The organism is Gemmatimonadota bacterium, from assembly GCA_039715185.1.
GTDB lineage: Bacteria > Gemmatimonadota > Gemmatimonadetes > Longimicrobiales > RSA9 > DATHRK01.
Map to the genome: position 1 here is coordinate 1 of JBDLIA010000018.1, position 45,960 is coordinate 45,960.

Sequence of the window (45,960 nt, forward strand, 5' to 3'; positions counted from 1 at the left end):
CGAGCTCACCGGCCAGGTTACGGGGCTCGGGGTGGTACGCGTGCTCGAAGCCGTCCGGCTCGTGGATCCCGCGATCCGTTTCTACCAGGCGTCGTCCAGCGAGATGTTCGGCCAGGTGCGGGAGACCCCGCAGAACGAGGAGACGCCGTTCTACCCCCGCAGCCCTTACGGCTTCGCCAAGGTGTACGGCCACTGGGCCACGGTGAACTACCGCGAAAGCTACGGTCTCTACGCAGCCAGCGGGATCCTCTTCAACCACGAGAGCCCTCGGCGCGGCCGAGAGTTCGTCACCCGCAAGATCACCGACGCCGTTGCCCGCATCAAAATGGGGCTGGCGTCCGAGCTCGCGCTCGGAAACCTGGACACGTGCAGGGACTGGGGGTTCGCCGGCGACTACGTGGAGGCCATCTGGGCGATGCTCCAGCGGGACGAGCCCCGCGACTACGTGATCGGCACCGGAACGGCCCACAGCGTGCGCGACTTTCTCGAGGCGGCGTTCGGCGCCGTGGACCTCGACTGGCGCGCCTACGTCGTCCAGGACCCCGCGTTCATGCGCCCCGCCGAAGTCGAGCACCTCGTCGCCGACCCCACCCGCGCACGCGCCGAGCTCGGCTGGACGCCCAAGGTGGACTTCCAAGGCCTCGTTCGCATGATGGTCGACGCGGATCTCGACCGGCTCCGCCGGGGCGCCCCCCTCGCTGACGGCTGATGCGACTTCTGGTCACGGGAGCCGACGGCTTCGTCGGCCAGCACGTCCTCACGGCGTTGCTCGCGCGCAGGCACGAGGTGGTCGGTTGCATAGGCGGGCACGTTCCCACGCTCACGACTCTCGCGAAGGAGGACGGCGATCGTGTGGACTGGCGGACCCTCGAGCTCACCGACCCCACCTCCACCCGCGAAGCCATCCTCGGGGCCGGGGCGGAGGGCCGCCTCGATGGGCTCCTGCACCTGGCCGCCGCTTCCTCCGTGTCCCGCTCCTGGGGGGATCCCGGGACCATGTTCGCGGTCAACGTGACCGGCGCCCTACACCTCCTCGCTGCTCTGCGTGAGCTCCCGGACGGCGCGCGCCCGGAGGCAGTCGTGCTGGTGGGGTCCGGCGAGGCGTACGGCCGCTCGGGAACCGAGGAGAAGCCCCTGACAGAGGACACCCCGCTCCGCCCTATAAACCCCTACGGCGCCAGCAAGGCCGCCCAGGAGATGATCGGCTGGGCCCCCGGCCGCCTGGAAGGCGTCCGCATCGCCATGACGCGCAGCTTCACTCAGACCGGACCGGGCCAGAGTGCCACCTTCGTCGCCGCCGACTGGGCCTCCCAACTCCTGGCCATCCGCGCCGGCGCACGCCCGCCCGTTCTGGAGGTGGGCGACGTGGAAGTCGTGCGCGACTTCCTCGACGTTCGGGACGCCGCGGACGCGTACGTCGCCCTCCTCGAAGCGCCGGAGGCGGCGGGAGCGTTCAACGTCTGCTCCGGCCGCGGCGTCACCCTCGAAGCCCTGCTGGAGGGACTCCGACGCGCCGTTGGAGTGGACGTGGAAGTTCGGGTCGATCCGGCCAGGCTCCGTCCCGCCGACATCCGCTCGCTGGTAGGCGACCCCGGCCGGATTCGCGTCGCGACCGGCTGGCGCCCGCGGCGAGAGCTGCAGCAGACGCTGCGCGACCTGGTCGCGTTCCTGGAGCAGCGCGGCGCGGCTCGCGGCGCACCGTGATCGCTCGGTCGGCCGACGTGTATCGCGGACGCGGTCGGCGCGCGCGAGCCGCGGGCCCCGAGGTCCGGGCCGACGCCTGCCAAGGCGAGAAGAAGATTCGATGACAAAGAAACGTTCCCGGACCGCGCCGCGCAGAACCACCCGATCGGAACGCCGCGCGGACGCGGCGCGCGGATCCGGTGCCGATGCGCGTGCGGGCGCGACCGCCGGCGAAGCGCCGGCGATCGGGGCGGGGCTCGCGGCCGCCATCTTCGGCGCGCTCTCGCTGGCGTACTTTCTGTCCGCGCTGCTGCCCGGGGGGCACCTCTTCGGCAGCGACTACTTCGCGGCGTCCTATCACTACATGGAGTGGCTGTCTGACGAGTTCGCGCGCGGCTCCATTCCCAAGTGGCTGCCCTACGTCTACGGGGGCATGCCGTGGTTCGCCAACGCGGGCGCGACGTGGTACCCGCCCCGGCTGCTGGGCGACCTCTTCTTGCCGGCGTACAAGCTGTTCGCGTTCATGTACTTCGTGCAGGTGGCCGCGGCCGGGACCGGCGCCTTCCTGCTCTTCCGCGAGCTGCGCTGCCGCCCCTGGGTCTCGCTGGTGTCCGCGCTGGGATTCCAGTTCACCGGCCTGATGCTGTCCTTCACCTACGCCGGCCACGACGGGCGCATGATCGTCGCCAGCTTCGCGCCGCTGTTCTTCTTCTTCCTGCACAGGGGGATCAGAACGGGGGGCCTCGGCGCTTTCGCGGGCGCCTCGGCCACCCTCGGCGCGGCGATGCTGTCCAACCAGATCCAGAGCGTCTACTACCTGCTCATCGCGGGGGCGCTGTGGAGCGGCTTCGCGCTCTGGCACATGGGCCACCTGCGCGCGCCGCGGGCGCTCGCCCGGCGGGTCGCCCTGGGACTGGCAGCCGTGGCGCTCGCGTTCGCCCTGGCCGCGGTGAATTTCCTCCCATTCCTGGGCTACGTGGACGCCTCTCCGCGCGGCGGTGAGGGCCGCGGCCTCGAGTACGCCACGTCCTGGTCGATGGCGCCGGCCGAGGTGCTGTCCATGGCGGTACCGGAACAGGCCGGCATACTGGGCGACTACCGCGGCGACGCCCCCGGGGCCAACCCGTTCAAGCTGCACACCGAGTACGTGGGGGCTTTCGCGCTGCTGCTGCTGGCGCTGGGGATGTTCTACAGCCGCCGGGACAAGCGCTGGTGGTTCTTCCTGGCCCTGGCGCTGTTCGCGCTGAGCGTCGCGCTGGGACGACACACGCCCATCTACCGGCTCTACTACGAGTTCCTGCCTGGCACCAAGCGCTTCCGCGCGCCCTCCATTTCCTTCTTCCTGGTCGCGTTCTCCCTGGCCGCGATGGCCGCGCTGACGCTGGAGAGGTTGGCCGCGCTGCGGGGACCCGACGCGCGAGGTCGGTCGGCGCGAAGGGGGACCCGGGGCGAGGCGGGAGGGTCGGGGATGCGAGTGGAGCGAGCGCCCTGGGTCGCGTTGGGCGCCGTCGCTCTGGCGCTCGCGGGCGCCGCCATCGGACCCGGTTCGTCCTGGGCGGCCGCCAACGCCGGGGCGGGGTGGCTGCGCTTCACCGCCTTCGCCGCCGCGATCGCCGGGATCCTGTGGCTCTGGATCGGCGCGCGCGCGAGCACCACGCTGGTCACCGTCCTCCTGGGCGTGACGATCGTGGCCGACCTGTGGATCGTCGACCGCAACTTCTACGAGATGGCGCAGCCCCCCGGCGTCCACTTCCGCGCCGACGGCGTCGCCGACTTCCTGGCGCAGGAGGCCGCCGGCACTGCGCGCGTGTGGACCCTGCCGAGCCTGGCGCAGCTGCCCGCCTACCGCGGCCAGACCAACTACCTGATGCGCTTCGGCGTGGAGCAGGTCACGGGCGAGCACGGCAACCAGCTCCAGCGCTGGAACGAGTACCTCGGCGCGAGCCCGGTGACCTACACGGACCAGCACAACGTCCTGGGCGAACTCCAGCGCTTCGCCACCTCCGGGGGAACCGCGGCCACGCCCCTGCTCAACGCCGCCAACGTGGGCTACGTCGTGGCCAGCGCGAACGTGGGCCTGCCCTGGCCCGTGGTGTTTCAGGACGGTTCCGGCGTGGTCTACCAGAACCCCGCCGCGCTGCCCCGCGCCTACCTCGTCCCGGGCGCGCGCGTGACCGGTCCCGACGGCAGCCTCGAGGCGATCAGCGCGCCGGACTGGGACCCGCGCGCCACGGCTATCCTCGAGATCGAGTCCGGCGTGTCGCTCGCCGACGGAGGCGGGAGCGCGGGCGTCGCGCAGATCCTCGAACATCAGAGCGACCGCTACCTCCTGCGCGTGGACGCGCGGGCACCGGCGATACTGGTGCTGGCCGAAACGCACTACCCGGACTGGAGGGTCCGCGTGGACGGCGACGACGCGGAGCTGCTGCGGGTCAACCACGCCCTGATGGGGGTCGCGGTCGAGCCCGGTGAGCATTCCGTGGAGCTCGCGTTCCGGCCCGACGCGTTGTACCGCGGCCTGTGGATTTCGTTGGCCGCGCTGCTCCTGCTCGTCGCGGTGGGCGCCTGGTCAGCCTGGGCTGCCCGCCGGCCTCGCTCGCCTCGACCCGAGGCGGGGCCAGACGCGGCCGCCGCGTGACCCGGGAGAGGGCGCCCGGCATCGGGGTCCCCGGAGCGCCTTCGCTCACGCCCCCCAGGGGGCCCCTCGCGCGCGCCCTCTCCTGGCTGCTCGTGGCGGCCACGCTGGGGTTCGTCGGGTGGGCGTTCGTCCAGGGCTGGCCCCGCGTGGCGGAGCACGATTGGCGCCTGCGGCCGCTCCTGTTGCTCGCGTCGACGCTGCTCGTGACCGCCGTCATCGTGTCGGCCGCGCTCGTCTGGGGCCGCGTCCTGCGCGGCTTCGGCGCCGACCCGGTTCCCTCCCCCGCGCTGGTGCGGATCTGGTTTCACAGCAACCTGGCGCGCTACGTCCCGGGCAAGATCTGGCAGTTCGTCGCCGCCGCCGACCTGGCGCGAGCGCGCGGCCTGTCCCCGGCGCTCATGCTGATTTCGCTCATCGCCTTTATGGGATTCGTCCTCCTGGGCGCGGCGGTCGTGGCCGCCGCCGCCCTCCCGCTACCCGGCGTGCCCGCCGCCCTGACGGGCGCGCTGGCTGCGGCGCTCGCCGTGGCGCTCAGCCACCCGGCGGTGGTTTCGACGGGGGTCCGGCTGATCCCCAGGCGACCCGCCGACCTGCGCTGGCGAGCGAGCTGGTCCACGGGCGTCGCCATCCTCGCCCTGTGCGTGATCTACTGGATCGTCTTCGGCGCGGCCTTCGTGCTCTTCCTGGAGGGAGTCGTGGGGGCGCCCGAAAGCGCATGGGTGGCGCTCGTGGGCGCCAACGCGGCGGCCTACCTGGTGGGCTACGTGGTCATCGTGGCGCCCGCGGGCCTGGGCTTCCGCGAAGCCACCCTCACGGCGCTGCTGGGGGGCATCCTGGGTTCCGGCCTGGGCGACGAGCGCGCGCTCGCGCTGGGGGCCGTGGTGGCGCTGGCCAGTCGCCTGTGGATCGTGGTCGCGGAGCTGCTCGGGGCCACCGGGTCCCTGGCGATCGACAGGCCACGGTCCTCCTAGTGGACCGTTACAGTCCACTAATCGCGCCGGGGCCTGCGCCGGTCGATCTCGGCGTTCTGCTCGGCGATCAGTTCGGCGAGGATGCCGAAGCCGAACATGAGGAAGCCCACCGTCTCTAGCAGGACGACGAGGTAGAGGAAGGGTCGGTAGCCGAACGGCGTCGCTATCTCCAGTAGCCGCAGCGCGATGGTCACCAGGCCCACCGCCACGCCCAGGCTCGCCAGCGCGAGGCCGCCGAGCCCGAAGAAGATCATGGGTTTGCGCGCGAAGAACAGGAACACGGACACCGACGCCAGGTCCAGCAACCCGACCAGGATCCTACCCTTGCCCCCGTACTTGGACTCCCCGTGTCGGCGCGGCAGCAGCTCGATGTCGATTTCGGTCGCGCTGAAGCCGCGGGCGTGGGCGAGGACGACGAAGAACCGGTGCCAGTCGCGGCGCAGCGCGATCTCGTCCAGGATATCGCGCCGAAAGGCCTTCATTGAGTTCATGTCCGACACCGGCACGTCGAACAGGGCCCGACTCAGCCGGTTGTAGATCCGCGACACGAAGCCTTTCTCGTAGTGCCCGACTTTGCGGCCCGTCACGATGTCCCAACCCTCGTCGAGCTTGGCCAGGAAGCGCGGGATCTCCTCCGTGCTGTGCTGGAGGTCGGCGTCGAAGAGCACGAGCCAACGCGCGTCGGTCGCTTCGGCGGCGCTCAGAAGCGCTTCCGTCTTGCCGAAATTCCGGCGGTGCCGCACCAGACGGAGCGCGGGCCACTCCGCCGCGTGCTCCTCGACCAGCTCCGCGGTGGCGTCGCTCGAGCCGTCGTCCACCACCACGACCTCTCCGCGCAGTCCGTGTCGGCGGAAGGTCTCCCGCAACTCGCGGATCAGGTCCGGGACGTTGGCCGCCTCATCCAGGGCCGGCACGACGACGCAGAAGTCGTCCTGGGGCCGCGCTCGTTCCACGGCGCCGTCGGAGCTCACGTCGCCCAGTATGTCTAGGGTGCTATCGTCCATTGTCAGACGCGCTTACGCATCCTGGCGGAGAGTATTCCCAGTTGGTCTCTGTACTTCGCGACGGTGCGCCGCGCGATCTGAACGCCCTCCTCCTTGAGGATGTTCACGATGGCCTGGTCGGTGAGGGGCTTCTTGGTATCCTCATCGTCGACCAGCGAGCGGATCTTGGCCTTGATCCCGCGGGCGCTGACGTCGTCACCGGAATCGGTGGAAAGACCACTGGAGAAGAAGAACTTCAGCGGCAGCACCCCGCGCGGTGTCTGCACGAACTTCTCGTTGGTCACGCGCGAGACGGTCGATTCGTGCATGCTGATGACTTCGGCTACCTCGCGCAGCGTGAGCGGCTTCAGGTACTGCACGCCCTTCTCGAAGAACTCGTGCTGCCTGTCCACTATGAAGTTCATCACCTTCAGCATCGTCTGGCGCCGCTGCTCGATCGCCTGGATCATCCAGTTGGCGCTGTTGAGCTTGTTGGAGATGAACTCCTTGTTCTCGCCCTGGAACTGCTTCTTGTCGCGGGCGATGTCGCGGTAGGCTCTGGACAGGCGCAGGCGCGGCAGCCCGGTGTCGTTCAGGAACACGTGGTAGCGTCCCTCGATCTTCTCCACCACCAGATCGGGCGTGATGTAGTTGTCGCCGGGTGCCGCGTACCGGAGGCCGGGCTTGGGGTCCAGCTTCGCCACGGCGTCGGAGGCGTCCTGCACCTCCTTGGCCGTGATGGACAACTCCTTGGAGATCTCCGACCAGCGGTGGTTGATGAGTTGGTCGTAGTGCTCGCGCACGATGTTGTATGCGAGGGTGTCTTCCCTGCCCTCGTCTCGGAGCTGTAGCAGGATGCACTCGCGCAGATCGCGCGCGCCGATCCCGGGAGGATCGAACGCCTGAATGGTGGCGAGCATCGTCTCCGCTTCCTCGAGCGTGAAGGGCGGGATTTCCTCGCCCAGGTCCTCCGCCAGGCCCTCCCCGCTCTCCTCGATCCAGCGGTTCAGCGGCTCCACCACCTCCTCGAGCGAACAGCTCAGGTAGCCCGATTCATCGATGTTGCCGATGATCTCCTCGCCCAGGAGCTGCTCCCGACCGTCGAGCGGCAGCAGCATGAGTTGATCGCGCAGGTGATCGGCTAGGTCGCGGGTATCGACGCGCACGGGCTCGTAGTACTCCTTGGCCTCGTACTCGGCCTTGCGGCCGCCGGCGTCGAATCCGTCCAGGAGGATCTCCTCCCAGTCGATCTCGTCCTCGCTCTTCTCTTCCTTGTCCTTCTCCTTCTCGTTCTGCTCCTCGATGAGCTCGTCGTCGGACGTGAGCGGCTCCTCCAGCTCCAGGAAGGGGTTGTTCAGCATCTCCTGCTTGATGTGCTGCTGCAGGTCCAGGAGCGGCATGTACAGAAGATCCATCGCCTGGTAGAGGCGAGGGTTGATCTTCATCTCCTGCCGAAGAGTGGCGCTCTGGTAGAGTCCCGTCTTCATGCCCGTCCCGTTTCAGGAGCCCCTGCTCCGTAGCTCGGACCGACGCCGGCGTCGTGCGCATCGCCCACCGGCACGGAGGCGCGTCTGCGCGGCTCCCGGTAGCGCTCCCGCATGCGCGCGGTCAGCGTCGGACCGAAATAGATTTCGGCGACTTCGTCGTTCCACACGAGTTCGGCCACCGTGCCGCTCTCGCGTACCCGTCCATCGTACATGATGTAGGCGCGGTCCACGATGTCGAGCGTCTGCTCCACGTTGTGATCGGTAATGACCACGCCGATGTTGCGGTGGCGCAGATCGGCGACGATCTGCTGGATGTCGTGCACGGCTATGGGATCCACGCCGGCGAAGGGCTCATCCAGGAGCATGAACTTCGGCCGGCTCACGAGCGCCCGCGTGATCTCGAGCCTGCGTCGCTCTCCGCCGGACAGCGAATAGGCCTTTGCCTTGCGGAGGTGTTTCAGGGCCAGCTCATCCAGCAGCGACTCCAGCCGCGCCGAGCGCTGTCGATCGCCTCGGCGGGTGCGACGCCAACGGCCCTCGCCGTCCATGCGCTGGGTCTCCAGGATCGCGAGGATGTTCTCCTCCACGGTGAGGCGCCGGAAGACGGAGGGCTCCTGCGCCAGGTAGCCGATGCCCAGCCTGGCGCGCCGATACATGGCCATCCGGTTCAGCTTCGTGTCGTCCAGGAAGACCTTGCCGCGGTTGGGCCGAATGAGGCCGACCATCATGTAGAAAGTGGTCGTCTTCCCCGCCCCGTTGGGGCCCAGCAGGCCGACGATCTCGCCCTGCGAAACGTCCAGCGAGACGTCGTGGACGACCTTCCGTTTGCGGTAGATCTTGGTGAGCGACTCGGCCCGGAGTGTCGATTTCCCTTCCGCCTCGGGCCCCGCTGGCCCCGAGCGCGCGGTCGTCCGAGCCGCGTACGCCAGCCTGCGCGTGAACGCGTCGAACTCGGCCTGCACTGCCGCCCTGCGCGGTCTCAGCTCCTGCCACGCCGCGGGGGTGAAGCGCACGCCCTCCCACGCTTCGTCGTCGGGTTCGGGGCGCGCCAAGCTCCAGTCCGCCAACCGGCGCAGCACGTGCTCCCGCAGATACCTCGAGAATTCCCCCACTTCCTGGTCCGGTCCCGCGTGCCACACAGCGCCCTCGGCACCGGCACCCGAGCGCGGCGTGGCGGCCCGCACCGAGGCCAGCCAGCGCCCCCTGTCGGCCAGGCCCTCGTCGTCGGCCACGCGCAGAAGCTCGGCGACCGCCACCGTCAGGGAGGAGTCGTCCTGGGCGCGCAGGCGTTCTCGCAGCGCGTCGAGCCGGACGGGTCGCGCGGGCCCGGTCACGGCGCCCGCCCTTCTCCGGAGCGCGCAGCGCCCGACGATCCCTGGGCCGGCCCTGTCGCCCCAGCGCCGGCGCCGTCCTCATCCGCCGGAGCCGGCGCGGGGCCAACCTCCGAGGTAAGGTATAGGCCCCTCAGCTTGCCCTCGGCCTGGACCTCGCGCGCCTCGCCGTCGCGCACCAGCATGACGATGCGCCTGGCGATCAGGTAGTTGATCGTGAGGTCGCCGGCGGCGGCTCCGGCCACGTGCGACAGCGCGCTCGCCGGTACCCCGTGGCCCACCGCCGTGAGGCGCTCCAGCACCTGCTCCACGGAGTCCGCGGGGGCGGTTGAATCCGGCGCGAACTCGGCCACCACCGTGTCGCCTCGCACCCACTCGTCGGCGTACTCAGCGGGCAGCGCCGAGGCGGCGAGCGAGTCCGCCAGCCGGACGCCGTGGGCCACGCCTACCGCGGTGAGCGTCTGGACGCGCTCGTCCGGGGTCAGCACGTGCAGCGAATCCGCCCGCACCTCGAGCCCCTCCGCGCGCGCGAACACCTGCTCCACATCCTCCGCCCCCGCCTCCTCCCCGCCCGCTGCCTCCGCGGCCTGCCCGAGCAACGGCTGGCCCGCGACCGCGGCCGGCTCTCGGCGCGCGCGCGCCCCGTCTCCGGGTACGAGACCGGGCTCGGCGCCGCGTCGTACCGGCGCCGCGTCGTCGGCTCGGCCCGACGGCGGAGTCGGGCGCGCGGCCGCGCCATCGCGTCCGGGCGCGGGCCCCGGCGCCGCCTCCCCCGAGACCGAGTCGGCCGCCTGCTCCTGCGGGGGGGGAGCGGCGCTGACGCGCGGCACGCGACTGCGCGCCTCCAGGCTCTGCAGGAGATCGCCCTCGAAGAACAGCGTCACCTCGGGTGCTTCGAGGTACAACTCGTCGCCCTCGAGGACGGCGTGGCCGAAGGCCGAGACTTCGCGGATGGAGCCCTCGATGGTCAGCGCGTCGATGCGGTCGCCTGCCAGGTCGTAGCGGGCGCCGTCGATCCGGGCTTCGCCGTCGATGATCAGCTGCCCGGTGGCGTCGTCGAACTCCAGCGCCTGCCCGGAGCCGCTCAGGTCTTCGCCGCGGCTGAACTCCGCGTTGCCGAGCGCGCGGAAGATGTTCGAGCCCACCAGGACTATCGAATCCGAGTCCACCTCGATCGGCTCGCCGCGCTGCGCCGGTGTGCCGAGCGCTCCATCGGGGCCGCCGTCGGACGTCTCGCCGTACAGGGTCGCGTGCGGACGGCCCAGGATGTGGGTCTCGATCGGCGTCCCCACCACGTCTCGCCGCCGCATCTGCGTGCCGCGGATCTCCGACCCCGAGGCCAGGTCCGTGAGCACCACCGATCCGCGCGCGAGCATGAAGCCGTCCGCCGTACGCCGCTGGAGCCAGTCGGTGCGCAACTCCTGAACGGAGTCGCGGTACAGCACGTTGCCCTCCAGCCGGACCTCCCGGCGGGTTTCCAGGACCGTGGCCCGCCGGGACCGGATGAGCACGCCGCCCCCGCAGCGGAACACCACCGGCCCCCCGAACTGCTGGATGACGCCCAGCCCCGCGCTGGTGAACTGGTTCAGCGTGCCGCCGCGCACCAGCGTACAGCGTCGCGTACGGCCCTGCGCGGCGGCGTCGGAGGGCCCGCCCGTGGCCAGGCCGGCGATGGCGATCGCGGCGATCAAGCGACGAAGGGTCGTCGCGCCGAAGGCGGGGGCGCGCGTACGCATCAGAAGTCGATCTGGATTCCCTCCGCGGAGGAGTCGTTGACGCGCACGTTCTGGAACTCCGCGTCCGCGCTGAAGCCGCTGCCCCGAGTGGTCCGGCCGGGCTCCACCATCACGAAGTCGACGTCCGACCAGACCCTGTCCGCGCCCGGGTCGTAGTGCAACTCCTCGGTGCGAATCGTGCGCGATCCCCCCTGCGTGACGACCAAGGCTCCACCGCGCGCGATCATGGCCTGCGTACGCGTGTCCAGGGTCCCCGTCTGGGACGTCACGTGCGCGCGCTCCCGACCGTCGGGCGAGTACACCTTCAGGTCCACTCCGAACAGGTGCACCGCCGTGGAATCGTCGAAGAAATGTGCGCTGTCGGAGTCGATGACCGCTTCGCGCACGCCGTCGACGGTGACCTCGTGGTGGAGGGCGTACATGACCTGACTCGCCACCATGCCCGGGATGTCCCCGCCGGTGGGCTCCGGGCCCAAGCCGTCGCACGCCGCGCACGCGGCCAACAGCACCACCGCGGCGCGCACCGCCCCGGTCACGCGGCCCCGGCGCGTAGGAGGTCATGCAGGTGGACCAGGCCGACGAGCCTCCTGGCGTCGTCGACGACCGGCATCGCCATGATCCCGCGGGTCTCCATCTCGTGCACCGCGGCCGCGCCCAGGTCGTCGGCCCGGCACACCCTTGGGGTGCGCGTCATGACCTCCGCCACGGGCGTGGCCAGGGGGTCCGCGGACCGATCCATGAGCCGCGTCAGGTCGCCCGCGGTGACGACCCCCGCCAGCAGGCCATCGGCGTCCAGCACCGCCACGGTGCCGCGCCGCCTCGCGAGGAGCACCACGCAGTCGGCCATGCTGCCGCCCGCCGGCATCGTGGGCAGCTCCTCCGTCTCCATCACGTCGCGCACGCGCGTGCGCAGCTTGCGCCCCAGCGCGCCGCCGGGGTGGATGCGGGCGAAGTCGTCGCGGCCGAAGCCCTTTTCGCTCAGCAGCGCGACGGCGAGCGCGTCGCCCAGCGCCAGCGTGACCGTGGTGGAGGTGGTCGGCGCGAGGTCCATCGGGCACGCCTCCTCCTCCACCGCGCAGTCGAGAACGATCGCCGACGCGCGCGCCAGCGAGGAACGCGCCCCCCCGGTCAGCGCCACCACCGGCACGCCGAAGCGGACCAGGTGCGCGATGAACTCCATGAGCTCGACGGATTCGCCGCTCTTGGACAGGATCAACGCCACGTCGTCGGGGCCCACGATGCCGAGGTCGCCGTGCAGGCTCTCCACCGGGTGGAGGAAGAACGCGGGCGTGCCGGTGGAGGTGAGCGTCGAGGCGATCTTGCGGCCGATCGCGCCGCTCTTGCCGATGCCGGAGACGATGACGCGGCCGCGCGCAGCGGCGATGCGCCGCACCGCGTCCTCGAAGGAGGCGCCGATCCGGCCACCCAGCGCCTCCAGCGCCCGCGCTTCCGCCTCGATCACCGCGCGACCCGAGTCCACCGCGGCCGAGCCCCGCACCCCCTCCGCGATGCGCGCCTTGCCCGTGGCCGCTACGGTCGCGTCACCCGGCACGGGACATCTCCCCGGCGTCACCGGGAGTCCGCGAGCGCTCGTAGGCTTCGATCACCCGCTCGCGCTGGCCGCGCGCGTCCAGCAGCGCCTCGGCAAACTCCCTGACCGCGCCGCGCCCGCCGCCCAGGCGGGTGGTCCAGTGCGCTACGTCGCGCACTTCGGCAACGGCGTTGGCGACTGCCACCGCCAGGCCGGCGCGGCGCAATAGAGGCAGATCGGCGAGGTCGTCGCCCACCACCGCTGCGTCCTCCCAGTCGACGCCGTGCTCGGCCAGGATCCGCTCGGCGACCTCCAGCTTGAATCCCCCCGAGACCTGGTTGGCGCGTACGCCGAGTTCGCGCGCGCGCATGTCCGTCGCGGGCGACTCGCGCCCACTCAGCAGCTCCACGCCCAGCCCCGCGGCCACCAGCAACTTCACGCCCAGGCCGTCCTGGATGTCGAAGCGCTTGAGCTCCAGGGGCTTCGAGGCGGCGCCGTCCGGCCGCTCCGCCGCCCCGCCCCACGTATCACCCAGGTAGATGCCGTTGTCGGTGAGCACGCCGTCCACGTCCAGGAGCACCAGGCGCACCCGCGCCGCGCGCTCGGCCGGAACGCCGTCCGACGGCGGGGAGACGTCGGGTGCGGCGGTCCGCTCAGACACCGGCGGCTTCCACGGTCACGGGCCGAGCGAGCGCTTCGAGCGCCCCGCGGACGGCCAGCACTTCCCGCAGCAATGGCTCCAGCCGGTCCAGCGGGAGCATCGTCGCGCGGTCCGACGGGGCGCCGGCGGGGTCCGGGTGCACCTCCAGGAACAGCCCGTCGATGCCCGCCGCCGCAGCGGCCCTGACGAGCGCCGGGGTGTGCTCCGGATCTCCGCCGCTCGCCCCCGCGGCGCGGCCCGGCCGCTGCACGGAATGCGTGCCGTCGAAGATCACGGGTGCGCCGGTCGCCTCCCGCAGCCGCGCGAACGAACGCATGTCCACCACCAGGTCGCCGTACCCGAAGAACGTGCCCCGCTCCGTGACCGCCACGCCTGCGGCACCGGCGGTCCGGGCCTTGGCCACCGCGCCGGTCACGTCCGCCGGCGCCATCCACTGCCCCTTCTTGATGTTGACGGGCCGCCCCGTGGCGCCCGCGGCCTCGATCAGGTCTGTCTGCCGGGACAGGAACGCCGGGATTTGCAGCGCCGCGCACACGGCGGCCGCCGGGGCCGCCTGGGCGGGCTCGTGGATATCCGTCAGGACCGGCAGCTCGCTCCGCCGCGCGACGGTCGCGAGGCGCTCGAGGCCCACCTCCAACCCGGGCCCGCGCTCGGCGTCGGACAAGCTCCTATTGGCCTTGTCGAATGAGGCCTTGAAGATGACCGGCACATCCAGGGCCACCGACGCCTCCGCGAGCGCGTCGGCTATGCGCAGGTTGAGGCCGTCGTCCTCCAGCAGGCACGGGCCCGCGATCAGGAAGAACGGGGCGTCGGCCGCGAACAGACCCCGCACGGACGCGATCACGGTCTGGCGGGCGTGGGCACGGAGGGCGCAATACCGTTCGTCGCGGCGTCGGCCTGGCCCTCCGTCTCGGCGACCTCGCCGGGTACCGCCGCGCCGGCGACGGTCCCGTCGTGGTAACTCATCGCCGCCTCCACGAACGCCGCGAAAAGCGGGTGCGCGCGCGTGGGGCGCGACTTGAGCTCCGGATGGAACTGGCAGCCGATGTACCACGGGTGGTCCGGCAGCTCGCCCATTTCGACCAGGTTTCCGTCCGGCGACAGCCCGCTGAACTCGAAGCCGTGCCGCTCGAGGACATCGCGGTACTTGTTGTTGACCTCGTAGCGGTGCCGGTGGCGCTCGCTGATCTCCGACGTGCCGTAGATCTCCTCCACGCGGGAGCCGGGCTTCAAGCGGCACGGGTAGGCGCCGAGCCGCATCGTGCCGCCCATGTCGGTGACCTGCCGCTGGGAGTCCATCATGCAGATCACCGGATCGCCGGCGTCCCGAATGAACTCGACCGAGTGCGAGGCCTCCAGGCCGCATACGTTGCGTGCGTACTCGATGATGGCGCACTGCAGCCCCAGGCAGATGCCGAAGAACGGCATGCCGTGCTCGCGCGCGTGCCGAATCGCCTCGAGCATGCCTTCCACGCCGCGCACCCCGAACCCGCCCGGGATCAGCAGCCCATCGTAAGCGGCTATGCGTCCTCCACCCGTGATGCTTCGATCCTCGAAGTCTTCGCTGGACAGCCAGTCGATCTCCACACCGACGTCGTTGTGGATGCCCCCGTGGATGAGCGCCTCGCCAACCGACTTGTAGGAGTCGGGCAGCGCGGTGTATTTCCCCACCACGGCGATGCGGACGGACCCGTGCGCCGGTCGCTCGATGCGCGCCACCATGCTCTTCCACGGCTCCATGTCGGGCTCGCGCAGTCCCTCCAGGCCCAGCTTGGTCACGACCAACTCGGAGATCTTCTGCCGATCCAGAGCGAGCGGCACCTTGTAGATCGTCTTCACGTCGCGCATCTCGATCACGGCGGCCGTATCGACGTTGGTGAAGAGCGCAATCTTGCGCTTGATTTCTGGCGTGAGCGGCCGATCGGTCCGGCACACCAAGACGTCCGGCTGGATGCCGATCTCCATCAACTCGCGGACCGAGTGCTGCGTCGGCTTGGTCTTGAGCTCCCCGGCCGCGGCGATGTAGGGAATCAGCGTGAGGTGTATGAACAGCGTGTGCTCGCGCCCCACGTCCTGCCGGAACTGCCGAATCGCCTCCAGGAACGGCAGCGACTCGATGTCACCCACCGTGCCGCCGATCTCCGTGATCACCACGTCGTGGTTCGGCGCGAGGCGGCGGATGGCGCCCTTGATCTCGTCGGTGATGTGTGGAATGACCTGGACGGTTGCCCCCAGGTAATCCCCTCGCCGCTCCTTGGTGATGACGTCCTGGTAGATGCGGCCGGTGGTGATGTTGTTCGCCTGGGAGAGCGACTCGTCGATGAAGCGCTCGTAGTGCCCCAGGTCAAGGTCGGTCTCGGCGCCGTCGTCCGTGACGAACACCTCGCCGTGCTGGAAGGGAGACAACGTGCCGGGATCGACGTTGATGTAGGGGTCGAATTTCTGGATGGTGACGCGCAACCCACGCGCGACCAGAAGCCGGCCGAGCGACGCCGCGGCGATGCCCTTGCCGAGCGACGAAACAACGCCGCCGGTGACGAAAATGAAGTTGGTCGGCCGCCGCCCCTGCTCGGTCATTCCCTACGCCTCCGCGTCTGAGTCTCCCGTTCGGCGCCGCGCCCCGGCGCCTCCTCCGTCATTATCCCGCGACCCGCTCTCCACCGCGCAATCTCCCGCGCGCCCAACGCACGTCTGCTTCGGTGTCTATGCCGCGCGCCGCATCAACGACCAGACCGACCCCGATGGCCATGCCCGCCGCCAGCGGCCGCAACTGCTCCAGCCGCTCGATCGCCTCCAGGGGCGCGGGTGGAAGCTCCACCCAGCGCTGCAGCGCCTCCGGTTGATAGGCGTACACCCCGACGTGGCGGAGGTACCCCTCGCCGCTCAGTTCGTCGGGCGTTGGAGCCCTGTCTCTGGGATGGGGAATCGGGGCGCGCGAGAAGTACAGCGCGCGGCCGTTGTCGTCCCGGACGACCTTCACGACCGCTGGATCGCGCCAAGCGTCCACGGTCCGGACCGGCGTCCCGACCGTCCCCACATCCCAACCCGATCGCACGGCGCGGACCGCCTCCGAGACGGCATCCTCACCCACGAACGGTTCATCCCCCTGGACGTTGACGACGCACTCGACCGACGCTGCTCGTTGTCGGACGGCCGCCGCGACTCGGTGGGTGCCGGAAGTTAGCGCGGGGTCGGTCAACTCCACGTCCGCGCCCACTCGCCGGCACTCCGCCGCAACTTCCTCGCTGTCCGCCGCTATCAGGACCCGGTCGACACCGGCGAGGGCGGAGACACGTTCCCAAACCCGGACGATCAACGAACGACCACCCAGGTCGATCAGCGGCTTGCGCGGCAAGCGCTCAGAGTCCAGCCGCGCCGGAATCACGACGAGCACCTTCAAGCAGGCCATCCCCCAACAGAATCCACGCTTCCGGGCGGGTACGGGGGGCCGGCGAGGGCGCGCCGCCATGCAAAATTCACGCCTGAAAGGTATGGGTGGGCGCACGGCGTGACAAGAAAACCTCCGCGCGCGCAACGGGCCGCGCCGCGCGCCCTCAGAACGAGGCCCGCACCCCCACGTCGACCACGACGTCCTCCCCGAAGTCGTCGGGGTCGGTCACCACGCGAACCCAGCCCAGCGCGAAGTGCAGGCGGACGCCGACGTTCTGATCCAGGCGGTCGTCGCCCGCCGCGCTCCAGGCGCCGCCGAACATGTGGACCAGCTCGAGCTCGAGGGCCCCGAGCGGGGGCACGGCGAACGGCAGCGGGATGCCGTAACCGCTACGCACGAACACCACGCGATCCCCCTGCCGCTGGGCGTCGCCCAGGGTCGGGAGCGTGCCCGGCCCCCCCACGTGGCTCCAACGCCGGAAGGGCAGCCCGTCGGAACCGATCGGGCCCTGTAGGTGCCAGCCAAGCCGGAGTCGGTGGTCGTCCAGCGCGGGCGATTCCCACGCGCCGTCGACGGTGATGCGGGCGAAGGTATTCTCCCCTGCGAACAGCGCCAGCGCTTCGGGCAGGTCGCCGGGCGCCAGCGGGCAATCCCCGACCGGGCAGGCGAACGTACCCTGCTCGCCCGGGGAGCCCAACTCCACCTGGACGTCCACATCGAGGGCGCTGCTCCCATCCCGCCAGTCGGCGACCGCGCCCAGCGTAACGCTGTTGACCACCGCCTCGACGATGGGCCTGTTGGGGCGCACGGAGTCGAGGTCGAACAGCGTCCACGGGTCGTCCGCCCGCAGCGCGCCCGCGTCCTCGCGCCGGGCCTCCACGAACGGGCGCAGCGTCCAGGGCCCCGGGGAACGCCGCAGCTCCAGCCGCGCGTAGAAGCGGTCGGCCTGATAGTAGTCCCGCATGTCGCGGCCGGCGATCAGGTAGCTCGCCGAGTTGAACAGGTCGGCCCTTACCCACGCGTCGCTCGTGTGGGTCGCCCGTTCCCCGCCCAGCCGGAGCGAAGTCCGGCCGCGCGTCAGCTCCAGGAAGCCGCCGCCGTCCCACGCGCCGCGCTCGGACCGGTACACGACTCGTCCGCGCAGCGTCGGCCGCACGCGGCCCAGCGGGGGCAGCAGCCAGCGCGCGCCGAGCGGCACGCTGAGCCCGTCCACGCGATCGTACGTGGGCCCGCCCAGCCCGTACAGGCCGTCCGGAACGAACTCCGCCTCGTGCGCGAGGCCCACGATGACGAACAGCGACCCTTGCCGGTCCACCCGGTAGGGCGCGAGTGGGTGGTCCTCGATGTCGCCCTCGAACCGGGCCAGCTCGGACGGATAGAACCCGCCGCCGAGGTTCCAGACCTCGCCGCTCACCAGGCCGGTCGGACGCACGAAGACGTTGGCGTCCACCGCCATGATGTCGCCGGCGACCGTCCCCGCGATGGAGAGCCGGGCCCGCAGGACGAGCACCGGGCCCGGCAGCGTATCGCCCAGCGCCACCGTCGTGTCGGCCGTGATCAGCGTGTAGCCGCCCTCGGCCACGAAGCGGAGCACGCGCGCGTCCAGGTCCGGGTCACCCACGCCCCGAAAGCGCACCTGCTGCGCGTGGCCCGCCGAGGCGAACGCGAGCCCCACGAGCGCCAGCGCGACAGCGCGTCCCGCCGGCGCCCGCCTCACGTCGCCCCCAGGCGAAGGAAGTTGCCCAGCAGCGCCTTGCCGTGGGTGCTCGCGATGGACTCGGGGTGGAACTGGACGCCCCACACCGGGTGGGCGGAGTGGCGCACGCCCTGGATCTCGTGCTCCCAGTCGTCCTCTCCGGTCCACGCGATCACCTCGAGCGCCTCGGGCAGCGTGTCACGCTCGACGATGAGCGAGTGGTAGCGGGTGGCCTCCATGGGCGACGGCAGGCCCTCGAACACGTCCACGCCGGTGTGGGCCACCGGCGACACCTTGCCGTGCATCGGCCGATCGGCTCGCACCACGCGGCCCCCGTAAGCCTGCGCGATCGCCTGGTGTCCCAGGCACACGCCCAGCAGAGGGATGCTCGACCCGAAGCGTTCCACGCAGGCCACGCTGACTCCCGCCTGCGCGGGTGTGCACGGCCCCGGCGATATCACTATGCGCTCCGGCGCCAGGGCCTCGATGTCGTCGACCGACACCTCGTCGTTGCGGCGCACCAGGGCCTCGGCGCCGAGTTCTCCCAGATACTGATACAGGTTCCAGGTGAAGGAATCGTAGTTGTCTATCAGCAGAAGCACGCCGGTCTCCGCGGTTCGGCGGCCTCCCGGGCGCGCGCGGTCGGAATGTCGGGTCGCCGTGCCCCCGGGGCATCGACCGGCGCAAGCTAAAGCCCACGCCAGTCGGCTACAACCGGGCGCGATGCGGCGCTAAGCCCGGGGGTGGTAGCGCCGGTGCACGTCGCGCAGCTGCTCGCGATCCACATGGGTGTAGATCTGGGTCGTCGCGATGTCGGCGTGGCCGAGCAGCTCCTGGACCGACGCGAGATCGGCCCCACCCTCCAGCAGATGCGTCGCGAAGGAGTGCCGAAGCGTGTGCGGGCTGACGCGCTTCCGTATGCCCGCGCGCTCGGTTCGCCGGCGCAGGATCTTCCAAACGCCCATGCGGCTGAGCGGCTTGCCGCGCGCGTTCAGGAACAGCACCCCTCGCCCCACCCCGCTCTCGAGCACGGGCCTCCCCTCGCGCAGGTACACGCGCACCGCACGCGCCGCCGACCGCCCCACGGGCACGAGTCGTTCCTTGGCGCCCTTGCCGAAGACCCGCGCGAAACCCGCCTCCAGATCCAGGTCGCGCACGCGTAGCGCGACGATCTCGCTCACCCGAGCTCCGGAAGCATAGGCGAATTCGAGCAGCGCGGTGTCGCGCCAGTACAGCCGCTCGGCGATGTCGCCCGCCTCCAGCAGAGTGGCGACCTCCTGGCGGGACAGCACCTCGGGCAGCCGCCGGCCGAGTCGGGGCGACTCCAGCACCTCGGTCGGGTCGGTCGCTACCAGGTCTTCGGCGGCCAGGAAGGCGTAGTACGTGCGCACGCTGGAAAGGGCGCGGCGAATGGTGCTGGCGGCCAGCCCACGGTCCTTGAGGTGATAGGCGAACTCTCGCAGATCCTGAGGCTGCGCTGCTCCGGGGCCGGAGACGCCCCGGGTCAGGAGAAAGTCCGCCACTCGCCGGATCTCCCGCCGGTAGGCCAGCACGGTCTGCTCCGAGAGTCCGCGCTCGAGGCGCAGAAAGTCGACGAAGTCGATAATCTTGAACGCCTCCCTGTCGCCCGTCACCGCGCCCGCCGAGTCCGCACCCACCAGACCACCAGCAGCACAAGGATGACGGCCCCGGCCCATCCCAACGGGCCCCCGGCGCGCTCCATGAAGGCCTTCAGCTCCTCCCAGTTGCGGCCCGACACCGCGCCCACCCAGACCAGCGCTCCGTACCAGATGAAAGACGCCGTCGCCAGCGGCACGGCCACGGCCACCGGCCGCATGCGACTCACCCCCGCGAACACCGGCACCAGCGCCCGCACGCCGGGGAAGAAACGACTGAGAAACAGCGCGGACGCGCCCCAGCGGGCGTAGAAACGGGCGATGCGTTCGAGCTGGCCCGGGTGGAGGAGCCAGCGCCCGGGGCCGGAAGCGAACGCCGCTTCGCCGTATCGGCGCGCAACGAAATACACAGCCACCGCGCCTATCACGTTGGCCGCCCAGGTCGACGCCAGCACCAGCCACGGATCCGCCTGACCCAATCCTGCCAGGAAGGCGCCGAACAGTACCACGGTGTCCGCCGGAATGGGCGGAAAGACGTTCTCGACGGCGGCCCCAACGCCGAGTACGACGTAGGTGAGCCAGGGTGGGAGCTCGGTTAGCCGCGGGAGCAGGGCGTCCAGGTTCATCGTACCTCGCCCAGGGGTGTGCGCCGGCTAGGCGGCGCAGAGTCTAGTGTACCGTTGCAGAAGTCCCGTAGGCATTCGGCACACGGAACTTCCGCGCCGGCACACTAGCGCGGGCCGCCGCGCCTACTCCTCGTTCCAGCCCTTGACCACCACGCACGCGTTGTGGCCCCCGAACCCGAAGGAGTTGGTGACCGCCACGTGTACGCCGCGCTCACGCACGCCGTCGTGGGCGTAGTCCAGGTCGCAGTCCGGGTCCGCCTCGACGAAGTTGATCGTGGAGGGAATCTTTCCGGTGTCGCAAACCAGCGCGCAGATGATGGCCTCCATCGCGCCGGCGGCGCCCAGCGTGTGTCCGGTCATGGACTTGGTGGAGCCGACGACGATGGAGTCGGCGTGGTCCCCGAACACGGCCTTGATGGCCAACGTCTCGTTCATGTCGTTGGCCGGGGTGGACGTGCCATGTGCGTTGATGTAGCCCACGTCGGCCGGCCCCACCCCCGCGTCGCTCAGCGCCGCGGTCATGGCGAGTTGCGCGCCCGCCCCACCGGGCGCCGGCGCCGTGATGTGGTGCGCGTCCGCGGTCTGCCCGAAACCGCCGATCTCGCCGAGGATGGTCGCGCCACGCGCACGCGCGTGCTCCAGCGTCTCCAGGATGAGCGCTCCGGCTCCCTCTCCCAGGACGAAGCCGTCGCGTGTGGCGTCAAAGGGGCGGCTGGCCGTCTCGGGCGAGTCGTTGCGCGTGGACAGCGCGTGCATCGAGGCGAAGCCCGCCATGGTCATGGGCGTGACCGTCGCCTCGGCACCCCCGGCGATCATCGCGTCCGTCTCTCCGCGCTGCAAGGAGCGATACGCGTCGCCGATGGCGTGCGCGCTGGACGCGCAGGCGGAAACCGTGGCGTAGTTGGGGCCGCGCAGCCCGTGCCGCATGGACACCAGGCCGGAGGCGATGTCCAGGATGAACATCGGGATGAAGAACGGGCTGATCCGCTTCGGCCCGCGGTCGTACATCGTGCGCGCCTGGCTCTCGAAGGTGCCGATGCCGCCGATGCCGCTGCCGATGATCACCCCTACCCGGTCCCTGTTCAGCGACTCGAACGAGGCCAGGCCCGACTGCTCCAGGGCCTGATCGGACGCCGCGATCGCGAACTGGGCGAAGCGGTCCGTTCGGCGCGCCGCCTTGCGATCCAGATATGATTCCGGATCGAATCCCTTCACCTCGCACGCGAAGCGCACCGCGAACTCATCGTGCGCGTCGAACTGGGTGATCGGCGCCCCGCCGCTGCGCCCCTCCAGCAACGCCGTCCACGTGTCGTCCACGGTATTGCCGATCGGCGTCACCAGACCCATGCCGGTGATCACCACGCGATGCTTGTCGCCCACCATCGCCATCCTTGCTGAACGTTCTCGCGCCAGGACCTAGTGTACCGTTGCGGAAGTCCCGCGCCGGCACACTAGGAGTCCTGGTGCTCGTTCAGATAGGCGATGGCGTCGCCCACCGTTTGGAGCTTTTCCGCCTCCTCATCGGGGATGTCCACCCCGAACTCTTCCTCGAACGCCATCACCAGCTCGACGATATCGAGCGAGTCCGCCCCCAGGTCCTCGACGAAGGAGGCTTCCTCGGTGACCTTCTCGGGCTCGATGCCCAACTCGTTGACGATGATTTCCTTGATCCGCGCGTCCGTGCCGTCCGCCATGTGTTTCTCTCCGTGATCCGTGTTCCGTCCTACATCACCATGCCGCCGTCCACCACGAGCACCTGCCCCGTGATGTAAGCGGCGCCGGGGCCCGCGAGAAAGCGGACGACCGGCGCCACATCCGCCGCCGTGCCGAGTCTGCCCAACGCGATCCGCGAGGCCAGCTCGGCGCGCACGTCCTCCCCCAACGCGGCCGTCATCTCCGTCTCTATGTATCCGGGAGCGACGGCGTTGCAGAGGATATTTCGGGAGGCCAATTCCCTGGCGACCGACTTGGTCAGACCTATCAAACCGGCCTTCGAGGCGGCATAGTTGGCCTGCCCCTTGTTGCCAGTCAACCCCACCACGCTCGTGATGTTCACGATGCGCCCTTCCCTCCTGCGCATCATCCCCTTGGCCGCGGCCCGAACCGTGTTGAACGCGCCACGCAGGTTCGTGTCCATGACCCGATCCCAGTCCGCGTCCTTGAGTCGCAGCAGGAGGTTGTCCGCGGTCACGCCGGCGTTGTTCACCAGCGTGTGCACGGGGCCTAGGTCTGCCTCGACCGCGCCCATCAGGGCGGCCACAGACTCGGCGCTGCTGACGTCGCACGCGAACGCGCCGTGCCCGCTGCCGGGCAGGGCGTCCGCCGCGTCCTGCGCGCGCGCGACGTCCCGGCCGACCACCGCGACCGCGGCGCCTGCGCGCGCCAACTCGGCGGCGATGCCCGCGCCGATGCCACGGCTGCCCCCCGTCACGATCGCGACCCGCCCGGCTAACTCCATCGCCCCCTCCGAATCACGCCGACGCGGCGGCGGCCAGCGCCCGGCCGACGTCTTCCGCGGTGCCGATCGCGACGCCCTCGGCCGCCCTGTCTATCCTGCGCAGGAGGCCCGTGAGCACGTTGCCCGGCCCGACCTCCACGAAGCGCCCCACGCCCAACCCGCGCAGCGTCCGCATGCCGTCGACCCAGCGCACGGGGTTGGTAAGCTGGTCCACCAGCAGGGCCTTGGCGGCCCGCGCGTCCCTCACCGGCTCGGCGGTAACGTTGGAGACCACCGGGAACGCCGGCGTCCGGAACTCCACGTCGGCCAGCGCCCGCTCCAGGCTCTCGGCGGCGGGGGCCATGAGGGGGCTGTGGAACGCGCCCGACACGTTCAGCGGCAGCGCGCGACGCGCGCCCGCCTCCTGCGCGGCCGCCCGGGCTTGTTCCACCGCCCCGACCTCGCCGCTGATCACCACCTGCCCCGGGGCGTTGAAGTTCGCCGCCACCACGACGCCGGCGCGCGCGCTTACTTCCGCGCAGACCGCCCGCACCGCGTCGTCCTCCAGCCCGATCACCGCGGCCATCGTCCCCGGGCGCTCCTGCCCCGCGGCGTGCATGGCCTCGCCCCGGCGGCGCACCAGTCGAACCGCGTCGGCGAAGGACACCGTGCCGGCGGCCACGTGCGCGCTGAACTCGCCCAGCGAATGGCCCGCGGCGAAGGCCGCCGACCCCGCCAGGTCACCGGCGATCCGCAGCACCGCGATGGAATGAACCAGTATGGCGGGCTGGGCGTTCAGGGTTGCCGTCAACTCGTCCTCGGGGCCCTGCCACATGATCCGCGACAATCCAGCCCCCAGCGCGTCGTCAGCCTCCTCGAAGACGGCGCGCGCCTCCGGAAAGGCGTCGGCCAGGTCGCGTCCCATGCCCACGGACTGCGAGCCCTGGCCGGGGAACAGCAACGCTACCATCGAACGACCGTGGCTCCCCAAGTGAAGCCGGCGCCGAACGCGACCAGGAGGACGTAGTCGCCCTCGGTGATCAGCCCCTGCTCCGCCGCTTCGTCGAGCGCCACGGGAACCGTAGCCGAGCTCATGTTCCCGTATCGGTCGACGTTGACGTACACCTTCTCCATGGGGATGCCGGAGTAGCGCGCCGTAGCCTCGATAATGCGAATGTTGGCCTGGTGCGGGACCATCAGCTTGATGTCCTTGCCGGTCAGCCCCGCGCTCGTGAGCGCCTGATTGGCGGCCTGGGCCATGGACCGAACGGCGGCCTTGAAGACCTCGCGCCCCGCCATGCGCATGAGGTGGTCGCCGGACTGCAGGACGGCCGCGTCGAACGGCTTCACCGTGCCGCCCGCGGGCCGGTACAGGAGGTCGGCCAGTCTGCCGTCGGAGCGGTTGAAAGACGACAGGATGCCGCGCCCGTTCTCCGACCTGCGCACCAGCGCCGCGCCGGCGCCGTCGCCGAAGAGGACGCACGTGGATCGATCCGTCCAGTCGACTATGGCCGACATCTTCTCCGTGGAGACCACGAGGGCCCAGTCCGCGCGCCCGGCGGCCACGTGTGTCTCGGCAACCGTGAGCCCGTACAGGAACCCCGTGCACGCGGCGGAGATGTCCATGGCCGCGGCGTTCTCGGCTCCCAGCAGCGCTTGCATGTCGCAGGCGGTCGACGGGAGCAGTCTGTCCGGGGTGGCCGTGGTGACCAGAATCAGGTCGACCTCGCCGGGCTCGATGCCCGCCTTGGCCATGACGTCGCGTGCCGCGCGGGCGCCCATCTCGGCGGCGCCCATGTCGTCGTCGGCGATGCGTCTTTCGCTGATGCCGGTCCGCTCGCGGATCCATTCGTCCGAGGTTTCGACGAGCCGCTCGAGGTCCTCGTTGGTCAGGATCCGTTCGGGCAGATAGCGACCGGTCGCCGCGATCTCCGCGGTAGGCTTCGGCTGCTTCATGATACCTCCCTGACGGTGCTCTCCGCTCGCTCTGCGATCTCCCTCCGGATGTGACCCACGACGTCCGATCGAACCGACTGGATCGCCATGCGTATCGCGTTCCGGATGGCGCGCGGAGGAGAGCCTCCATGACAGATGATGGACACGCCGTTTACGCCCAACAGCGGTGCCCCGCCCGACTCGGTGTAGTCCAGGATTCGGGTCACCTCGTGCACGACCCCGGGATCTGCGTCCGGGAAACGCTCACGAATCAGGTCACTCATAAAAGTCGCGACCGCCTCGTAGAACTTGAGTAGAACGTTACCCGCGAACCCGTCGGTGACCAGCACGTCGCAGGAACCGGTAATGACGTCGCGGCCCTCGACGTTGCCCACGAAGTTCAGCTCACTGTCGCGCAGCAACGCGTGCGCGGCCACCGAACGCTCATCGCCCTTCTCCGGCTCCTCGCCGATGTTCAGCAACCCGACCTTGGGTCGCTGACGGCCCAGCACGTCCTCCGCGTACACCGCGCCCAGTCGTCCGAACTGGAGCAGTTGGCGCGGCTTGCAGTCCACGTTGGCCCCCGCATCCAGCATGACCAGCGGCAGCCCAGCTGTGGGAAGTACGGTCGCGACCGTGGGCCGATCCACGCCCTCCACGGCGCGCAGCACAAACAGCGAGTTGGCCATGACCGCGCCCGTCGGACCTGCGCTGATGAAGGCATCGACGTCCCCGTCCCGCTGCAGGCGAAGCCCTACCGCGATGGACGAATCCGGCTTGCGCCGGATGGCCGCCGCCGGCGAGTCGGAGGATTCCACGCGCGTGGGCGCGTGCACGAGGTCGATGCGTTCGCGCAGGCCGTCGGCGCCCTGCGAGGCGAGCTCTTGAGCGAGCTCGTCCCGATCACCGACGAGGGTTACGCGAAAATCCCCGGGAAGCTCGCGCAACGCCTCGAGCGCCCCGGCAATTTCGGTCCGTGGGTGGAGGTCCGATCCCTGCGCGTCTAGCGCGATGCGCATCGACTTACCCGGTGGACGCTTGGTGAAACCAGCCGCGCGACGGCCGATGGCGGCAGGACGACATCCGCGCCACCGGTGGACCCGGCCGGCGTGAGGATCGTTTCCTAGTGTACCGTTGCAGAAGTCCCATAGGCATTCGGCCACACGGGACTTCCGCGCCGGCACACTAGAACTCCTCGACTTCGAGCACCGCGCGACCCCGGTAGTGCCCGCAGTTGGGGCAAACCCGGTGCGGCAGCTTGGGGTCTCCGCAGTTGTCGCAAGCGACCGCGCCCGGCGCCTCGGCCTTGTGGTGGCCGCGCCGCTTACGCTTTCTCTGCTTCGATATCTTCTTCTTCGGAACGGCCATCGCCCACCTCGTCTTTGGCTTCGCCCCTGCCGGCCCGCGCCAGCGCCCGCAAGGGGCCCCAGCGCGCGTCCCGCTCGGACGTCACGCACCCACACTGTCGCTCGTTCAGGTCCACGCCGCAGAGGGGACACAGCCCCTTGCAGCCCGCCTCGCACTCCAGGAACGCCGGCACCGCCAGCAACCACTGCTCCCTCACCGCCGGCCACAGGTCCAGGGTCGCGCCCCGATCCGGGAGCGGATACGTGTCCGCGTCCCCGCCCTGCTGCCGAAACACCAACGTCACCGGCTCATCCACCAACTGCCGAACGGGCCGCAGGCACCTGCGACATTCCCCCGCTACCGTTCCCGCCAGGCGTCCGCGCGCGATCACGTCGCCGGCAGCGCTGCGCACCTCCAGGTGCACGGCGAGCGGCCCGGACAGCGTCGCGTCCGCGCCGCTCCACTCATCGCCCCCTGCCTCCAGCTCCTCGGCGATCTCCAGCCCCCCGGAGCGCGCCAGATATCCGAGATCCACGGCGAGCATAGTCGGCAAAGCTCGCCCAAGCGCCACGGGGTGTCAACCACATCGGACGCCCCAGCCAGAGCCCCGGCGCGCCGCCCGGTCTCAGGGCAGATTGCCCAGCAACTCCGCCTCCGAAAAGAAGAACGCCACCTCGCGCGCGGCGTTGTCCACCGAGTCCGACGCGTGGATCGCGTTGCGTTCCTTCGATTCCGCGAACTCGGCCCGGATGGTGCCCGGCGCCGCCTCGGCGGGGTCGGTCGCGCCGATCACCTCGCGCAACGTCGCGACGGCCTCCTCGCGCTCCAGCGCGAGCGGGACGACCGGGCCGGAGGTCATGAACGCGACCAGCGACTCGTAGAACGGCCGCTCGCGGTGGACCTCGTAGAACGCGCGCGCCTGGCCTTCGGTGAGACGCTGCATGCGCAGCGCGCGCACGGTGAAGCCTTCCCGCTGGAGGTGCGCCAGGATGGCGCCCGCCAGGTTCTTGCCGCAGGCGCCGGGCTTGATGATCGCAAGGGTCGTCTGCATATCCTCAGCGTGCGAATAGGTTTCGAATGATGTCGCTGCGGGTCAGCACGCCGGCCAGCCGGCCGTCGCGCACCACCGGGACCTGCTCCACGTGCTTGTTGATCATCATGTTGGCGACGTCGGTCACCGCCAGGTCCTCCGGAACGCACAGGACCGTCCGGCTCATGATGTCGCGCACCACCCCGGCCTCGCCCTCCTCATCCGGCTCGCGCCCCAGCTCCGGCAGCAGCGCCTCGAGGACGTCCCGGCTGCTCACCATGCCCAGGACCTCATCCTTCTCTCCCACGACGGGGATGGCCCTGACCTCGTGTTCCAGCATGCGCTCCACGGCCGCCGTGAGCGGCGCGTCGGCCGCGACGCTCGGGTAGCGGCGCGTCATGACGTCGCCGGCGGTGAGGCTAGCGCGGTTCACAGCGCACCCTGGATCAGGTCGGCGACCTCGGCCGGCCTGTGCGCCACGCCCACGCCGTGCTGCTCGAAGGCGGCGATCTTCTCGCCCGCCGTGCCCGATGATCCGCTGATGATCGCCCCCGCGTGTCCCATGCGGCGTCCCGGAGGCGCCGTCTGGCCGGCGATGAATCCGACGACGGGCTTGCTCATCTCCCCCGCCACGAATTCCGCCGCGCGCTGCTCGTCCCTGCCGCCGATCTCGCCGATCATCGCGACCGCGCGGGTGTCCGGGTCGGCCTCGAAGGCCTCGAGGCAGTCGATGAAGGACGTGCCGATGATCGGATCGCCGCCGATGCCCACGCACGTGGTCTGCCCGATCCCGGCCTGGGTCAGGTGCCAGACGACCTCGTAGGTGAGCGTGCCCGACCGCGACACCACCCCCACGCCGCCGGCCGTGGCGATGTTCCCGGGCATGATCCCGACCTTGGACTTGCCGGGTGACAGCAGGCCGGGGCAGTTGGGCCCGAGCAGCCTGGCGCCCTTGCCGCGCACGTACTCGTACACGCGCGTCATGTCCAGGACCGGGATCCCCTCGGTGATGGCGACGATGAAGCCGATGCCGGCGTCGGCGGCCTCCATGATGGCGTCCGCGGCGAACGCGGGCGGCACGTAGACCACCGACGTGTCGGCGCGCGTCTCGGCCACGGCGCGGTCCATGGTGTCGAAGATCGGCACCGAGGCCCCGGCCGCGTCGAACCTCTGGCCGCCCTTGCCCGGGGTGACGCCGGCCACCACGCGCGTGCCGTACTCGATCATCTGCGCGGCGTGGAAGGACCCATCGCGCCCGGTGATCCCCTGGATCACCAGCTTGGTCTTCTCGTCGATGAAGATCGCCACGTCTACTGCCCTTCCCGCGCGATGGCCACCGCGCGCTGCACGACCTCGTCCATCGACGTCGCTGCGCTGAACCCGGCGGCCTCCAGAATCGCCACGCCCTCCTCCTCGTTGGTGCCCGTGAGGCGAATCACCAGCGGCACGCCGATGTCGATCTGGCCCGTCGCCTCCACGATACCGTTCGCCACGTCGTCGCAGCGCGTGATGCCGCCGAAGATGTTGAACAGGATCACCTGCACGTGGGGATCGCTGGCGATGATGCCCAGCGCGTCCACGACCTTCTGCGGGTTGGAGGAGCCGCCGATGTCCAGGAAGTTCGCCGGCTCGCCGCCGTAGTACTTGATCAGGTCCATGGTCGCCATGGCCAGCCCCGCGCCGTTCACCACCGCGCCGATGTCCCCGTCCAGCTTGATGTAGGTGAGGTTGGCTTCCCTGGCGCGGGTCTCCGCCGGAGGCTCGGAGGAGGCGTCGCGGAGCTCCTCGATGTCGGGCCTGCGGAAGAGCTCGTTGTCGTCAATGTTGAACTTCGCATCGATCGCCACCACGTCCCCCTCGGGGGTCGTGATCAGCGGGTTGATCTCGGCCAGCGACGCGCCCGCCGCGTTGAACGCCGTCCACAGCTGGCGCAGGATCCTGGCGCACGCGCGCTGCTGCTTGGGGTCGTCGTACAGCGACGCGGCGAGCCAGTACGCCTGGTGCGGGAGGAGTCCGTAGCGCGGGTCCACGGGTAGCTTGCGGATCGCGTCCGGGTTGGTCTCGGCTACCTCCTCGATGTCCACCCCGCCCTCGCGACTGACCATGAACACCGGCCGCTTGCCGTCGCGGTCGACTATGACGCCCACGTACGCCTCGGTGGCGATGTCGGCCGCCTCGGCCACGAGGACCTTGTCCACCGTGAGGCCTTTGATGTCCATGCCGAGGATCGCGGCGGCATTGTCGGCGGCCTCGGCCGGATCGGCGGCCAGCTTGACGCCGCCCGCCTTGCCGCGGCCGCCCACGTGCACCTGCGCCTTGACCACCACCATCCCGCCGATGGCGCGCGCGGCGGCCTCCGCCTCTGCCGGCGTTCGGGCGATCTGCCCCGGCGGCACCGGCACGCCGTGGTCGCGCAGCAGGTCGCGCGCCTGGTACTCGTGTATGTTCATTCGTTCTCCGCGATCGTCGTGCCAGCCGTCCCCTGCACGGCTTCGATTCCCTTGTCGAGCCGGGCGATCATCGCCCTCCTGCCCCCCTGCCTCACGAACTCGATCGCCGACTCGAGCTTGGGCCTCATCGAGCCCGCGCCCAACTCGCCGCTGGCGAGCATGTCGCGCGCCGCGTCCAGCCCCATGCGCCGAACGAGCCGGGCGCTCGGCGTGCCGAAGCCATCGTAGACGCCGTCCACGTTGGTCAGGATGAGCAACTCGGACGCGTCGATGTCACACGCCAACACGGTGGCCGCCCGGTCCTTGTCCACGACCGCGTCCACGCCGTCCAGGCCCGCGTCGCCCCGAACGACCGGAATGCCGCCGCCGCCGCACGCGATCACGATGGTGCCGGCCTGCACCAGGCGCCCGATCTGCTCGGACTCGATGATCTCCAGCGGCCGGGGCGAGGCCACCACCCGGCGCCAGCCGGCCGCGGTCTCGCGCACGCGCCACCCCAGCTCGGTCTCCAGCCGCTCGGCCTCGGCGCGCTCCAGCGCGCGCCCGATCGGCTTGACCGGCTCGAGAGACGCCGGGTCGTCCGGGTCCACCCGGACCTGGGTGATCACGGTCGACACGAGCCGGCGCACCCCGCGCCGCTTCAGCGCGTTCTGCAGAGACTGCTGGAGCATGTAGCCGATCCAGCCCGCGGTTCCCGCCACCAGCACCCCCAGCGGAAGCGGCGGGAGGCGATCGGCGGCGCACTCGTTGCGCAGCAGCGCGTCCCCGATCTGCGGGCCGTTGCCGTGCACGATCGCCACCTTCCAGCCCTCGCTCGCTAGCTCGACGACCGGCGCGAGGCTGTCGCGCGCGTGCGCGAACTGCTGGTGGATGTGCCCGCTCCCGCCGGCGGGCTGCAGCGCGTTCCCGCCCAGCGCGACGACGATCGTGCCTATGTCCTGACTTGGAGAACGCGGCATCATAGGGCACGCCCCTGGGGCCAGCAACGCGCCGGGGGCGCGGCGCCCGGGACCCTCCTAGCGCGCACCTACGGCTCCACCCCCGCTGACGCCGACCGCAGCAGCTCGCGCAGCTCCTCCCAGCGCGCTCCGAATCCCGCGAAGTCACCCGCTCGCAGCCGTTCGTCGGCCAGGTCGAGCAGCTCCAGCGCCTCCGCGGGCCAGGACCCCAGTTCGGTGGCGCCGGCGTCGGCGGTCAACGGCAGCGTCACTTCGCCCGAGCCGGATGTCACCGCGGCCAGCCCTTCCAGCGCGCGCCGCAGGTTGGTGTCCATGGACACGCTGCGGCCGTCGCTCACCACCACCTGCTCCAGGCGCGGAATGCGGCGCTCTTGGTCCTCGGAGGAGATGAAGAACGGCTGCACGTAGAGGAACGAGCTGCCCAGCGGGACGACCAGCATCTGCCCCAGGTCCACCTCGCTGCCGCGCTGGCGCCACAGCGACAGGCGCTCGGAGATGGCCGGGTCCTGCTCGGTCAGCGCGAGCACCTGGCCCGGTCCGGGGACGAGCTGGTCCCTGGGCAGCTCCAGCAGGACCAGCTCGGCGTACCTCGGCGGGTCGTTCCGCGCCACCAGCAGCGCGGTCATGTTCTCGCGGTCGCGCGCCACCAGCGGGACGCTGAGCAGGAACTCGGGCCGCTCGCCGGGCAGCGACATCACGGCGAAATCGGGCCGGTAGGTCGAGCCACGGCCGTTGCCGCCCGCGACCGGGATCTGCCAGAAGTCGCGGCCCGCGTAGAAGGCCTCCGGGCTGTCCAGGTGGTAGGTGCCCAGGATCTCCGCCTGGGTCTTCAGATACAGCGGCGGGTAGCGCAGGTGCGGCCGCAGCGCGTCCGGCAGCTCTTCCTCGGGCCGGATCAGGCCCGGGAACACGCGCTGATAGGTCGCCACGAGCGGGTCCCCGGTACCCATGTCGTAGATCGCCACGTCCCCCGTCACGGCGTCGATAACGGCCTTGACGCTGTGGTTCAGGTAGCGGAAATCGCCCACGCCCTGGACGCGGTGGCGGCGCGCGATGGGATAGGAGCGCGTTGCGGAGTAGCCGTCGATGATCCAGTGGATGCGCCCCCCGCTGACGACCGCGTACGGGTCCGAATCCCATAGCATGAACGGCGCCAGCGTGCGTACGCGCTCGCCGATGGTGCGGCGGAACAGGATCCTGCTGTCGTCACTGACCTCGCCGGAGAAGAGCAGGTTCTTGTCGCCGAAGCGCCACGCGAACGCCGCCACGCGCAGGAACGACCCCAGCCGGACGCCCTCCGGGTAGTCGACGCCCGCCTCCCCGGTGAACTCCTCTTCCCTGCCCGGCACCAGGATCACGTAGTCGCGCGTCGCTTCGCCGAAGAAGATGTCGGGGGTCTCCAGCCGCACTTCAGGCGGAGCGCCGGAAGCGCGCTGCACGGACGTCTCGGCGCCCTGCAGAGCGGCTCCCTGGGGCTGATTGCGCAACCACAGCACCGGCTCGCCTTCGGTGGTCTTCTGGGCGGCCGGGGTGACCACCGCACCGAGCCCCCGGATGTAGCGCGGATTCAGGCGCAGCGTCTGCCAGGTGCGCGCGTCCTCCGGCACCCCGGCCTGGTCCACCTCGCGCACCGCCACGGCCACCTGTCGCGGCGTCCCATCCGCGTCCACGTAACGCGCGAAATCGACGTCGAAGAAGCGGTCGTAGTCGTAGAAGGACTGGAGCTGATTGTACGCCGTGCGCAGCGGCTCGCGGTCCCACAGCGGCAGCGACGCCAGCTGTGGCGAGAGCTCGGCCAGCCGCGCCGGAGAGGTGGGCCGATAGGGCATCGTGCGCCGGTCCACTTCCGCGAGCCCGAACGCGCGCCGGGTGAACTCCAGGTTCCAGCGGATGTAGGGCGTCTCGCGCGCCAGCTCGTTGGGCTCCACCGCGAACCTCTGAACCAGGGCGGGCGCCATGATCCCGCCCACCGCCATGCCGGCGACCAGCACGCCGCCGGCCACGAGCGGCGCCACCCAGCTGCGCCGTACCGCGCCCACCACGATCGCCACCGCGGTGACCAGGCTGAGCATGGCCAGCGCCTTGCGCGCCGGCAGGCGGACGCGCACGTCGGTGTAGCCGAGCGCGCCGCCGATCGCGTCCCCGTCCAGCAGGAGCTCGTACTGCCCGAGCCAGAAGCGCACGCCCATGAGGACGACCAGCGACGCGAGGATGCCCACGAGATGGAGCCGCGCCGGGTCGGACATGCGCACGCGGTTCTCCGCGAAGCTGACCGCACCCGCGAGCGCGTACCCGGTGCCCGCCAGCATGCCGCTCCAGATGAGGATCAGCACCAGGTAGTCGATGACGCGAAGCTGCAGCGGCAGGGTGAACACGTAGTACGCCGCGTCGCGCGCGAAGAGCGGATCCTCCACGCCCCACGGCACGCGCCGGAACCACGCGAATACGTGCAGCGCGCTGCCGCCTCCGAACTGGAGCGCGGCCAGCCACCAGCCGGCCAGCACGGCAACGACCGAGATGCCCACGAGGACGACCCTGCGCGGGATCTGCTCGGAGATCTCGAGGTTGCCGAACCGGCGCCGGACGCGCACCGCACCGGCGTGCCGGCTCACCAGGAGCAGGTTGCCCAGGATGAGCGCCGCGCCGGCCGCGGCCGCCACGCCCTGGACCAGCACCGCGATGCGGATGCGGCTCCAGTACACCGACGCGTAGCCCAGCGAGGAGTGCCACAGCGCGTCCGTGTAGACGCTCGATACGGCGCTCAGGCTGGCGAGCCCGACGAGCAGGGCCAGCCCCACCAGCAGCGCTCCGCGCCCCGGCCTCCACTTCATGGTAGCGTCACGCCCTGGTCGCGCAGCCAGCCCTCCATCTCGGACCTGATGCGCGCCAGCTCGTCCTCATCCTCGGCCTCGTAGCGCGCCACCAGGACCGGCTGCGTGTTCGACGCCCGCAGCAGCCCCCAGCCGTTGCCGAAGGTCACGCGCGCGCCGTCCACGTCCACCACCTCGTGGTCTCGCTTGAAGTGCGCGACCGCTCGCTCGACCAGCGCGAACTTCTCCTCCTCGGGGACGTCGATGCGGATCTCGGGGGTCGACGCGTAGGCCGGAAACGCGTCCAGCCGCGCCGACAGCGGCGCCTCCGAGCGGGACACGAGCTCGATCAGGCGGCACGCAGCGTAGGGCGCATCGTCGAAGCCGTAGTACCTGTCGGCGAAGCAGATGTGGCCGGACAACTCGCCGGCGAGGGGGGCCCCGGTCTCCTTCATCTTCTCCTTCATCAGCGAATGGCCGGTCTTCCACATGATCGGCCGCCCGCCCTTGGCCTCGAACACCTCGGCGAGCGCTTTCGAGCACTTCACGTCGAAGATCATCTGCGCGCCGGGGCCGTTCCGCTCCAGCACGTCCAGCCCGAACAGCAGGAGCAGGATGTCGCCGCGGATGATGCGCCCGCGTTCGTCGACGGCGCCCACGCGATCCGCGTCTCCGTCGAATGCTACCCCCAGGTCCGCGCCGCGTGCGCGCACCTCCGCGATGAGGTCGACCAGGTTCTCGTCGACCACCGGATCGGGGTGGTGATTGGGGAAGGTGCCGTCCGAGTCGCAGAACAGCGAGATCACCTCCGCGCCGATGCGCTCGAGCAGGGCCACCGCCACCAGGCTACCCGTGCCGTTGCCGCAGTCCACCACCACGCGCACGGGGCGCTTCAGCGAGAAGCGACCCGCCACGTCGTCGATGTAGTCATCCAGGATCGACTCGCGCCGCTCGCTGCCCTCGCCCGCGCTGAAATCGGCCTCCACGATGCGGCGGCGCAGGTCCTGGATGGCGGGTCCGTACACCGACCGGCCGCCCAGCACCATCTTGAAGCCGTTGTACTCGGGCGGGTTGTGCGACCCGGTGATCTGCAGCCCGCCGTCGGCGCCGAAGCGCTGCACCGCCCAGTAAAGCGTGGGCGTGGGCACCGTGGACACGCCGACGACGTCCGCACCGGCGGCGAGCATGCCGCGCGCCGCGCCCGCGGCCAGGTCCGGAGAGCTGGGCCGGTTGTCGTGTCCGAGCGCGAGCAGCGGCGTGCGGCCCGGCGCGCGGCTCACGGCCTCCGACCCCAGCGCACGACCTATCGCTTCCGCCACCCCCGGATCCAGATCCTCGCCTACCACGCCGCGAATGTCGTACTCGCGAAAGATGTGCCGGTTGGGTCCCATGATGCTCCGACTGTGGAAGGAGGCGGTCAACCGCGTCAGGGAGCGGCGGCGCCCGCGACCGCCGCGGACGGTCCGCCCAGCGCGGTCGCGCCGGCGCTGGCGAGGTCCAGGAGCGCGGCGGGGAACAGCCCCGCGGCGAGCACGCCGAGCGCGCATACGGCCAGCACCGCGACCACGCCCAAGGGGATCCGCAGCGGCGCCCGGGCGCCCCCCTCGGCCGGGTCGTGGAACCACATGTGCCAGGCCACGCGCAGGTAGTACCAGTAGGACACCAGCGACGTCAGCACGAGCACTATGGCCAGCGCCAGCAGGCCACGCTCCACCGCCGCGCGCAGGATGTAGAGCTTGCCGATGAATCCGCCCGTCAAGGGAAAGCCCGCCAGCGAGAGCAGGAAGATGGTCATGGCGATGGCCAGCGCCGGCTTGCGCCACGCCAGCCCGCTGTACTCGCCTATGCCCATGCGCGCCTCGCCCAGGCCGGCGACCGTCATCACCACCGCGAAAGCGCCCACGTTCATCAGCGTGTAGACCGACAGATAGAACAGGAACGCGGCGGCGCCCACGTCGGTGCCCGCGGCGACCGCCACGAGCAGGTAGCCGGCGTGCGCGATGCTCGAGTACGCGAGCAGGCGCTTCACGTTGTCCTGCGCCAGCGCGACCAGGTTGGCGCCGACCATCGTCAGCATCGCCAGCCAGAACGCCAGCTGTCCCCACGTGGCGTACATGCCCGGGAAAGCCGTGAGCAGCACCCGCACGAGCGCCGCAAAGGCGGCCGCCTTCACCGCCGCCGCCATGAACGCGGTGATGGGAGTAGGCGCCCCCTCGTAGGCGTCGGGCGTCCACATGTGGAACGGCACCGCGGCGATCTTGAAGCCGAAGCCCACCAGCAGCAGCGCCAGCCCAACGGTGACGAGCGGGCCCCCGCCGTCCGCCAGGATGTCCCCCAGCCGCACCAGGTTCACGGTGCCGGTGCCGCCGTAGATCATGGCGACGCCGAACAGCAGGAACGCGCTCGAGAACGCGCCCAGCAGGAAGTACTTGAGCCCGGCCTCGGCCGAGCGCTGGTCGCGCCGGTTGGCCGCGGTGAGCACGTACACCGCGATCGACAGCAGCTCCAGGCCCAGGAAGATGACTATCAGGTCGCGCGACCCGGCGAACACCATCATGCCCACCGTGGCGAAGAGCACCAGCGCGTACAGCTCGCCCAGGTGCATGCCGTTCTCTTCCAGGTAGCGCGGCGCCATGCCAAGGAACAGCGCCACCGCGAGCAGGAACAGCGCGTTGGAGAACACCCGGAACGAATCCAGCGCGATCATCCCGGTGGCGTCCGCCTCCTGGAGCCCGAGCAGCCACAGGTTGGCCGCGAACGCCGCGGCCACGCCCAACCCGGCGAGCGCCGGGATCAGGCGAGACGAGGGCCGGCTCGCGTCGCCCTTCTGGAACACGTCCACCAGCAGCACGATCATCGCCGCCGCGCTCAGGACCAGCTCGGGTAGCAGCACCCACGCGTAGTCCACGGCCGACGCGTAGTCGATCATCACGGCGCGTCCTCCTCGTGCGCGCGGTCGACCGCGGCGGGCTCCACTTCGGCCAGCTCGATCACGACCACCTCACCCGGCGCAGCCGCGATGGGCGCCACCAGCCTTTGCGCCTGGACGCGCTCCACCACGGACTCGACGGAGGTCTCCATGCGGCGCAGGAACGGACCCGGCTGGACGCCCATCCAGATCATCAGCGCGAGCAGCGGCGCCAGCACGACCGCCTCACGCGGGCTCAGATCCAGCAGCCGCTCGTTGTCCGGGTCGTCCACCGCGTTGAAGAAGATCCGCTGGACCATCGGCAGCATGTAGTAGGCAGCGAAGATCACGCCGAGGCCCGCCACCACGGCCACGAAGGGGTGCGTCTCGAAGGTCCCCAGCAGCGCCAGGAACTCACCCACGAAGCCGCTCGTCCCGGGCACGCCGATGCTCGCGAGCGCGGTGATCACGAACGCCGTGGCGAGCATGGGCGTCACCGCGGCCAAGCCGCCGTAGGCCTCGATCAGGCGCGTGTGGCGGCGCTCGTAGAGCATCCCCAGCAGGAGGAACATCGCCCCCGTGGCCACGCCGTGGGAGAGCATCACGATCATCGCGCCCTGCAGCCCGTTCACGGTGAGCGCGAACACGCCGATCACCACGAAGCCCATGTGCGCCACGGAGGTGTAGGCGATCAGCTTCTTGGCGTCCGGCTGCACCGCGGCCACCCACGCCGCGTACAGGATGCCGATCACCCCGAGCACCATCACCACGCTCACCACGTCGGGGTGCGTCGAGGCCAGCGGGAAGAACGGCAGCAGGAACCGCACGAAGCCGTACGTCCCCATCTTCAGCAGCACCGCGGCCAGGATGACCGAGCCGGGCGTGGGGGCCTCCACATGCGCGTCGGGCAGCCAGGTGTGGAAGGGGAACAGCGGCACCTTGATGGCGAACGCCAACGCGAACGCCGAGAACAGCCAGAGCTGCTCCTTCAGCGTGAGCGGCACCTGCAGCAGATCCACGTAAGCGAAGGACGGAGCACCGGTTAGAGCCTGGTACTTGAAGAACAAGTAGAGGATGCCCACCAGCATCAGCAGCGAGCCCGCGGCCGTGAACAGGAAGAACTTGATGGCCGCGTAGACCCGCCGCTCGCCGCCCCAGACGCCGATGATCAGGTACATCGGCACCAGCACCAGCTCCCAGAACACGAAGAAGAGGAACACGTCCAGCGCGACGAACACGCCCACGACCCCCGTCTCCAGCAGGAGCATCATCGCGTAGAAGGTCTTTTCCTTCTTCTGGATGTAGCGGAAAGAACCGAGCGTGGTGATGGGAAACAGCAGCGTCGTGAGCAGCACCAGCAGCACGCTGATCCCGTCCACGCCCACCGAGTAGGAGATGCCCCAGGCGGGGATCCACTCGGCCGCGCTCCGGAACTGGAATCCGTCGACGCCCGCGGCGAACGAGAACCACAGCGGCAGCGACACGACGAACTCCGCCGCGCCCGCCGCCAGCGCCACGTACTTGGCCCAGCGCGGCGGCGCCAGGACCACCGCGAGCATGCCCGCCACGGGAATCACGAGCAGCGCGTTGAGCACCCAGCCTCCCGTCATGGCGTCCACATCACGAAGCCCAGGAGCATCAGCACGCCCGCCACGATGGCGGCGGCGTACAGCGCGGTCTGGCCGGTCTGCGCGCGGGAGGCGACCGTCCCCACGCCACGGGTCAGGCGCCCGATCCCGTTGACCGCGCCGTCGATCAGCCCCTCGTCCACCCAGCGCCAGAGCGCGCGCGACGCGCCGATCACGGGCCGCACGACGGCCGCGTCGTACAGCTCGTCCACGTACCACTTGTCGTAGAGCACCTTGGCCAGGCCGCGCGGCGCCTCGGCGGCGGCGGCGGGGGCCACCGCGCGGCGCCGCAGCAGCGCCGCGGTCACGGCGATGACCGCCACCGCCATGAGCAGCGACCCGAACGCCCAGGCCACCTCACCGCCGCCGAACGGCGCGGTGTGCAGGCCCTCGCCCACGTTCGTCGCCAGTACGGCCTCGGCGCCCTCGGTGACCGGGTGCAGCCAGTCGTGCAGCCACTCCGAGTGCGGGAACCACCCCAGCAGCCGGTTGTGTCCGATGGCCTCCGGCACGTTGATCCAGCCGCCGACGACGGACGCCGCGGCGAGCAGCGCCAGCGGCACCCACATCACCGCGGGCGCCTCGTGCAGGTGCGTCGCCTCCTCCGCCCCGGTCCTGTTGGCGCCGTGGAAGGTCAGGATCATCAGCCGCGTCATGTAGAACGCGGTCAGCGCCGCGGCCGCCAGCGCGATCACCCAGAACGCGGTGTACCAGGCCGCGAATTCTCCGTGCGCGCGCGCGGCGGTCTGCCAGATGATCTCGTCCTTCGAGAAGAAGCCGGCGAAAGGCCACACCCCGGCGATGGCCAGCGTGGCGATCCACATCGTGATCCACGTCATGGGCATGTAGCGCCGCAGCCCGCCCATGTTGCGCATGTCCTGCGGGTCGCCGTGATTCAGCGTCCGGTGCATGGCTTGGTGCATGGAGTGGATCACCGCGCCCGCACCCAGGAACAGCAGCGCCTTGAAGAACGCGTGCGTGAAGAGGTGGAAGACGCCCGCCGCGTACGCCCCCACGCCCACGCCCAGGAACATGTAGCCGAGCTGGGACACGGTGGAGTACGCGAGCACCTTCTTGATGTCGGTCTGGACCAGCCCGATGGTCGCGGCGAACAGCGCGGTCGCCGCGCCGATGCCTGCCACCACCAGCGACGCCACGGGGCTGAGCGCGAACAGCACCGACGCGCGCGCGATCAGGTAGACCCCGGCGGTGACCATGGTCGCGGCGTGAATCAGCGCGCTCACCGGCGTGGGGCCGGCCATGGCGTCGGGCAGCCAGATGTGGAGCGGGATCTGCGCGCTCTTGCCGGTCGCGCCCAGGAACAGGAACAGACAAATCCAGGTGATCGCGAGGCCGCCGAACGCGAACGCCGCCGGCGCCGCTTCGAACACCCCCGCGAAGTCCAGCGTGCCGACCTTGACGTAGATCATGAACATCGCGATCAGGAAGCCGAAGTCGCCGATCCTGTTCACGATGAAGGCCTTCTTGCCGGCGTCCGCCTTCTCGCGGTCCCGGAACCAGAAGCCGATCAGCAGATAGCTGCACAGGCCGACGCCCTCCCAGCCCACGAACATCAGCGGGAAGCTCGACCCGAGCACCAGCACCAGCATGAAGAACACGAACAGGTTCAGGTACGCGAAGTAGCGCGCGTAGCCGGGATCCTCGCCCATGTAGCCCACGCTGTAGACGTGGATCAGGAAGCCCACGCCCGAGACCACCAGCGCCATCAGGATCGACAGCTGGTCGAGCTGCAGCGCGGCGTCCACGCGCAGCTCGCCCACCGGCAGCCAGGTCCAGTAGGTCTCGATCACCGGGCCGTGCAGCTCGGCCCCCGACATGCCCAGGAAGTTGGCCAACGCCAGCGCGAACGCGAGGCCCACCACGCCCGGCCCCACCAGCGTGGGGATGAGCTTCGCCCTGGGCGCGACGAACGCGGCGACGCCGTTCACCAGGAACCCGGCGAGCGGCAGCAGCACGATCGCCCACGGCAGCACCGGGTGGAACTCGCTCACCGGGTCACCAGCGCAGCACGTTGATGCGGTCCAGGTCCACGGTCTCCCGCAGCCGGAAGATGGAGATCACGATCGCCAGCCCCACCGCGGCCTCGGCGGCGGCCACCGAGATCACGAAGAACACGAACACCTGGCCGTCGATCCCCAGCGTCCGCGAGAACGCCACGAACGCCAGGTTGCCCGCGTTGAGCATGAGCTCGACGCACATGAAGACGATGATCGCGTTGCGGCGCACGAGCACGCCCGCGACGCCTATCACGAACAGGAACGCGGCCAGGATCAGCGAGTGCTCGACGAGGGCCACTTAGACTCTCCTCTTTGCGAGGAGCACCGCGCCCACGGCGGCGGCGAGCAGCAGGACGGAGGTCACCTCGAAGGGCACGAGGTAGTCGCGGAACAGCGGGTCCGCGATGGCGCCTACGACGTCGGGGTCGACGGGGGCCAGCGGCGCCCGCGCCACGCCCGCTTCGGGCCGCAGCACGCGCACGAGCGTGAAGCCCACCGAGCCCGACGCGACCGCGCCGGCCACCAGCCACGCGCCCAGCCGCAGGTCCGGCCGGTACTGCTCGCCCAGGTTCAGCAGCATGATCACGAACAGGAACAGCACCATGATCGCGCCGGCGTAGACGATCACCTGGACGGCCGCGATGAAGTGCGCCTCCAGCAGCACGAAGATGCCCGCCAGCGAGAAGAGCGAGAGCACCAGGAAGAGCAGGCTCGCGACCGGGTTCTTGCTCGCCACCATCGCCACCCCGCCGGCCACCGCGAGCGATGCCAGGATCCACCACATCAGCTCGGCGATCATTCGGACGCCGGGTCGGCCGGATCCCACAGCGCCGTCACGTCGTGGTCCTGGGCCATCAGCCGGTCCAGGTCGTAGACGAAGCGCTCGCGCGTGTACTCGGCGTTCTCGTAGTCCTGCCCCACGTGGATCGCCTCCACCGGGCAGACCTCCTGGCACATGCCGCAGAAGATGCAGCGGAACTCGTCGATCTCGTAGACGATGGGATAGCGGTTGCCCTGGTCGTCCTCGCCGGGCACGAGCCGGATGCAGTTGGCCGGGCAAATCGTGGGGCACAGCCCGCACGCCACGCACTTGGGCCGGCCGTCGGCGTGCACCTCCATGCGGTGCGTGCCGCGCCAGCGCGGCGCCAGCTCCGGCTTCTCGTCCGGGTACTGGAGCGTGACGTGGTCGGTGTCGATCAGGTGCCGGAAGGTCAGCGCCATGCCCTTGAGCGCGGCGCGCATGTACGACGTGCCCCGCTCGGGGCGCTTCAGGACCTTGGTGCGAATCGCCATCAGGAGCTTCCTCCGGCGGGCACCGGCTCGTCCACCACCTCGGCCTCCGGCGCGTCCGCGTGCGGCGCGCGGCGCGGCGTGCCCGAGATCACCCGGTCGCGGTCCAGCCAGAAGAAGAAGGCCGCCATCGCCACCACGTTCACCGCGGTCAGCACGAGTCCGTAGCGCAGGCCGTAATCCCAGCCCAGCGTGTCCAGCGCCAGGATGGAGGCGCCCATGAGCACGATGAACGCGAGCGACGTGGGCAGCATGACCTTCCAGCCCAGGTGCATGACCTGGTCGTAGCGGAAGCGCGGCACCGTCCAGCGCACCCACATGAACAGGAACACGAAGAACAGCGTCTTGGCGAAGAACGAGCCCGCGGTGACGAGCGTCTTCCACACCTCAGGCCGGGCGCCCTCGACGACGCCGGGGGCGATCACGCGCATGTCGTCGAACGACGCGAAGGGCACGTCCCAGCCGCCCAGGAACAGCGTAGCCATGAGCGCCGACGCGGTGAACATGTGTGCGTACTCGGCGATGAAGAACATGCTGAACTTCATCGACGAGTACTCGGTGTGATAGCCGGTCACGAGCTCGGCCTCGGCCTCGGGCACGTCGAACGGCAGCCGGTTGGTCTCGGCGAACGCGGACACCACGAACAGGAAGAACGCCAGCCCCAGGGGCAGCGCCAGCCACAGCCCCAGCTCCTCCTGCTGCAGCCACACCACCTGCGTGAGGGTGACGTTGCCGGCGAGCATGAACACCGGGATCAGGCTCATCCCCAGCGCCACCTCGTAGCTCACCATCTGCGCGCCGCCGCGCAGCCCGCCCAGGAAGGAGTACTTGCTGTTGGAGGACCAGCCCGCCAAGACCAGCCCGTACACGCCCATGCTGGACAGCGCCAGGATGAACAGGATGCCGATGGGCAGGTCCGCCACGACCATGTCCACCAGCCCCCACGGCGTGGGCAGCGGCGACGCGAACGGGATCACCGCGAAGGTCACCAGCGCCGGCGTGATGGCGATCATGGGCGCCAGGAAGAAGTACGTGCGCGAGGCCTGCCCCGGCGCCGTCTCTTCCTTGATGAAGTTCTTGAGGCCGTCGGCGACCGGCTGGAGGATGCCGCCCGGCCCCACGCGGTTGGGCCCCAGGCGGTCCTGCATGAACGCGGACACGCGGCGCTCCATCAGCGTGAACAGCGCCACCAGCACCATGGTCGCGCCGAACACCGTGAGCACCTTGATGTTCACGATGATCAGCTCGGCGGTGCCCGATAGCGCGCCCAGGTCGTGCTGGCTCATCCCACCTCCGCGCCGTCCGGGGTGACCCGCACCGAGGCGTTGGCGAGCGCGCCGAAGGCGCCCAGGACCTCGTAGCTGAGGCCCCGATAGGGCGCGTGCCACTCGCCCAGGCGCAGGAACGCGTCGGCCGCCGACGCGGGCGCCGAGCCGTCCTCGGCGCCCGCCAGCACCACCCCCAGCACCTGCCACGCGGGGCGCGCCTGCGCGGGCGCCTGCAGCGCCGCCCAGAAGCGCTGCACGCGACCCTCGTGGTTGGTGAAGGTGCCGTCCTGCTCGGCGAAGGTGGTCACGGGCAGCGCGAAGTGCGCGGCGCGCGCCGCGGGCGTGAGGGTGTGGCCCAGGTACACGAACAGGTCGGCGCCCGCGCCGAAGTCGGCGGGCAGGTCGGCCAGGTCGTCGCCCAGCACCACCAGCACGCCCCCGGCGCGGTCCAGCCCGCCCGCGCCGTCGTCGTCGCCGGCGCGTTCGAAGCCGAGCGCCTCCAGGCCGCGCACGTTGGGCGCGAGGTCGCGCCGCCGCGCGAGCCCGGGGACGCCGACGCACGGCACCTCGGCGTCGGCGCGCGCGGAGCGGTAGAGCTTGCGGGCGCCGCCCAGGACGTCGGCCAGGCGCCCGGCCAGGCCCGCGTCCTCGTTGGACTGGCGCGCGGACACCAGCGCGGTAACGCCGCCCCGCCCGTCGTGTCGGGAGACGCGGTCCACCAGCGCCAGGATCGCCTCGCGCCAGTCGGTCTCGGCCTGCTCGCCGTCGGCGCCCCGCACCATGGGCGCGTCCAGCCGCCGGGCGGCGCCGTCGCCGGACGCCAGCGCGCTCTCCGCGGCGCCCCCGCCCACGGTGGACGGCGCGCGGTTCAGCCACTCGTAGTCGTAGCGCCCGTGGTCGCACATCCAGTACGCGTTGACCTCGGGGTTCTCGCGCGGGCGCAGCCGCTGCACCGCGTTGTCGCGCACGTCCACGTGGACGTTGCAGCCCTGCGAGCAGCCGGAGCAGATGGACGGCGCGCGGTCCAGGTCCCACACCCGGGCCTTGTGGTGGAAGTCCTTGGCGAGCAGCGCGCCGACGGGGCAGATGTCGATGATGTTGTGCGCCCAGCCGGACTCGTCCAGGCCCTGCTCGAAGAACGTGTCGATCACCGAGCGGTTGCCGCGCTGGACCACGCACAGCAGGTCGTCCTGCGGGACTTCACGCATGAAGCGCACGCAGCGCGTGCACATGATGCAGCGGTCGCCGTCGTAGACGATGCCGCCCGACTCGCCGCCGAAGAAGTCCTGCCCCAGCACCCGCTTGGGCTCCGCCGAGCGGCCGTGCTTGCGGCCCTCCTGGTGGACGTAGTCCTGCAGGCTGCACTCGCCCGATTTGTCGCACACCGGGCAGTCCAGCGGGTGGTTGGCGAGGTAGAACTCCAGCACGCCCTCGCGCGCTTCCTGGGCCTCGCCGCCCTCGGTGCGGATGACCTGCCCGTCGCCCACGTGGGTGATGCACGCCGGCTGCAGCTTGGGCGCGCCCTCCACCTCCACCAGGCACATGCGGCACATCGCCGGCGCCGACAGTCCGGGGTGGTAGCAGTAGTGCGCCACGCCCACGCCCGCGTGCTCGGCGGCCTCGAGGATGCGGGTCCCGGCGGGGACGGTGACCTCGATCCCGTCGATCGTGCAGGTGACGGTGCCCTCGGCGGCCATCGCGCTACACCTGCACCGTGGCGGCGACGGTATCGGCGACCGAGGCGGCCGCGACCGCCTCGGGTATGAGCGCCAGGTAGTCGTCGCGGAATTTCTCGAGCGAGCTCAGGATGGGCGCCGCGGCCGAGTCGCTGAGCACGCAGATGGTGGTGCCGATCATGTTCTTGCCGAGCTGCACGAGGGTGTCCAGGTCGTCCATCGTCCCGCGCCCGCGCTCGATGCGCAGCATGATCTTGGCGAGCCAGGTCGTGCCTTCGCGGCAAGGCGTGCACTGGCCGCAGCTCTCGTGCGCGTAGAAGTCCACTATGCGGCGCACCTGCTTTACGATGTTGGTCGAGTCGTCCATGACGATGACCGACGCGGTGCCCAGCATGCTGCCCGCCTCTGCCACGCCCTCGTAGTGCATGGGGATGTCGATCTCGCCGGCGGAGAGGATCGGCACCGAGCTGCCCCCCGGGATCACCGCCTTGAGCGAGCGGCCGTTCGGGACGCCGCCGCACACGTCGTAGAGCAGCTCCTTCAGGTTGAAGCCCAGCGGCAGCTCGAAGTTGCCGCGCCGCACCAGGTGCCCGGACATGTTGAAGAGCTTGGTGCCGGGGCTTTTCTCGGTGCCCCACTGGCGGTACCAGTCGCCGCCGTTGGTGACGACGTGCGGGATCGCGCACAGGGTCTCGACGTTGTTGACCGTGGTGGGCCTGCCGAACGCGCCCACCGCGGCGGGGAACGGCGGCTTCACGCGCGGCTGCCCGCGCCGGCCCTCCAGCGAATTCATGAGCGCGGTCTCTTCGCCGCAGATGTAGGCGCCGGCGCCGCAGTGCAGCGTGACGTCGATCGACACCCCCGACCCCATCACGTCGGCGCCCGCGATGCCCGCCTCGTAGACCTCCTCGACGGCGCGCGCCAGGATCTGCGTGGGCTCGAAGAACTCGCCGCGGATGTACACGTAGACGTGCTCGGCGCGGATGGCGAAGGCGCCGATGAGCGCACCCTCCAGCAACTGGTGCGGGGTCCAGCGGATCAGCTCGCGGTCCTTGAACGCGCCCGGCTCGGACTCGTCGGCGTTGATCAGCAGGTAGTGCGTCCCGCTCTTCTCGCGCGGCATGAAGCTCCACTTCACGCCGGTCGGGAAGCCCGCGCCTCCCCTGCCCCGCAGGCCGCTGGACTTGACCGTGTCGATGACCTCCGCGGGTCCCAGCTCGAGCGCCTTCGCGAGCGCCCGGTAGCCGCCCTGCTCGCGCCAGCCCTCCAGCGTACGCGCGCGCGGGTCGCCGAAGCGTTCGCTCAGGACGCGCGTCTCGGAAGGGTGGCGGTACGGGTAGGCCATTACGCGTCGCCCCCATCGTCCGACGGCGTTTCCGCGGAAACGTGCCCCGATCCGCCAGCGCCCGTCGGCCGCGCCCCGTTGCCCTGCGGCGTGCTCAGCCCCTCGGCCTCGAGCCGCTCCAGGATCGCCGGCACGTCTTCGTCCGCCACGCCCTCGAAGTAGCGGTTGTTGACCTGGACGACGGTCGGAAAACCGCACGCGCCCAGGCACTCGGCCTCGATCACGGTGAACAGCCCGTCGTCGCTCACCTCGCCCGGCGCCGCCCCCGTCTCGGCCAGGAAGCGCGCCGCCACGTCGTCCGCGCCGCACAGGTTGCAGCTCACGTTGGTGCACACCTGGATCAGGTATTTCCCGACCGGGCGCCGGTTGTACATCGTGTAGAAGGTCGCCACCCCGCGCACCGTGGCGGGCGCCAGCTCCAGCAGCTCGCCCACGCGGTCCATGGTCCCGGGCGATACGTGCCCGCGCACCTCCTGCGCCAGACTCAGCACCGGCAGCAGCGCGCCGCG

The 45,960-nt window shown here is 70.5% G+C and carries 43 protein-coding genes; 4 read left to right on the forward strand and 39 right to left on the reverse strand.

Features of this window, described 5'->3' with window-relative positions:
* From ABFS34_05225 to ABFS34_05240, 4 genes are all read left to right on the forward strand, one after another.
* Nucleotides 1–709: GDP-mannose 4,6-dehydratase (locus ABFS34_05225; protein ID MEN8374831.1), on the forward strand; the 709-nt coding region annotated here is incomplete at its 5' end.
* A complete protein-coding gene (locus tag ABFS34_05230) occupies nucleotides 709–1,704 on the forward strand; it encodes a GDP-mannose 4,6-dehydratase (protein MEN8374832.1) in 996 nt (331 codons plus the stop codon). The genes ABFS34_05225 and ABFS34_05230, both read left to right, overlap by 1 nt.
* 100 nt (nucleotides 1,705–1,804) lie before the next feature.
* Entirely contained in the window at nucleotides 1,805–4,321 is a 2,517-nt protein-coding gene (locus ABFS34_05235; protein ID MEN8374833.1) for a YfhO family protein, read from the forward strand.
* Complete coding sequence (locus ABFS34_05240; protein MEN8374834.1) at nucleotides 4,318–5,292, forward strand: hypothetical protein; 975 nt, start codon at nucleotides 4,318–4,320, stop codon at nucleotides 5,290–5,292. Before ABFS34_05235 ends, ABFS34_05240 begins: the two co-directional genes overlap by 4 nt.
* A 17-nt stretch (nucleotides 5,293–5,309) precedes the next feature.
* Here the strand turns inward: ABFS34_05240 and ABFS34_05245 are convergent, their stop codons facing one another.
* The 39 genes from ABFS34_05245 to ABFS34_05435 all read right to left on the reverse strand — a co-directional run.
* On the reverse strand, nucleotides 5,310–6,296 hold the full coding sequence (locus ABFS34_05245; GenBank protein MEN8374835.1) for a glycosyltransferase family 2 protein: 987 nt from the start codon (nucleotides 6,294–6,296) through the stop codon (nucleotides 5,310–5,312).
* Between the two features lie 2 nt (nucleotides 6,297–6,298).
* Nucleotides 6,299–7,762, reverse strand: a complete 1,464-nt coding sequence (rpoN, locus tag ABFS34_05250; protein ID MEN8374836.1) for an RNA polymerase factor sigma-54 — start codon at nucleotides 7,760–7,762, stop codon at nucleotides 6,299–6,301.
* Nucleotides 7,759–8,691, reverse strand: a complete 933-nt coding sequence (gene lptB, locus ABFS34_05255) for an LPS export ABC transporter ATP-binding protein (GenBank protein MEN8374837.1) — start codon at nucleotides 8,689–8,691, stop codon at nucleotides 7,759–7,761. The genes rpoN and lptB overlap by 4 nt, the downstream gene beginning before the upstream one ends.
* A 401-nt stretch (nucleotides 8,692–9,092) precedes the next feature.
* Entirely contained in the window at nucleotides 9,093–10,829 is a 1,737-nt protein-coding gene (locus tag ABFS34_05260) for a hypothetical protein (GenBank protein MEN8374838.1), read from the reverse strand.
* A complete protein-coding gene (gene lptC / locus ABFS34_05265; protein MEN8374839.1) occupies nucleotides 10,829–11,365 on the reverse strand; it encodes an LPS export ABC transporter periplasmic protein LptC in 537 nt (178 codons plus the stop codon). The genes ABFS34_05260 and lptC overlap by 1 nt, the downstream gene beginning before the upstream one ends.
* Nucleotides 11,362–12,381, reverse strand: a complete 1,020-nt coding sequence (locus ABFS34_05270; GenBank protein ID MEN8374840.1) for a KpsF/GutQ family sugar-phosphate isomerase — start codon at nucleotides 12,379–12,381, stop codon at nucleotides 11,362–11,364. The genes lptC and ABFS34_05270 overlap by 4 nt, the downstream gene beginning before the upstream one ends.
* Nucleotides 12,371–13,021, reverse strand: coding sequence for an HAD hydrolase family protein (locus ABFS34_05275; GenBank protein ID MEN8374841.1), 651 nt, complete (start codon nucleotides 13,019–13,021; stop codon nucleotides 12,371–12,373). Before ABFS34_05275 ends, ABFS34_05270 begins: the two co-directional genes overlap by 11 nt.
* Nucleotides 13,014–13,853 carry a 3-deoxy-8-phosphooctulonate synthase gene (gene kdsA, locus ABFS34_05280; protein ID MEN8374842.1) on the reverse strand — a complete coding sequence of 280 codons (840 nt, stop codon included), beginning with the start codon at nucleotides 13,851–13,853 and terminating at the stop codon, nucleotides 13,014–13,016. Before kdsA ends, ABFS34_05275 begins: the two co-directional genes overlap by 8 nt.
* An 8-nt stretch (nucleotides 13,854–13,861) precedes the next feature.
* Entirely contained in the window at nucleotides 13,862–15,598 is a 1,737-nt protein-coding gene (locus ABFS34_05285) for a CTP synthase (GenBank protein ID MEN8374843.1), read from the reverse strand.
* A gap of 61 nt (nucleotides 15,599–15,659) precedes the next feature.
* On the reverse strand, nucleotides 15,660–16,430 hold the full coding sequence (gene kdsB, locus ABFS34_05290) for a 3-deoxy-manno-octulosonate cytidylyltransferase (protein MEN8374844.1): 771 nt from the start codon (nucleotides 16,428–16,430) through the stop codon (nucleotides 15,660–15,662).
* 145 nt (nucleotides 16,431–16,575) lie between these two features.
* Nucleotides 16,576–18,129, reverse strand: a complete 1,554-nt coding sequence (locus ABFS34_05295) for a hypothetical protein (GenBank protein MEN8374845.1) — start codon at nucleotides 18,127–18,129, stop codon at nucleotides 16,576–16,578.
* Complete coding sequence (locus ABFS34_05300; protein ID MEN8374846.1) at nucleotides 18,126–18,710, reverse strand: aminodeoxychorismate/anthranilate synthase component II; 585 nt, start codon at nucleotides 18,708–18,710, stop codon at nucleotides 18,126–18,128. The genes ABFS34_05295 and ABFS34_05300 overlap by 4 nt, the downstream gene beginning before the upstream one ends.
* A 129-nt stretch (nucleotides 18,711–18,839) precedes the next feature.
* A complete protein-coding gene (xerD, locus tag ABFS34_05305; GenBank protein MEN8374847.1) occupies nucleotides 18,840–19,766 on the reverse strand; it encodes a site-specific tyrosine recombinase XerD in 927 nt (308 codons plus the stop codon).
* Nucleotides 19,739–20,350: a DedA family protein gene (locus ABFS34_05310; protein ID MEN8374848.1), complete on the reverse strand. Its 612-nt coding sequence runs from the start codon at nucleotides 20,348–20,350 to the stop codon at nucleotides 19,739–19,741. The genes xerD and ABFS34_05310 overlap by 28 nt, the downstream gene beginning before the upstream one ends.
* Nucleotides 20,351–20,473: 123 nt before the next feature.
* Complete coding sequence (gene fabF / locus ABFS34_05315) at nucleotides 20,474–21,733, reverse strand: beta-ketoacyl-ACP synthase II (GenBank protein MEN8374849.1); 1,260 nt, start codon at nucleotides 21,731–21,733, stop codon at nucleotides 20,474–20,476.
* Nucleotides 21,734–21,801: 68 nt separating this feature from the next.
* The gene (locus ABFS34_05320; GenBank protein MEN8374850.1) at nucleotides 21,802–22,044 is read right to left on the reverse strand and encodes an acyl carrier protein; all 243 of its coding nucleotides are present in this window, start codon (nucleotides 22,042–22,044) and stop codon (nucleotides 21,802–21,804) included.
* Nucleotides 22,045–22,073: 29 nt separating this feature from the next.
* Complete coding sequence (gene fabG, locus ABFS34_05325) at nucleotides 22,074–22,808, reverse strand: 3-oxoacyl-[acyl-carrier-protein] reductase (GenBank protein MEN8374851.1); 735 nt, start codon at nucleotides 22,806–22,808, stop codon at nucleotides 22,074–22,076.
* 13 nt (nucleotides 22,809–22,821) lie between these two features.
* Entirely contained in the window at nucleotides 22,822–23,757 is a 936-nt protein-coding gene (gene fabD / locus ABFS34_05330) for an ACP S-malonyltransferase (GenBank protein ID MEN8374852.1), read from the reverse strand.
* Nucleotides 23,751–24,743: a beta-ketoacyl-ACP synthase III gene (locus ABFS34_05335; protein ID MEN8374853.1), complete on the reverse strand. Its 993-nt coding sequence runs from the start codon at nucleotides 24,741–24,743 to the stop codon at nucleotides 23,751–23,753. The genes fabD and ABFS34_05335 overlap by 7 nt, the downstream gene beginning before the upstream one ends.
* The gene (plsX, locus tag ABFS34_05340; protein MEN8374854.1) at nucleotides 24,740–25,741 is read right to left on the reverse strand and encodes a phosphate acyltransferase PlsX; all 1,002 of its coding nucleotides are present in this window, start codon (nucleotides 25,739–25,741) and stop codon (nucleotides 24,740–24,742) included. The genes ABFS34_05335 and plsX overlap by 4 nt, the downstream gene beginning before the upstream one ends.
* Before the next feature lie 166 nt (nucleotides 25,742–25,907).
* Nucleotides 25,908–26,090 carry a 50S ribosomal protein L32 gene (gene rpmF / locus ABFS34_05345; protein MEN8374855.1) on the reverse strand — a complete coding sequence of 61 codons (183 nt, stop codon included), beginning with the start codon at nucleotides 26,088–26,090 and terminating at the stop codon, nucleotides 25,908–25,910.
* The gene (locus tag ABFS34_05350) at nucleotides 26,047–26,613 is read right to left on the reverse strand and encodes a DUF177 domain-containing protein (GenBank protein MEN8374856.1); all 567 of its coding nucleotides are present in this window, start codon (nucleotides 26,611–26,613) and stop codon (nucleotides 26,047–26,049) included. The genes rpmF and ABFS34_05350 overlap by 44 nt, the downstream gene beginning before the upstream one ends.
* Nucleotides 26,614–26,694: 81 nt before the next feature.
* Nucleotides 26,695–27,120, reverse strand: a complete 426-nt coding sequence (gene ndk, locus ABFS34_05355; protein MEN8374857.1) for a nucleoside-diphosphate kinase — start codon at nucleotides 27,118–27,120, stop codon at nucleotides 26,695–26,697.
* A gap of 4 nt (nucleotides 27,121–27,124) precedes the next feature.
* Nucleotides 27,125–27,532 carry a CBS domain-containing protein gene (locus tag ABFS34_05360; GenBank protein ID MEN8374858.1) on the reverse strand — a complete coding sequence of 136 codons (408 nt, stop codon included), beginning with the start codon at nucleotides 27,530–27,532 and terminating at the stop codon, nucleotides 27,125–27,127.
* On the reverse strand, nucleotides 27,529–28,407 hold the full coding sequence (gene sucD / locus ABFS34_05365) for a succinate--CoA ligase subunit alpha (GenBank protein ID MEN8374859.1): 879 nt from the start codon (nucleotides 28,405–28,407) through the stop codon (nucleotides 27,529–27,531). The genes ABFS34_05360 and sucD overlap by 4 nt, the downstream gene beginning before the upstream one ends.
* Before the next feature lie 2 nt (nucleotides 28,408–28,409).
* On the reverse strand, nucleotides 28,410–29,549 hold the full coding sequence (sucC, locus tag ABFS34_05370; GenBank protein MEN8374860.1) for an ADP-forming succinate--CoA ligase subunit beta: 1,140 nt from the start codon (nucleotides 29,547–29,549) through the stop codon (nucleotides 28,410–28,412).
* Complete coding sequence (gene arcC, locus ABFS34_05375) at nucleotides 29,546–30,508, reverse strand: carbamate kinase (protein ID MEN8374861.1); 963 nt, start codon at nucleotides 30,506–30,508, stop codon at nucleotides 29,546–29,548. The genes sucC and arcC overlap by 4 nt, the downstream gene beginning before the upstream one ends.
* A gap of 68 nt (nucleotides 30,509–30,576) precedes the next feature.
* Nucleotides 30,577–33,339, reverse strand: coding sequence for a UPF0182 family protein (locus tag ABFS34_05380; protein MEN8374862.1), 2,763 nt, complete (start codon nucleotides 33,337–33,339; stop codon nucleotides 30,577–30,579).
* Complete coding sequence (locus ABFS34_05385; GenBank protein ID MEN8374863.1) at nucleotides 33,336–34,709, reverse strand: phosphomannomutase/phosphoglucomutase; 1,374 nt, start codon at nucleotides 34,707–34,709, stop codon at nucleotides 33,336–33,338. Before ABFS34_05385 ends, ABFS34_05380 begins: the two co-directional genes overlap by 4 nt.
* A gap of 35 nt (nucleotides 34,710–34,744) precedes the next feature.
* Entirely contained in the window at nucleotides 34,745–36,247 is a 1,503-nt protein-coding gene (locus ABFS34_05390) for an NADH-quinone oxidoreductase subunit N (protein ID MEN8374864.1), read from the reverse strand.
* Nucleotides 36,247–37,836, reverse strand: coding sequence for an NADH-quinone oxidoreductase subunit M (locus tag ABFS34_05395; GenBank protein ID MEN8374865.1), 1,590 nt, complete (start codon nucleotides 37,834–37,836; stop codon nucleotides 36,247–36,249). The genes ABFS34_05390 and ABFS34_05395 overlap by 1 nt, the downstream gene beginning before the upstream one ends.
* A complete protein-coding gene (nuoL, locus tag ABFS34_05400) occupies nucleotides 37,833–39,866 on the reverse strand; it encodes an NADH-quinone oxidoreductase subunit L (GenBank protein MEN8374866.1) in 2,034 nt (677 codons plus the stop codon). Before nuoL ends, ABFS34_05395 begins: the two co-directional genes overlap by 4 nt.
* A 4-nt stretch (nucleotides 39,867–39,870) precedes the next feature.
* The gene (nuoK, locus tag ABFS34_05405; GenBank protein ID MEN8374867.1) at nucleotides 39,871–40,170 is read right to left on the reverse strand and encodes an NADH-quinone oxidoreductase subunit NuoK; all 300 of its coding nucleotides are present in this window, start codon (nucleotides 40,168–40,170) and stop codon (nucleotides 39,871–39,873) included.
* A complete protein-coding gene (locus ABFS34_05410; protein MEN8374868.1) occupies nucleotides 40,171–40,671 on the reverse strand; it encodes an NADH-quinone oxidoreductase subunit J in 501 nt (166 codons plus the stop codon). It abuts the gene before it with no gap.
* Nucleotides 40,668–41,165: an NADH-quinone oxidoreductase subunit I gene (locus ABFS34_05415; GenBank protein ID MEN8374869.1), complete on the reverse strand. Its 498-nt coding sequence runs from the start codon at nucleotides 41,163–41,165 to the stop codon at nucleotides 40,668–40,670. The genes ABFS34_05410 and ABFS34_05415 overlap by 4 nt, the downstream gene beginning before the upstream one ends.
* Complete coding sequence (gene nuoH, locus ABFS34_05420; protein ID MEN8374870.1) at nucleotides 41,165–42,448, reverse strand: NADH-quinone oxidoreductase subunit NuoH; 1,284 nt, start codon at nucleotides 42,446–42,448, stop codon at nucleotides 41,165–41,167. The genes ABFS34_05415 and nuoH overlap by 1 nt, the downstream gene beginning before the upstream one ends.
* Nucleotides 42,445–44,127 (reverse strand): 2Fe-2S iron-sulfur cluster-binding protein, encoded by a 1,683-nt coding sequence (locus ABFS34_05425; protein ID MEN8374871.1) that lies wholly within the window; start codon nucleotides 44,125–44,127, stop codon nucleotides 42,445–42,447. The genes nuoH and ABFS34_05425 overlap by 4 nt, the downstream gene beginning before the upstream one ends.
* Before the next feature lie 4 nt (nucleotides 44,128–44,131).
* Nucleotides 44,132–45,451: an NADH-quinone oxidoreductase subunit NuoF gene (gene nuoF / locus ABFS34_05430; GenBank protein MEN8374872.1), complete on the reverse strand. Its 1,320-nt coding sequence runs from the start codon at nucleotides 45,449–45,451 to the stop codon at nucleotides 44,132–44,134.
* Nucleotides 45,451–45,960, reverse strand: a 510-nt coding sequence (locus ABFS34_05435; GenBank protein ID MEN8374873.1) for an NAD(P)H-dependent oxidoreductase subunit E, incomplete at its 5' end; no start/stop codon positions are given. The genes ABFS34_05435 and nuoF, both read right to left, overlap by 1 nt.

Coding starts and splice junctions, on each gene's coding strand:
- fabG (MEN8374851.1), bottom strand. CDS start 22,808: ATGGAGTTAGCCGGGCGGGTCGCGATCGTGACGGGGGGCAGCCGTGGC.
- plsX (MEN8374854.1), bottom strand. CDS start 25,741: ATGCGCATCGCGCTAGACGCGCAGGGATCGGACCTCCACCCACGGACC.
- ABFS34_05395 (MEN8374865.1), bottom strand. CDS start 37,836: ATGACGGGAGGCTGGGTGCTCAACGCGCTGCTCGTGATTCCCGTGGCG.
- ABFS34_05415 (MEN8374869.1), bottom strand. CDS start 41,165: ATGGCGATTCGCACCAAGGTCCTGAAGCGCCCCGAGCGGGGCACGTCG.
- rpoN (MEN8374836.1), bottom strand. CDS start 7,762: ATGAAGACGGGACTCTACCAGAGCGCCACTCTTCGGCAGGAGATGAAG.
- fabD (MEN8374852.1), bottom strand. CDS start 23,757: ATGGTAGCGTTGCTGTTCCCCGGCCAGGGCTCGCAGTCCGTGGGCATG.
- ABFS34_05335 (MEN8374853.1), bottom strand. CDS start 24,743: ATGAAGCAGCCGAAGCCTACCGCGGAGATCGCGGCGACCGGTCGCTAT.
- nuoH (MEN8374870.1), bottom strand. CDS start 42,448: ATGAGCCAGCACGACCTGGGCGCGCTATCGGGCACCGCCGAGCTGATC.
- ABFS34_05230 (MEN8374832.1), top strand. CDS start 709: ATGCGACTTCTGGTCACGGGAGCCGACGGCTTCGTCGGCCAGCACGTC.
- ABFS34_05380 (MEN8374862.1), bottom strand. CDS start 33,339: ATGAAGTGGAGGCCGGGGCGCGGAGCGCTGCTGGTGGGGCTGGCCCTG.
- ABFS34_05390 (MEN8374864.1), bottom strand. CDS start 36,247: ATGATCGACTACGCGTCGGCCGTGGACTACGCGTGGGTGCTGCTACCC.
- arcC (MEN8374861.1), bottom strand. CDS start 30,508: ATGCCGCGTTCTCCAAGTCAGGACATAGGCACGATCGTCGTCGCGCTG.
- sucC (MEN8374860.1), bottom strand. CDS start 29,549: ATGAACATACACGAGTACCAGGCGCGCGACCTGCTGCGCGACCACGGC.
- ABFS34_05320 (MEN8374850.1), bottom strand. CDS start 22,044: ATGGCGGACGGCACGGACGCGCGGATCAAGGAAATCATCGTCAACGAG.
- ABFS34_05245 (MEN8374835.1), bottom strand. CDS start 6,296: ATGGACGATAGCACCCTAGACATACTGGGCGACGTGAGCTCCGACGGC.
- ABFS34_05310 (MEN8374848.1), bottom strand. CDS start 20,350: ATGAACCTGGACGCCCTGCTCCCGCGGCTAACCGAGCTCCCACCCTGG.
- ABFS34_05235 (MEN8374833.1), top strand. CDS start 1,805: ATGACAAAGAAACGTTCCCGGACCGCGCCGCGCAGAACCACCCGATCG.
- fabF (MEN8374849.1), bottom strand. CDS start 21,733: ATGGTGGGCGACAAGCATCGCGTGGTGATCACCGGCATGGGTCTGGTG.
- ABFS34_05425 (MEN8374871.1), bottom strand. CDS start 44,127: ATGGCCGCCGAGGGCACCGTCACCTGCACGATCGACGGGATCGAGGTC.
- ndk (MEN8374857.1), bottom strand. CDS start 27,120: ATGCAGACGACCCTTGCGATCATCAAGCCCGGCGCCTGCGGCAAGAAC.
- nuoF (MEN8374872.1), bottom strand. CDS start 45,451: ATGGCCTACCCGTACCGCCACCCTTCCGAGACGCGCGTCCTGAGCGAA.
- rpmF (MEN8374855.1), bottom strand. CDS start 26,090: ATGGCCGTTCCGAAGAAGAAGATATCGAAGCAGAGAAAGCGTAAGCGG.
- ABFS34_05350 (MEN8374856.1), bottom strand. CDS start 26,613: ATGCTCGCCGTGGATCTCGGATATCTGGCGCGCTCCGGGGGGCTGGAG.
- kdsB (MEN8374844.1), bottom strand. CDS start 16,430: ATGGCCTGCTTGAAGGTGCTCGTCGTGATTCCGGCGCGGCTGGACTCT.
- ABFS34_05410 (MEN8374868.1), bottom strand. CDS start 40,671: ATGATCGCCGAGCTGATGTGGTGGATCCTGGCATCGCTCGCGGTGGCC.
- ABFS34_05260 (MEN8374838.1), bottom strand. CDS start 10,829: ATGCGTACGCGCGCCCCCGCCTTCGGCGCGACGACCCTTCGTCGCTTG.
- ABFS34_05385 (MEN8374863.1), bottom strand. CDS start 34,709: ATGGGACCCAACCGGCACATCTTTCGCGAGTACGACATTCGCGGCGTG.
- ABFS34_05285 (MEN8374843.1), bottom strand. CDS start 15,598: ATGACCGAGCAGGGGCGGCGGCCGACCAACTTCATTTTCGTCACCGGC.